This is a genomic window from Aliirhizobium wenxiniae (assembly GCF_014201355.1).
Taxonomy (GTDB): Bacteria; Pseudomonadota; Alphaproteobacteria; order Rhizobiales; family Rhizobiaceae; genus Neorhizobium; species Neorhizobium wenxiniae.
The window spans coordinates 1-49,805 of the sequence record NZ_JACHEG010000006.1 but is presented as its reverse complement, the minus strand read 5'-3'; the positions used below and the strand labels follow the sequence as shown (position 1 = coordinate 49,805).

The following is a 49,805-nucleotide window of genomic DNA, read 5'->3' as shown; positions in this document are numbered from 1 at the left end:
CGGCAACCAAGGCTTCGGAAGAAGAAATTCCGCAGGAGATAATAATAGCAAGGGCAGTTTTAATAATTCTGCTGGTGTCACCGAAGCCGATCAGCAGCCGGGCAGCTACTCAGTTTCCGTCAGAGGCAGCACCGTTGAAATTCGCTACGCAAACGGGATCCTGGAACGCCTCACCAATCGGCGCTTCTCGATGACTGATCGGCGGGGGCGCACAATTGTGGACCGCCCTGCAACATCTGACGATCGAGCTCGGATTCAATCTCTTCTAAATTGAGAAAGGGATATCACCTGCGCCAGCGCAGGGCGGCTTCGGTTCTATTTGAGACGCTAAGCTTTGCGAAGATGCGGGTTGCGTGGTGCTTGACCGTTTTCTCGTGAAGGCCAAGTTTTCTCGCAACCAACTTGTTACTCATACCGACCGCGATCAGATCCATGACCTCACGCTCGCGCGCGCTAAGCCCATCTTGCGCTTGCATAGCGGCTGGATGCGGCTTGCGTTCTGAAATCAGTCTTGCGCTCAGGTTGGGGGGAACATAACTTCCGCCAAGTACAACCGTTCGAACCACGCTTGCCAGATCGCGAGACCCGATTCCTTTCAGAACATAGCCACAAGCTCCTGACTGCATCGCGGCACGCACGTCGTCCCCGTCTTCTGACGCAGTCAATATTATCACTTTGGTAGCAGGAGCGTTGGCGAGGATAGTTTGGACCGCTGAGAGTCCATTTCCCGGCATCGATATATCGAGCAAAACAGCCTCAGGACAGTGCATTGTGGCCAGTGACACGGCATCGCTCGCCGAGCCCCCTTCTCCGACGACTTCGAAGCCCAGATCTCCCAAACTTTTGTAGACCCCCGCGCGAAACATCGGGTGATCGTCGACGAGCACAAGGCGGATTTTCTCGGTCATGACACTATCGGATCTTGGATATTGAGGGACATAGTTAGAGTAGTTCCGGCAGAAGACGAATTTATTTCGAATTTGCCGCCAAGGCTTTCGACGCGTTCACGTAACCCTGACAGCCCCAGGCCGAGAAACGCGTTTTCTGCTTTGAAACCTTGGCCGGCATCTTGAACGACTACCGTGATTTCGTTGCCAAGAAGCTTCAAGTCAACACGTTGCCCGTTGCCCTCAGCATGTCGCCAGCCGTTATTTAGGCCTTCCTGAATGAATCTGTAGACACAAATTTTCACCGCCACTGGTATCTCGTCATTCAACGGCTCGATCGCACTATCCACCGATGCGCCTGTACGTGATTGGTAGTGCTCGACTGCCCGGCGGGCCGCTTCGCTGACTGACAAGGTCTCGATGTGAGGTAAGATCAAGCCGCGGCAGATGATGCGGATATCGCGTATAGCCTCGTCCAGGCTCTCTTTGATTGTCGCAATCTCTTCCTCGCGGGTGGCTCTATTGCTGTCGTCGCTGAGGATCTGTTCGCTATCCATGCGTAGAGCAGCGTAGGCCATCAGCTGTGCTGGCCCATCGTGCAGGTCCGCGCCCACCCTTCTGAGAAATTTTTCATTGAGGGCGACCGCTCGTTGAGAACCTTTCTTGACACGGAGGGTAAGATCGAGGTTTTCCTGGAGCTGACGTTCTATGGTTCGGCTTCCGCGCAGGACGATTGCCGAGAGGATCAGGAAAAAACCGGCCGTTACAGTGATGGTCACGACCCAGCTTCTAAAACGCGCCCGTGTCAGGCTGCGCTCGAGCTCTCCCGCCCTTTCGTAAAACTCTGTGACGGCAACAACCTGGCCCGACCAGGGCTGAAGGATTGGATTGTAAATCTCAAGCAGAGGCTCACCAACCGCTCGTTCTGCAGTGCTTTCAGGATCATCGACATCGTCGAATTTCGCCACAAGTTCGCCATTGAAGGCCCGCTTCCGATTTTCGCCAGGAGGTACGACACGGCCCATAAGCTTCTTGTCATTCGAATACAGGATCATGCCGTCCTTGCGCCATAGGCGAAACGAGACCAGCCGCTTTCCGAGCGCGCCCTGGCCCAGGGTTTCGTCGAGCGTCCGCTCTATGGACTCATCAAGCTTCGTCTCGCGGGTCAGGTCCGGCAGAACCGGAGCGATAATGCTGTCGACATATAAAGCTGTGGTAGCGGCAGCATTCCGGGTAACCGTCTGTGCGATCTGCTCTGTGACATGAAGCCCGATGATGATCGTGGCAATTGCGGTAACTATACCACCTGCCAGAAAAAACTGCTTGGCGAGACTAAGGGAGTTCAAGAAATCTAGAGCTGACGTCACCGGTCCGTTCCAAGTTCCAAGATCCGCGTATCGGAAGACCTACATATATGATCAGCGGATTAATCCGGAGGACAGGCTTGAGCCGCTCACCGGGGCCTCGGGGATGAAGCCGACCCGTGGCTGCTTAACGGGATCGTTAAGGCCTATGAGCACCACAACCATTCCACCCATAATGACGAGGATGCCTGCCACAAGCGACTTCATCTTCCACCTCCATAAGAAAATTGGTGTGGCAGATACTATCCACCACACCATCTTGGCCAAACCGACCGGTTAGTTGATCACCTGGATCACCTTGCGGCTTGAAGGCTCGACGATGACGCGCTGCTTGTTCACGATGGCGTAGGAATAATTGGGATTTTCCGGAACCTGCTGGACGACGACAGTCGATGGAAGTGGTTCACCGACGACCACCTTTTCCTGCACAACGACGGTATCGGTGGGCATGGGAGCTTCACGAACGTAAGTTACAACGCGTTCCGGCGGTGGGTCGATAGCGGTTCCGGCGACTGCGCCGACAACCCCGCCAACAGCTGCACCAACCGGACCGCCGACAATTGCTCCCGTCACTGCGCCGCCGGCAGCGCCGTTTACCGTGGACTGCTGTGCCATGGCACCACCTGCCACGAACATCGCGGTGGCAAAAACTACGGCTTGTTTCTTGTTCATCTGCTTTCTCCCTTTTGACCGAGGTGTTCCTCGCCCAACCAATGGAGAAGCTATCCAACAAGTTCCCTGGTGGGACTTTGTGCCCAACCTCTTGCCGATCGTTACGCCTTTAGGCCTAATCTCTGACCAGACCAACTTCTATTCGAAAGACTTAAGCCCATTGCCGCCAACCGCGAGGGCACAAGTTCTTTTCAAGCCGCATGGGATCAGCTTCATTAGAGGTTTTGACAGGTCGTCCCGCAGGGCAGACCGCAATAGCTGACTTGGAGATCCGCCAAATCCTCCGCGGCATGAATTGATCGGCTTTCTCCCGAAGCCAGCTTCCGGCCGAAAGTTGCGCAGGTGCCGCCGCCGAACAACACACCCTGGTCCGATGTACGAGGCGACAGCGCAACTGGAAAAGTGGCGGTATCCGATCGGCGTCATATGAGGTGCTGGCGCGGTCAGCGGGGGTGTACCCGCGCCAGCTACCCGTCGTTGGGAAGGGTTCCCGCGGACGCCATGTAGTACGTGGAAAGCGAACGCGCGGATCTCTCCGGGCTGAGGGACCGTGCGCGTTCCGCCCATCCGTTACCGCGCGCCTGGCCGGCCGAAAAATGTCAGAAAACGGCTGCTGCAAGAGACATCCGACGGCAAAGCTTGTTTCCACACGCTATTGGCTCGCAGCGAGGAGAGCTTTGTCTTTTTCAACGCGACAAAGTACCGAGAACCTGTTTTGCTTGCCGTCCAGGCGTGAGATAAGCTACTTTACCGTTTGGTACCTGACCTAATTTTCTTAGAGCTTAAACGTCACTTCGTTCAGAAGGTAATCCAGACCACCCGCTCGGTACCACCGATATCCACAGGGCTCCAAGACCATGTGGTGCTTACCGCCACTCGCGTGGCTATTTGTCCCGTCCGCGATGTCGATCAGAATGTCCCCATCATCGCCGATGCCTGCATCGAATGTGATCTCCACCGGCTTGTCGTGAAAATTATGAATGATGACGACGGCATTATTGCGCCAGTCGTACCACATCGCCAATACCCCGGTGTCGCCGCAATCCAGGACTTCGAATGTTCCCCAACCGATCTCTGGCGCCTCCTTGCGCATGCGGATCATTCGCTCGGTCCCAGTTCAGCATCGACTGGGCATCGCGGCGCTGGAAGGCGACGTTAAGATGCTCAAAACCGTAGGGCCCTTTCTCGATCACCGGCAGAACAGGCTTGTCACCCTTCGTAAATCCGCCTTGTGGCTCGTTCGACCACTGCATCGGTGTGCGCGCGCAATTGCGCTCCGGAAGTGACAGATCGTCGCCCATGCCGATCTCGTCTCCGTAATGCAGGACCGGCGTTCCGGGCAGCGAATACATCAGACTGTAGGCAAGCTTGAGGCGCCGTTCATTTCCACCCAGCATCGGCGCCAATCGACGGCGTATCCCACGATCGTAAAGCTGCATCGACTTGTCCGGCCCGAACGCAGAAAAGACCTGCTGGCGCTGGTTTTTGCTGAGGAGCCCAAGATCAAGCTCATCATGATTGCGCAGGAATATCCCCCACTGACCGGTATGTGGTCTTTCTCTGGTCGCATCCATCGCCTTTGTAAGTGGACGGGTGTCGGCGCTGGCCAGCGCGTAGAACAATGACTGATTGACATGGAAGTTGAACATCATCTGCATACGGTCGCCGTCATCGCCGAAATATTGCAGGCTCTCCTTTGGCACGACGTTGGCCTCCGCCAGGATGATGCTGTCTCCCATCCGCCGCTGAAGGAACTCCCGAAAGGTTCGAAGCATGTCGAACTGCTCCTTCGGCCTCTTCACCTCTGCGCCTTCTCGGCAATCACAAACGGAAGGCATCCATCCGGAAACCAGACACTCCGAGTTGCAGCCAGAACCCCATGATCTTCAGGATTTCTGCCTGGACGTGGGGATTGGGGGTGTTGAGGTCGGCTGGAAGTCATAAAAGCGATGAAGTAGTATTCGCCCGACGTCTTGTCTCTCGTCCAGGTGGTTTTCTGGACACCAGCCGGGCTCCGCCCTTCTCTATTCCGGCCGGGACCGGCACGAACCATCGATGGTGTTCCAGTTCGAACAGTCACGCAGCAATGGCACGAGGTCTACTGGAAATGGCGATCGCGACCATTCGATCTTGTCAAATTGAAGTCAACGCTCAGCAAGTGGCAATATGCCCTCGCGAACGATGGCTGGAATTCCCTTTTTTGGGGAAACCACGATCTACCGCGTGCTGTGTCAAAATATGGAGATGTGAAAGGCTATCCGGTCGAGTCGGCCAAGATGGTCCACCAGGTCCGTCGATGGTCGTCGATCCTTTACAGCGACGAACGCCGTCTGCAATGGGCACACTGTGGCGGGAAACTGCCTGAAGAAGAAACGCAAGAGCATTATCTACTTGTCCTCACCCCACGTACAAGCAGAAACGTATGATTGAGAGACGACAGCGGTTTGAAAGACAGGTTGTTATGACCGACGGTCACGGATGCGCGGAGTTCGTTTGCGTAAGATAATTTGCCAGTTCAGGATCGTCGGACAGGTGTTCCTGAAATTGCTCTTCTGTCATCCGGCCGGTCCGATAAGCCGCGATGATTTCTTGCTGTTCTACCGTCATTGGTTCCTGGCCGCTGCCCTCCGGAGGAAGAACACCTAGCTCTGTCAGAATGCTGCTCATCACACCTGTTTCGTGATTGTCGTTCCGCATGTCACATCTCCATTTTAGGGACAGAACCAAGAGCAATGCGAGCGGTTCCAGGAACTGATGACCTCACCGCCGGTTAAAGACAGCATCGACAGGTGAAGTCCTACCGGATCGATGAGTTCTACATTCACAACGTGTCGCGATACCAGTCGGCATTTCTGAAGTTAGTGGCATCAGTGGTCATGCCAGCGATCGACAGGACATCAAAGCCACGCATTCGACGATAAGGACTACTCATGGATATAGTGCTGCTGGTAGGCTACCTGGCATCCCTTTGCTCCGTAACCAGTTTCGTGCCACAAGTCTGGAAGGTCGTCAGGACCGGCGATACGGCCGCTATCTCGGGTCGAATGTACACGCTCACGGTCATCGGCTTCGCCCTCTGGTCTGCCTTCGGCATTTTTAAGACCGAGTGGCCCATCATCCTTACCAACTCGATCTGCTTCTGCCTCTCCGGTTATATTCTGATACGGAAGTTGCGAGCCGGGGCGCAGAGTTGACCATGCAGGTTTTCAGTTACTGTTGAGGGCATGGCCCATAAGGCGAGACAGAGAACATGACGTTGCAAGAAACGCCCCTAGAAGAACTGCTCTCGCTGGTAGGACGGGCCGAACCATCGATCAGCGGCAGTTCGGCATCGCTGCTCGCAGCGCGATTTGGCATAGCTATGGTACGAATGGCTTTCGCGGTGACGCGCAAGCACGGATCGGACGATGACTTGCTTATTGAACAACTGGATTCATTGGCTGCTTGTCTCAACGACGCAACGGAGCATGACCGAGTGGCCGCACAGACGCTGATTAAAACCTTCCGGGAGAATGCCGACGGCTCCATCCGTCGGAATGCCCTCACTGAGGCGTATCGGGCTGGAAGCGGCGGCCGTTGCACGCCATCTCGGTCTCGACGTGACGCTGATCGAAATGGCCGACCGTATCCTCGCCCGTGTTGCCTCGAAGGAGACTGCAGACATCATGCGCGCGATACATAAAGAGCGCGGTGTCGTGATTCGCGAAAAGACCGGCCTTACCCGCCTGATCGGCGAGGATGACCAAGTACGTGCCGCCGAACTTTCCGATGGCACGGTCATCGATGTGGATTTCGTCATCGTCGGCATAGGTGTCACCCCGAACGACCGAGCAAAGGCAAAGGATCTGGCTGTGCTAGGTCTTCGGCCCGCGCCCACGCGTCGCGACGATACGCCTTTGCGGCCGTTCGAGGTGCTATCTCTTGGCGGTCGAACAGGAATGGAGCAAGCAAGTGACAGGCAGGCTGGTAATCGTCGGGGCAGGGCAGGCGGGCTTTGCGCTTGCGGCGAAACTTCGGGCATTGAAGGATACGCGGCCTATCACGATGATCGGCTGACGTCGCCCCGTGTGTCGTAGAGGTGTTTCAGATCGACGTCCAAGACCTCGTGGAGGACTACAAGGAACGCGGACAGCGTCGGATCGCTTGGGTATCAACAGACGAGGCAGCCCGCCGCGTTCGGGAGGTGGAGCTGAAATCTCTCCTCGTGAACTTTAAGCCGAAGCTGAAAGGGTAAAGTCGGCAGCGTGGCATGTGTCTGCGCAGTTCTTTCTGCCAGCCTGTGCGGATCCGCTGGTAGGCGCGTCGGACTGCTACGGTGTGTCACTATCGTTACAGTGCTCGATCAAGTTTTCGAGCTGCTTAGATCTCTCTGCATCTGCGGCTACCCCAGCCATCAACCTTCTAATATAGCGCGTCACGATATTTGTTTTGGCGGGGTTTCGTCGAGCAGAATTGCGATCTTTCCGTTTCTCCACTTGTGCCTGCGTAGGACAACGGCAATTTGGTCGATGACGAAGCTTGTCTTGGGTTACGAATGTTCAGATTCAATAAGAGTGGGGCTCTAGAAGCCTTTTACGCATTCGCTGGAAACGAGCCTCAGGCTCAACGAATTTACGAGCAATTCAGTCTGACCAAGGATGAATTCCTGCGCTACCTCGGTCTGGGGATCATCAAGACATCGGGTTTTGCGCAGCTCGCTGACGGGAAGGAAAAGACCAAATGCGAGATCCAACTCGGCAACAAGATCATGTGGATCGAGGTCGCCGAGAACAGAATCGTTGCGCATGATATGCAGCTATTGCGAGGGAAGAACCGGCACACGAAGGCCGGCGGTGATTGAATTGAGTTTGACAGATGAGATGGCGGCAAAAGGAGTACCGTGCAAGACCTTGTCCGACCTGGAACTTCGCCTACTGGAATGATGCAGCCGGGTCATCCGGATCGACGCACGGCTGTCATCCATCGCGGGGAGAGGTTCCGTTACTCGCCACTCTCATGGCAAGAGCTGATGACATGATCGTCAGCAGGGGAGCAAGCAGTGGCCGACGCCATATCCTCTCTCGTCGCTGTGGGTGCAGTTGACACCACCCGCAAGCCGATTGGCCTCTTGCAAAGGTTGAGTATGAAGGAACCCGCAACACTCTTCTACGTCACTCGAAAAGGCCATGACCTCTTAATAAAGCAGCGGTTGGACTGCCAACGATAGGTAAACAGTCGCTGGACCCTTTGAGATGCTCAACAGCAGAAAAGCCGACCGGCCACTCATTGCGTGTACGCACAAATGAGCTTCTTCGAATCGCGACAATTCGATACGCTTCGGGTGTCCGCGTTGGCTCACCGACGCCTCCCAGACGTCTCTCGTGTATCGCGCTAACTTGACACCCCGATCAGGTCACCTCGCGGGTCTCTGCGCGCAGATTGGTGGAAGTACTGGCCCTTTGACCAAACAAAGGTACGCCAAATATCTGGAGACGGGGACAAATTGCACTTGAAGTTGAGTGCGGCATTTCTAAAATTCAATTATCGAATTTGGCCTGGAATACAAATGCGCAGTCTGAACGAAGTCTTATATGTAGCTCAGACGACCGGTGAAGCTCCACCCGAAGTCGGCTTCTTCACATGGGACGTTCCCGAAAACGTACTTTACGCGGATGGCGCGCTTGCGGACCTTTTCGGACTGGATCCAGCCGTATCGTCGCAAGGATTGCCTATCGAGACGTACCTAGACCGTGTTCACTCAGAAGATAGACCTCGATTGGCAAAGACGATCCGCGACAGCATCGTAGCGGATCGGCCACAGCAGGAGACCTACCGGGTCATGAACACTGAAGGAAGCTACGTTTTCGTCACCGGTTTTGGCCGTGGCTTCCGAAACCAGGAAGGAGATATCGTGCGTTACGTGGGAATTGTCGTGCCAACATACGTTCAGACAACGCCGAGACATTACTCACACTAGGTCCGACTGAGCCAGGTAAGTTTGGAGGCTCAATGGTCCTTGGCGCTCAGTTCGATTGACTGCAGGCTTTCTAAAATCTTTCGAACACCTGGATGGTCTGTCGAATAGTAGACGTTCTGGGCATCTCTCCGCGTTGCTACCAACTTGTCGTGTCTCAGTCGCGCCAGATGTTGAGAGAGCGCCGACTGGCTAAGCCCGACTCTTTCAGCAAGATCGCCCACGCCAACCTCGCGTTCGGAAATGATTCGCATAATCTGGAGACGCTTGCTGTTGGCGAGTGCTGACAGTAGCTTCGTATGGTGTTCAAGCGTGTCTTTTGCGACCACGACATTCATCCTCATGAGAATCAACTAATGGAGCGGCCACTCATAATCCATTTCTCTAAAGAAAAAAGGCAGGATTAGAGTGGCCGACAAAACTTTTGGAGTTCGCTGTCCATTACGAAATTTTCAGCGAACGCGTGATCCACCTCCTCTGCCCAGGTTTTCTGGCGAGGTAGCCAAAGACTAACCTCGCCCAAACCTGTCACTTGCCGTGCCCAATCGCAGATGCGAACAGTCTTGCCTGACGGTCGGCGAATGCGCGCGGATTAGCTGGTTTGTCCCCATCAAGAATACGTGCTTCGTCAAGCAGCAGCCACGCCGCATCTTCGCGGAAGGCCGGATCGCCGATCGATGCAATGCTTCTAATGCGCTCGCTCTGGGCATTAATCTCCAGGATCGGCTTAGATGCCGTCTGCAAACGCCCCGCGCCCTGGAGGAGCTTTTCGAGCTGGCGATCGGGCCCATGTTCAGACGCCACAAGGCAGACCGCGCTTTCCGTCAACCGATCGGAAACACGCACGTCAGCGACCTCCTCACCAAGGGCGCTACGGGCAAATTCGATAAAAGCCTTCACTTCGGTAGAGGCTTCCCGGCCACTCTCATCAGTGCCGCCCTCGCTTGACACAGCGTTTAGATCGGCAAGGCCCTGGGTAACCGATTTGAATGGCTTGCCCTCAAAATCCGGGACGTTGGTCGGCCAAAAACTGTCCACGCCATCAGTCAGGAGAAGCACCTCGATACCTTTGGCTCGGAAACCCTCAAGCTGCGGCGACGATTTCAACTGGTCCAGACTGGAGCCGCTGATGTAATAGATCGCCGACTGGCCTTCCTTCATTGCGGTCAAGTAATCGGTCAGGCTTCGAGTTGCCTCGTGAGATACGGTACTACGGAAGCGCGCCAGCTTGAGCAACTGCGAGCGACGCTCGAAGTCGTCGTAAATTCCTTCCTTGATAATTGCGCCGAACAGATCCCAGATCTTGGAATACGTCTCGGCTTCGCCTTCAGCCATCTTCTCCAGGGTAGAAAGGATTCGGCTCGTGACACCTTTTTTGATGGCAGCAAGTACAGGGCTTTCCTGGATCATCTCCCGGGAGATGTTGAGAGGCAGATCCGAGGTGTCGATGATGCCGCGGACGAAGCGCAGGTAACGCGGCAGCAACTCGGCTTCGTCGGTTATGAAGACCCGCTTCACGTAGAGTTTCATCCGGCCCTGCCGGTCGGGATCGAACAGGTCGAACGGTTGGGAGCCGGGGATAAAGGCAAGCGTCGTGTATTCGTGGCGGCCCTCAGCGCGGAAATGCACGTTAGCTAGTGGCTCGTCGTACTGCCCAGAGACGCTTCTATAGAAATCGTCGTAATCCTGCTTGGATATCTCGCCCTTCTGCTTGATCCAGAGAGCTGCACCATCTGAGACCTGTGACGGCTCTTCGCCGTCCTTTTCAGCGAGATGGATAGGAACAGGCACGTGTCCGGATTGATCACGGATGATTTTTTCGACGGTCCATTTACTGGTATACTTCTTTTCATCCGGCATGAGATGGAGCACAACACGCGTTCCTCTGGCCGGAGCTTCGGCAAGATCGACGGCTACGACCTGATAACTTCCTTTGCCGTCGGATGACCATTTCCAAGCCTCGCTCTCGCCGGCCCGACGGGAAATTACATCAACCCGATCAGCGACCATGAACGAGGAATAGAAGCCCACGCCGAACTGACCGATAAGCTCCGCCTTTTCTCCAGCTTTGGCCGCCTCCAGTCGCTCGATAAAAGCTTTTGTCCCGGAGCGCGCGATGGTGCCGAGAGCATCAATCATCTCGTCACGGCTCATACCGATGCCGTTATCTTCAATAACGAGCTTTTGCGCCTCTTCATTGAGCGTCACAAGAATTCCCGGCTGGGCTCGATCGGACGACAGCTGAGGCTGGGAAACGGACTCGTACCGCAGCTTTTCGCAAGCATCCGCCGCGTTCGAAATCAACTCACGGAGGAACACGTCTTTGTCCGAGTAAACCGAATGCACCATCATGTGCAGGAGCCGGCTGACATCGGCCTCGAATACGTGTTGCTCGGGCTGCCGTTCCTCAATTCCCGTCATTGAAACCTCCATCGACAAAGAAATCGCCGGTCAAATGGTTTTTCCGGATTAAGAGTTCAAGACCTGGCTACCCAGATGAGCGTCGGGGCAATGTCTCAGGACAGGTTCTGTCCTACCTCTCCCTCAGATGCGGATCGGCAACGTCTCCCGCGTTTTCGATCCGCGACAGGGGCTTTGTGGAAACGGTCCTGCTCTTCGTTGAGCGGAAGACGATTGGCCGGTTGAATTACCAAAACTGCGGTCATGAACGGAAACGAACGGTACTCTCCGCCCGGGAATTTCTAATATTCAATAAACAAAATGATCTACGGCACCCGGGCCCCATATGAGCCATAATCGTGACCCATTGCCGCCAAGACAATCAGTGACCTTCAATGGCTCTGCGCAGCCGAGGTTTTCAAGCTTACGGATCAATGCCGCTACAAGATGGGAAAGCGGTTCACCCTTTCCCTTGCTGCGTCAACTGTCGCCCCTTATCCAACCTGGTTGTTCCTTATGGTACGGTTTCGCAAATTGCCGCGACTGATTTTCTGGGATATTGAGCACATATGTAAGTTGATGGATACACGAATGACTGTTTTCGAAGGTATTGGCAAATCTCGCACGGGGATCGTTGGTTTCGACGAGTTGACACTGGGCGGCTTGCCGACGGGCCGCCCGACTCTTGTTTGCGGTACCGCAGGTTGCGGCAAAACCCTTTTCGCATCCACATTTCTGTTGAATGGCGCGCGTGACATGGACGAGCCGGGCGTCTTTGTAACTTTCGAAGAACGTCCTTCAGATATCATAAGTAACGTTAAGTCGTTGGGCTTTGATGTCGAGCAGCTAGTGGATCAAGGGAAAATCTACCTTGAACATATATCGATTGATCCGTCCGAACTTGAGGAAATCGGTGACTACGATCTCGAAGGTCTATTTCTCCGGCTTGAGCTCGCCATTAACCAGGTCGGAGCAAAAAGAATTGTTCTTGATACAATAGAGAGCCTCTTTTCCGCTTTTACTAACCCCGCCATTTTGCGTGCTGAAATTCGCAGGTTGTTCGATTGGCTCAAGGACAAGGGTCTAACAACAATTATAACGGGTGAGCGCGGCGATGGCTCGCTCACGCGTCAAGGCTTGGAAGAGTATGTCTCGGATTGCGTGATCCTTCTCGACCATCGCGTGCAAAATCAAATTTCTACGCGGCGTCTTCGTATCGTCAAGTACCGCGGCACGGCGCATGGCACCAATGAGGTGCCCTTCCTGATAGACCAGGATGGATTCAGCGTGCTTCCGATCAGCAGTCTTGGCCTCAACCACAAAGTATCGGACGAGCGTATTTCCTCCGGTGTCGAAGACCTGGACGCTATGCTGTCAGGCGGCGGCTTCCACCGCGGAACGAGCATTTTGCTAAGTGGTGTCGCAGGGTCGGGTAAGAGCTCCCTCTCGGCCTCATTCGCGGCGGCTGCATGTGAACGTGGCGAAAAGGCGATCTATTTCTCCTTCGAGGAATCGGTTGATCAGACCGTGCGAAACATGACGTCCATCGGAACTGACCTTCAAAAGCACATAGACTGCGGTCTTCTTCACTACGTCGCTGCCCGACCGACCTTCTATAGCCTTGAAATGCACTTGGCGGTCATGTTGCGCGAGATCGTGCGCTTCGAGCCGTCTATCGTCGTCCTTGATCCAATTTCGGCTTTTATGGGCAGTGGCGAGCAGCCCGAGGTGCAATCGATGCTGCTTAGGATGGTCGATTTTCTCAAATCACGCGGAACGACAGCGGTTTTTACCCATCTGATGCATTCACAGGCCGGCACAACCGAAACCGATGTCGGGCTTTCGTCATTGATGGATGCATGGATCCTGTTACTGAACCGGGAGATAGGCGGCGAGTTCAATCGTGAACTCTACTTGCTAAAAGCGCGCGGGCTATCCCACTCAAACCAGGTCCGCGAATTCGTGATGTCTGACAGAGGAATCAAGCTGCTTGCGCCCTACATTGGTGATGGCAGAGCCCTGACGGGATCGATGCGTCAATCAGAAGAGGCTAGGGCACGACGTAATGAAGTCGAGCGGCGTGCTGAAGTGGCAAGGCAGGCTGAACGCATCAAGCATCGGCGTCGAAAGGCGCTCGCACAGATCGAAGCTTTGCAGGCGGAGCTTGATGCTGATGAGATCGAACTGAATAAGGTTACGGATGCGGAAGATATGTATCTCGAGCAGTCCGCAATGGATCAACAGGAAATGGAGAAAAGCCGTCGTGTAGATGGTTAGGCGATTATGGAAACAAACGAAACACTAGAGGCTCGCGGCCCTAAGAAACTCGTCCTTTATGTTGCTGGAGAGACACCCAAATCGCTTGCGGCGATCAAAAACCTTGAAAAGATTTGCTCCGAGAATCTGCCGGGCAAGTACGTAATCGAGGTCATCGATCTCAAGAAATCTCCGCACCTTGCGCGGGAGCACAATATTGTTGCAATCCCGACCCTCGTGAGGGAATTGCCGACACCGATCAGAAAAATCATCGGCGATCTTTCAAATTCGGAAAAGGTACTGGTCAATCTTCAGGTAAGCGAAAACGAATGAGCAATGGCAGGTCTGACCTTTCGAAAGATGAACTCTATCGTCGGTTGGAGGAGGCGGAAGACATAATTCGCGCCATACGCGAGGGTGAGATTGATGCTCTTGTGATAAGAAAGAGCTCTGTCTCCGACGAAGTCTTCACGCTTGATGGCAACGATTCCTATCGGTCATTTATGGAGGCAATGGACATCGGGGCTGCTGCTTTCGATAGCCATGGTAACCTCCTCTATTGCAACGGCGCTCTTTGCACGCTGCTTGATGTGTCCAAACAGTCCGTCGCCGAAGGCGGGTTTTGGGACGCCTTTGATGACGTAAATCGCGCCGCCGTCAATAACGCCTTGCGGGCAGCTCGCGATCAAAAGACCACCTGCGAGGTGCAGATCAGCGTTGATGGTTCCCTTCGCCGCCTTTTACTGAATTCAGACGCCCTCCAGCTTGGTGTCAACGATGCAGTCGCTGCCACGTTTACGGATATTACGGACCGCATCCAGGCCGAACGAAATCAGGAGGCGGAACGAACGGCGCTTGCTATTCTCGCCTCCGCGGCTGAGGCGGTTGTGGTTACCGACGAAGATGGCATTGTATCACACGCAAATGCCGCAGCGATTGCCCTCGCATCCTGTGATCCCGTCGGTCTGTCTTTTGATAAAGCCTTCGGCCTGGAATTTTCAGCAGCCACCGGTTTGATGCAGGGCGACGATTTCATTGCGCTCGCTGTAGCTGGCCAATCCGTCCAAGGGGTTGAAGCGTTGGCGCCGCGCGGACGCATAACACAGGATGTTCTCGTCAGTGCGGCTCCCTTGCGCGTTGCTGAAAACCAGACGAAAGGCGCAGTGGCGACCCTAGTTGACCTTTCGGCAAGAAAATCTGCTGAGCGCCAGCAACTTCTTCTGATGCGCGAGCTCGATCATCGGGTTAAAAACACCCTCGCGCTTGTCGTGTCGATATCGAACCGGACAGCATCGACCGAAGACAGTATCGAAGGCTTTCGTGAAGCATTCTCAGGCCGCATCCATGCATTGGCTGCTACTCACAACATTCTTGCTGATCGGTCCTGGTCATCTATACGGCTGAGTGAACTAGTGGCCGCGGAGCTTGCGCCCTTTGTTGCCGACTATCACCGAAGATTTTCCATCGACGGAAGCGACGTTGAGATTTTGCCGCGGGCAGCAGTACCCCTTGGGCTGATCATCCATGAGCTGGCAACAAATGCCGCCAAATATGGCGCGCTCACGAGCGAGAGTGGCACAATCTCTGTGCAGCTGGATCCGAATGTCGAGGGCGAAAGCCGGATCATCCGCTGGGTCGAGCGTGGAGGACCTGAAGTCTCGCCACCGACACGAAAAGGATTCGGTCATACGGTCATCGAACGTAGCCTGAAATATTCACCCGCCGGTGGCGCACAAATCGACTTTGCTCCCTCTGGTGTAACATGCTCGATCAGAATACCGGCTGAAGATGTTATGGCCACATCGCCTATCCTGTAAAATTCTGGCAAAGTCGACGGGTTTATGCCCTCGCCTGCCTTTAAGGGAGAGGAAATTAGAATGGTACGGATACGCTGTTTAAGCTCTTGAGCCGATACGAACCACTGACCCGTCATTTTGGCGGCTAACTTCCAGAAGGTTATTCATTCGACCAAACGTTTACCTCCTCATACTGGTAACTATCGACCCGAAGAAACTGTGCTCCCGAATGACATGATTTGAAACGAACAAGCCTCCCGCGGGAAAAAGTGCGGCAGGCCGACGCGAGGCTAAAGCCGAAGCTCCACTAAAGTACATGTCGTCTAGGATCGACCGTTGCAATCCACGCGAACTTGCGTTTATCGGTTTTCCGAGCTGATTTCACTACACCAGGAGCTACCGTGCTTATCCTCGTCCGAGACAACAACGTCGACCAAGCCTTGCGTGTCCTCAAGAAGAAACTTCAGCAGGAGGGCGTCGTCCGGGAAATGCGCTTGCGCGAGCACTTTGAGAAGCCGTCGGAGAAGCGCGCACGAGAAAAGGCAGAAGGCTTCCGCCGCGCCCGCAAACTCGCTCAGAAAAAGCTGAACAAGGAGTTGGGCATTGGTCCGGCGAAGAAGTCGAAACCATCACGATCCAAATAATCGCCGCCTGATTTTATAGGGCTGGCCACCCGGCCAACCAAAGCATCGCCATATACGTCCGGTGATAGACAATGAACCCGCATCAGCAAATACCCGAACGATCCGAACTCTCCGGCCGCTATACCGACAACGGCATCACCGTCATTGTGGAAATCTTCCGGCCCGCAGGCGCAGATGATTGGCGGATGGAGGTGACTAGCTTAGAAGATCAGCTCACCGACTGGAATGAATCTTTCGCGTCAGCTCATGAGGCATGGGAAGAATTCATCTATGTCGTCAATACGGAGGGGATCTCGGTTTTCCTTTAGCGCCTCCCGACTTTATCGAGGAACTGGGATTGGCGATCGACAGCGACAGACGGCGAATGATTTTCGATCAGGTTCGCGCCAAAGCGATGTCGCGGGGCATGCCTATCGACAATAACCCAAAGTTCCTGGCCTGGGTCGATCTATGGATCAGCGGCGAGTACGAGATGTCCGACCTCAGGTCTCGATACAATGACCTCGTGACATGTCGAACCCGGCGATCAAAGTCTGTTAATGGAGTCGATGATGAACTGCCTCAAGATACCGACCCGGATGCCGATTGAAACCTGACGGCGTCTTTTCCGGCAGCCTTTGCATCGTAAAGAAGCGCGTCGGCCTCATTCAGGAGCTCGGACACATCACGCTTCTCGCCTGTCCAAATCCCGCCTATGCTCGTGCGGATGTCGGCGACCTTATTGGAAATTGGGATAGGCTCCCTCATCCGTGCGAGTATCCGCTCAGCGGCCGCTTCGCCTGTGGACCGATCGCCCGCAACAACCACAACGAATTCATCCCCGCCCGTGCGTGCCACAAGATCGGTTTGTCTTACGGCTGAGGTCAGGCGCGCGGCTGTGGTTTGCAGGACGACATCTCCCATCGCGTGGCCATGAGCATCATTGACCTCCTTGAAGCCGTCAAGGTCGAGTGCAAGGACAGCGAAACCGTCAGCAGAAGTTAATGCCGCAAATTCCGTCGACAGCCCACGCCGGTTCAGCAATCCGGTCAACACGTCTGTGCGCGCCGTCTCCTCCAGCATCTCGATCCGACGTCGCTCGTCGGTAAAATCGATTGCCATGCCGACAATCTTCACCGGCCGTCCGTCACTGTCGCGCAAAAGCCTTCGGTCACAACGCATCCACCGTTCGCCGTGGACGGTATCAAGGCGGTACTCGGCGACGTTCTGATCGAGCTCACCGGCGATCAGCGGTGTAAGATCGGCTTGGGCGCCGTCATTGACATTGACCCTGTCGACATAGCGCTCGAGATCGAGGCGCGCGGCCGTCGGGCCTCCGATGAACTGAGCCAGTCGATCCGAGGTCTCGAACTTGCCTGTCAGGATGTCCATCTGCCAGAAACCGCCCCGAACGGCTTCAAGCGCCAGCTCAAGCTGCGCTGCCCGCTCGGCGAGCTGACGCTCATGCTCCTTGTGGCGGGTGATATCCTCGACCTGTGATATGAAGCGTACGACCTTGCCCTCGGCATCGCGCATCGCGGCAACATGGATCAGGACGTGAACGATCTCGCCAGATGGCCGGACGTATCGCTTCTCGATCGTGTAGCCGTCTCGCCTTCCCTGCAGCACCTGCTGAAAGAGGATGAGGTCTGCCTCGATATCGTCCGGATGGGTAAAGTCCCTGAAATGCGTTCCCAGTACCTTTTCGAGCGGAAGCGACAGAAGCTTGGCGAAAGCTGCGTTGCCGCGAATAATGCGCCCCTCTAAATCGACCAGAGCGATCCCTATCGGAGCATTCTCGAACGCAAAGTCGAACAGCGCCAGCCGGGTTTCAGGGTCGTCGGCCGTATACGGTTCCGCTACCATCTTTCCTCCAAAGACAAGAGCATCACGGAGATACGTGTGTTTTAGGGGATGATAATCAAGGTGTTGGCCAGCATTACCACACAACGGCAGCCTGCATTTGCGCCGGCTTCTTGATGTCAGACACCTTCGAAATTATCTCGGGGCTTATCGGAATAATCGAAGCCGCTGAAATGGGTCGACTTTCGAGGCCGGTTAGATCAGGGAGGAAAACATGAACAGAGGGAGCCGGGGTCTTTCCACGAGCGACATGCGCACACTGAGAATGCTGTTGGGCCGCTACGCCGCGCGATACCATCTCGCCGGCCCGGAGAAAAATGACTTGATCGAACGAACGTTTCAGGCGTTGGCGAGCAATCCGGACATTTTTTTCGAGATCCCAGTTGAAAAGGTCGCCGCAGAAACGATGCACCGTATCTACACCGGCCGTTAGATCAACGGCCATTCACCATATCTGTCACATTGTCATTTTCATAATAAAGCAGCTGGTCATACTGTATGGCCCCGGCCAAAAGAGCGAGCCCATTCGCCGGCTGGTTAGGGTTCGTCAGGAGCAAGAATCACCAGCGGCGATCACTCTTTCGGTGTCGAACGTATATCTGACCTTTTGTCCGTCCTTTCAAATCCCAAGCGCCTCGAGATATTCGAGCTCATCGGCCAGCGTGAGTGGGACGTGAGTTCCCTTGCTCAAAAACCGAACATGAGCCAGTCCTCGCTGTCGCAGCATCTAAAAAAGATGCGGGATCTCAAGGTTGTCAGTGCAGGCCGGGACGCGCAGACCGTCTATTATTCGTCGCAGAACGAAGGCGTGGCCACGATCCTGGCCTCACTTACACAGATCTTCGCGTCCCGCAAGACCGTCGAACCCGCGACCTGAGCGACGGATGGTGCCGCGGTCTGGGTTAGACTTCGCCTGCCCCAAGAGCGGTGCTTCAAGGGGTCCATAATCGCCAGAGCGGACAGGTCTCGGCCTCACAATCCACCGATCTTCGCGTCCGTTCGACGCCGAAGATGAGGCGGGACATCTTCGAGCTCAGCGAGCTTATTGTTCTGCTTTAAAAAAAACCCGAAAGTTCTCGCGGGCCGCGTCGATCGGCCGGTGACCGCCCGCCGCTTCACGATAATATCGGACAAGGGTCTCGTAAGTGAGGTTGCGCTTCTCCCGGGGCCACTCGTCGAGAAAATCGAACACATCATTCAGTCCGACGATTTCCTGCGCAAGATACCGGCGCTGTGCACAGATGGGCTGGTCGAATTGAGCGAGCAACATACCGACCTCCTTTTTTTGCTCGGAACAGACTGATCACTGAAGCCGGCCCCAGATCGGGCCGGCTAATAGCACGCTTTGATTCGTCCTCGGTGCTCGGGTTAGGCGACCTTGCGATCGGCTTCGAGCCGGAGCGGCTCGCCGGCGGATGAAGCGGCTACGATCTCGATCTTGCGCGGTTTCATGGCTTCGGGCACCTCACGCTTCAGGGCAATTGTCAGCAGGCCATTCTTCAGATCGGCCCCTTCCACCCTCACATGATCCGCAAGCTCAAACTTTCGCTCGAAAGAACGACCGGCGATGCCGCGGTGGAGATATTCGCCCTGCAGCTCTTCGGCTTTCCCGCCTTTGATCACCAGGACATTGCGCTCCTGAGTGATATCCAGATCCCCTTCGCCAAAACCTGCCACCGCCATCGTGATGCGATAGTCGTCTTCGCTGGTCTTGACGATGTCATAGGCCGGCCAGGTCTCTATTGCGTTAAGGCGCTGCGTATTGCTGAGCAGATCGATCAGGCGGTCGAAACCAATGCTCGAACGATAGAGCGGGGCAAAATCAAGTTCAGTTCTCATAACCATATCCTCCGTAAAGCAACATGGAAGGAAGCGGGAAATCCGCCTCCTCGGTCAGCCGACCCCTCATTGGCCGTCGGCGTTGACCGATTTGGTTTTTGAGATTTTGTCGTTCAAGACCCCTATCGAAAATTTTTCGGGCTCCCCAAAGCCATCTTGTTCGTTGGACATCCGATCCTATTTCGAGTCGCGATCTTTGACTTGGGAGCATTGGGATGGATGATGGAATGACCGAAACGTTTTTCGAAGCCGACGTTGAGATTTTGCCTCCGCATCACGCCACTCAACACGAGACGGCCATTTGCCGTTGCTGCTGTCGCCAGCGTCCCAACTCCGCCATGGACGAAGACGGCTGCGGCATTTGTAACGAATGCTTGGCACCTTAGCCATTCGATAGAAAAGCAGGCGTTGCACCTCTGGCGGCAAACTGAAGCTGAAAAGAAAATGAAAAATGGCTGGTATCACGGATTGAATGGATGATCGCCGGTCATCCATCTGTCCTTAGGTGGCGCGCAGGAGCGCTAGTTTCCGAAGCCATAAGTGCGAACCTCGTACGGCAACGTACCGATGCCGCGATGGTCTCAAACGTCAGGAACAACGCCTACGCTTAATCTTCGTCGCCTTATTCCAGCATAAGCGCACGCTGGCTCATCTGAGGCAACGCGGTCATTGATCTCAAGGAAAAGCAACCGCGGTCAACGGTGATGGAAGGCGCGTTCGTTTGCCTGGATCGTGCTGAAGAGCTGATCGCCACCTTTCATAATGTCGCCCTGCAAGAGTGCGCGGCGTCGGATGCAGCGGTTCATCCCACCGCACGCGAGTTGTGGTCCGGAACAACAGAGCGGCCACCGTGTTCCCCTCGATAAGGCTACCCATTAAAGGACATAGCGGATGAAGACACTTGGTATCGCCTACGCCGGAACGCTCATTTCATTTCTGCTCATCGATGCGATCTGGCTTGGCGTCCTTGCGAAGAACTTCTATCGCGACCAGCTCGGAGACATGATGCTGTCGACCCCGAACTTCGCGGTTGCGGCGGTATTTTATCTATTCTTCGCGATCGCTATCGTGCTCCTAGCGGTCCGCCCGGGTCTCGAAGCAGGCTCATTGTGGACGACCGTTGGTCACGGGGCGATACTCGGTCTTGCAGCCTACGGCACCTACGACATGACCAATCTCTCGACCTTGAAGAACTGGCCGGCCCCGCTGACGATCGTCGATCTGGTTTGGGGCACGGTCCTGACAGCCGCTGGGAGCGCATGCGGTTACGCGGCAGCCCGTCAGTTCGGGTAACGGGCTGTGATCTTCTTCACCGGAGACACGCATTTTGCAGATCCCCGCGTATTGCGCATCGATCGTCGTCCATTTCCGGACATGGCATCGCATGACGCTGCAATCGTCGAGAACTGGAATGTTGTCGTCGGGCAAGATGACGACATCTGGCATCTCGGCGACTTCATGTCGGTGAAAGGAGGAGAGTGCGCGGCTCTGCTTGCAAAGCTAAACGGCAGGAAACACCTGATCGTGGGCAATAACGATCCGGGGACGACCACCGGCTCCGATGGATGGCACAGCGTCCAGCACTACGCCGAAATCCGGGAGGGCGGCCATCACCTGATTCTTTGCCACTACGCATTCCGGACATGGAACCAGATGGGCAAGGGATCGATCAATCTACACGGCCACTCGCATGGCCGCTTGAAGCTCGCACCGCGCCAGTTCGATGTCGGCGTCGATTCGCAAGGACTGAAGCCAGTCAGTTTGACGGAAATTCTCGATTCCAGAAAAAGGACCAAAGGCTCTTCCGCCGCCATCTAGCGCGCCGAAATCTATGCCTTTGGTCAGAGATGGCCAGGACAGGTGCGCCTCAGGGATGCTCGTGGCCTTTGGAGGAAGGGCTGGGCGAAGCGTGTTCTCGACGCTTGTCATCCGCCAGGTCATCTTTATCGATCAGGTCCTGAAGGGTTTCGTGTTCGTCTTCGCCGGCCAGTTCATCCAGAGCCTGATCCCAGTGCCGGACCGCCGACCCCTCGGGCCGCCCTTCGTTTTCCCAGATCTGATAAGCTCTTTGCTGAATGCGCTCGTATTGATCCCTGGCCATCGTCCAACCTCTTGAGACACCCTGAAGTCATGGCATTCGCCTGCGAGCATAAGTGCGCACATGCCAACAAGTTCCTCGAAAGGAGCGCCTAGCTGGATCGGCATTGCCCGACTTCGCGAACCAATCCGCTGGATAATCGTTTGGAACGGACGATGGATGGAGACAGGATGATGACCGCAGCAAAGCAACGGGAGATCCAGGAACAGGTCGCCGAGGCAGATGAGCAGGAGGTGTTACCTGAGCCGCGTGCCATGCAGGCCGGCGCCCGGCGATAGCCTGAGCCGCCCTCCCCGCAGCGACACCAGGACAAGCCCGGCGGCGAGGCAGCACTTGTGCCGGCGACCATGTATGACGCGCCGTTTTATATCGGCTCGGCCAAGCTGAAGGACATGGTTGCTCTCATCACTGGTGGCGATAGCGGCATTGGAAGATCCGTGGCGGGTCTGTTCGCCCGCGAGGGTGCCGACATCGCGATCGTCCATCTTGATGAGGATGAGGACGCTGCGCAGACCGCCGCCGCTGTCGAGAAAGAAGCCGGACGCTGCCTGGTGATCAAAGGAGATGTGAAGGAGCCGGCCTTCTGCCGCGACGCTGTCGAACGGACTGTCGCCGAATTCGAAAAGCTCGATGTCCTCGTCAACAACTCTGCCTTCCAGGTCCATACCTACGACATCGCCGATCTGACCGAGGATCATTTCAACGAGACGTTGAAGACAAATCTCTACGGGTATTTTCATATGGCACGCGCCGCCGTTCCGCATCTCAGAAACGGTTCGGCCATCATCAACACCGGGTCTGTCACCGGCTTCGATGGCGAAAAGACGCTGCTCGATTACTCCATGACCAAGGGCGGCATTCATGCCTTCACGAAGTCACTGGCATCGCAGCTCATTCCGGAAAGGCATCCGTGTCAATTGCGTTTCGCCCGGCCCTGTCTGGTCGACGCTCAATCCGAGCGACAAGGAGCCGGAAGAGGTTACCGAATTCGGCTCAGGCACGCCGATGAAGCGCCCGGCCACGGGCCGCAGAACGAGAAGGATTAGCAGCGCTGACGCGATTTCAGTCCAGCCAACGTTTTCCAGCAGGCCCACAGTGATTGAACCACCAAAGGCAAGCAGAAGGAGCATCATCGCAATGCGCTTGATCTGCTCGGTGATATCATGCATATCGCGTTGAAAGTCATGGTCCCGATGTGAGTTTCGCAAAGTCAGCGCGGTCACGAAAACGGCGAAGAACCCCTAGCACTGCAGAATCTCGGACACGCCATAGGAGACAAAGGTGGCGGCAATCGCGACGAGACCATCACCGGTTTTCGCCAGGTATCGCCGGGCATCCTGAACGTTATCCACCCAAAGATTTTCCCTACGATCCAGCCGCACCCGATGCCTGCGATCGTTTCTCAAAATACGTGCAATGTGAGCCAACTGGTGAACCAGTCTTCCCCACTGTCGGCGAGGCTCAGAACAATCGCCAGATGTACGAACGGAAATGCAAAACCGTCATTTAGTCCCGCTTCCGAAGTGAGAGCGAACCGACGGTGTCTTCTCCTCCCTCCTGCGGTCCGCCAACCTGGATATGGCAGCAAGAACCGGATCAGTCGGTGACAGGCTTGCCGCCAAAAGCAGCGCGCCGAGGACGCTGAGGCATAGAAAGCCCACTCCAATGAAGAGAAGGACCAGAATGCTCAACGGCATCGTAATCAGTAGTAACCTCCAGGTTATTTCCCATCCTTTGAACGAGAAGCGCCGATCGATTTTCAGGCCAGCACCCATGAGGGCTATGATCACGACGAATTTTGTGAGGCGTTCGGTGGCATACTGATGAGAATTCGGGAGTGGGTCCAATCCAACATAAGGGACGGTATAGATTAGTCCACCAATCGGCAGGCAAACGATGGGCAGCGACAACGGGAGGCGCCGGAGAGCCAGTGGCAACCAGACCACAAGCGCTATGAGAAATCCGGCACCCGCCAAACCGACGACATAAGGATCCAGCTTCCAACCAAAAAAATCCAACTGTGCGCCCTTAGACGCCCAACGGATCATCGCGACCGTGCACGAGGGGACCAACTCGGGCTCGTTATTTCTCTTGCTCTACACGTGAAGCTGTTGCCGCCATAAATGTTCCATGACAGACGGTACCCGGGCGCATCCGCAAGGTTGTTCCGCTCCGTCGTTTTTGAACTCGACGATCAGTTATAAGCACTCTGGTCAACCAGTAGGACGCAGGCTTCGAACGATGGATGATGCGAAACAGTGCCTCGATGGCTCAGGGCTCGTTGGCGGCGGACAAGCCGGTGATGCCATCAGGCAGATGGACTGGGGGTCGACACCGCTTGGGCCAATTGGCTCATGGCCCGCGGAGTTGAGGGCGAACGCCCAGACAATGCTGGCGTCACCAGTGCCGATGGCAATTATTTGGGGTCCAGAAGGAATTCTCATCTATAACGATGGCTATGCGGCGATTTGCGGACCGCGCCACCCGGCGGCGCTGGGCGGCAAGCTGCTGGACGTCTGGCCTGAAGCCGCCGACTTCAATGCACGCGTGATTGCTGCAGGATTGCGTGGTCAACCGCTGAGCGTCCATGCTCAGGAGCTTGAGCTCTGGAGGCATGGCAGGGCGGAACAGGTCTGGATGGACCTGGAGTATCTTCCGATAAGAAACGGCAGCGGCCAGCCGATCGGCTCGCTTGCCATGGTCTTCGATATCACGCAGCGCGTGCTCGCGGAACGGCGGCTGGCGCAAAGCGAAGAACTATATCGGTTCCTCGACGATCTTGGCCAGGCTATCGCCGGCCTGCAGGACGCTAACGACGTCCTCGCCGTCACGACACGTATGGTCGCCGCGCATTTGGACCTCTCCAATTGCGCTTACGCCGATATGGATCCCGATCAGGACGGCTTTACAATCCGCGGCAACTGGCACGCGCCTGGATCGCCCTCGATCATTGGACATTACAGCCTTGCCGATTTCGGCAAGCTTGCGGTTCAGGAATTGTCGGCAGGCCGCTCCCTGATCATCAACGACAATCTCAATGAGATTGCGCCTGAAGAGGCGAAGACTTTTCAGGATATCGGCATCACTGCGACGATCTGCATGCCGCTGGTAAAAAACGGCCGGTTAGCCGCTTTGATGGCTATTCATGACAGGAAGCCGCATAAATGGTCCGGCTATGAACTGAATCTTATTCGCGAAGTCACGGAAAGATCATGGGCGCATGTTGAGCGCGTCGGGGCTGAAGCCAACCTTCGCGCAAGCGAAGAGCAACTGCGGCTCGCCATCGATGCGGCGGAAATCGGCCTTTGGGACGTGGACGTGGTTGCGGGCACTCTGTTCTGGCCGCCGCGCGTCAAGGCAATGTTCGGGATTTCGCCAGACGTGCCTGTCTCCATGCAAGACTACTATAGCGGCCTTCATCCAGACGACCTTGAACGGACTTCAATCGCCTACGCGGCTGCGGCGAACCCGGACGTTCGCGCCGTTTACGACGTCGAGTATCGGACGATCGGCAAGGAGGACGGTATTACCCGCTGGGTCGCAGCAAAGGGGCGTGGTGTATTCGAGGGCGACCGCTGTCTGCGGGTGATCGGAACTGCGATCGACATCACCGAACGCAAAAAGACAGAAGTAGCCTTACGCGAACTCAACGACACCTTGGAAGCTCGCGTCGCCGAGGGTCTGGCCGAACCTAAACTCTTGGCCGATGTCGTTGAGAATACGACAGCCATCATCTTTGTGGCGGACCATCGATATCGTTGGCTGGCGATGAACAAGGCGGGGGCCAAAGCTTTCGAACAGGTCTATGGCGTGCGCCCGGTGATCGGGGCGTCCATGCTCGACGTGCTCGATCATCTGCCTGAGCAGCGCGAGCATGTGCGTCGCACATGGTCTCGCGCACTTGCGGGTGAAGAATTTACACTGCTGGACGAGTTCGGAGACGGCAACCTGTCTAAGCGCTGGTTCGAGCTGAACTTCAATGTTCTGCGAGATGCTGCGGGACATCAGATCGGCGCTTATCAGATCGCATACGACGTCACCGAGCGCCTGGCAGAGCAACGTCGCCTGGCGGATGCAGAGGAACAGCTTCGACAGTCGCAGAAGGTCGAGGCACTCGGCCAACTGACCGGTGGTGTCGCGCATGACTTCAACAACTTGCTGACCCCCATCATCGGCTCGCTCGACATGCTCGTGCGCAGACAGATTGGCAACGATCGGGAGCGCAAACTGATCGGTGGCGCGCTACAGTCGGCCGAGCGGGCCCGAATTCTCGTCCAGCGACTTCTCGCGTTCGCTCGGCGACAGCCGCTTCAGCCGACTGCGATTGACGTGAAAACGTTGGTAACCGGCATGGGTGAATTGGTCAGTAGCACCACGGGTCCGCAAATCCTGGTCGCAATCGATACCCCAGAACATTTGCCGGCTGCACGCGCCGACTATAACCAGGTGGAGATGGCGCTCCTGAACCTAAGCGTCAACGCAAGGGACGCAATGCCGACTGGCGGCACATTGCGCATCACTGCGAGTTCCCGCGAAATTCTGGCCGATGCGGAGAGCGATCTGAAACGTGGCCGCTACGTGACAATCTCGGTAGCTGACACCGGTGAGGGGATGAGCGAAGAAACCATGGCTCGCGCAATCGAGCCCTTTTTCTCGACAAAGGGCTTGGGACAAGGGACCGGACTTGGCCTGTCGATGGTGCACGGTCTTGCTCAGCAACTTGGCGGAGGCATCCGTATCTTCAGCCGGCAGGGGGTAGGCACGAACGTCGAGCTCTGGTTGCCCGAGGCCGACGTTGCCCCTGTTCCTTTTCCGAAGAGTGTGGACGCAACCGCTGCGTCTCCTACCCATCGCGGAACAGTATTGCTCGTCGACGACGAAGATGTTGTCCGCAGCAGTGCAGCCCATATGCTGGACGAGCTCGGTTTTGAGGTCGTGGAAGCGTCCAGCGGAGAGGCCGCACTGGCGGCGCTGGACCGTATGCCGGTCCTGAAACTGCTTGTCACGGACCATCTGATGCCGGGCATGGATGGGGTAGAGCTGGCGCGCCGTGTGAAGCTCACCCGGCCGGAACTGCCCTGTCTGATTATTTCAGGATATGCGGACGTTGGGGGTATCGCACCTGATGTGCCCAGACTGACGAAGCCATTCAAGGTCGAGGAACTTAGGGAAGCCTTGGCCACATTGAGGTCCGGATCTCAAAAGCCTTAAAGGACACGAACCGCCTACCCGTCATTTGTTGGCTTTATCCCACCTTGTCAACCACTTGGTCGGAGCGACCGATATGGGGGCCGTTACCGGATCGCCCGCCTAGCCAAGAAAGCTAAAAAAGCGGTTTTGAGCTCCGTGCGGTCAACGGACATCCCGGGAAATACACTATTGGAAATACATTCTTCCGACAATATCTCATTCGCGATGACAGTTAGGAATGTTTGGAAACTTCGGGCATTCTCGAGCATTCGAAGCGGGAGGCGCAGGCAGTGCAGACGTCCGAAAATATCAGGCTGCTGGAGCACCGTCTGGCTGAGGCAGCGGCGCAACTCGCCACAACCGAGGCCGCGCATCGCGCACGGGAGAAGAAACAAGCTTTTTTGCTTGAGCTGAGCGTCGCCCTGAGGCCGATTTTAGACGCACGGGACATTCTGGGCGTCGATCGAGCAATGTACGCTGAAGTGGATGGCGCTCTGGGTGCGGAGACCGGCACCATCCACGCCCAGTTCGTGCGACCGTCCGCCAACGACGGTCGTGCGACGGTCGGAGTTTCCCCACCAGTTTACCTCCCATCAGTTCGGTGTTCATACAATGGACGCCCGCTACCGAAGCGTGCCGTTGATCGTAATGGACGTTTCGAGCGATCCGGCTATTGGACCGGCAGAGTTCCGGCTCCATCCGACGGATTGCCCCAGTGACGCTAAAGCGAGCCGGTACACGTGCGCTGTAACGGAGAAGTTGCCGCGCCATACGTTTGGTGGTAATAATTACTACCAAACGAAGTCATGTAGCTATGCCCAATGTTGAAAAAGTCAGCGTCTCGATGACCCCGCAACACGCAGAGCTGTTGCGCGATGCCGTTAATAGCGGCGCGTATGCCAGCGCGAGCGAGGTTGTACGCGAGGCCATGCGTGACTGGTCGGCCAAGTGGATGCAGAAGCGCGACGATATCGCTAAGCTACGTGCGATGTGGGAAGAAGGCAAAGCGAGCGGACCTGCCGTCGAAGTGGATTTTGATGCAGTGCTTGAGGAAGACAAACTGACCTTCGCGCCGGCCAAGACGCTCAAGGATAAACTAAACAAGTGATCTCTGACATGGAGAGCCCTGCCCTCACGGGCGGGGCACTCCGGATCAGTCCCTGTTGGACCGGGACCAGATGAGGGTGAGGCCTTCCTCGCCTTCGACCTCGATCACCGTTGCGCAGATCGGGGCCGGGAAGCTCGGGGCTTCTTGCTTGACCGAGAGATGGTCGCGGCCTTCGTTCGAAGTTTTATTCCAGGCTGCGCCGAACTCCCTTGCCCCCGCCAGGATGCGGTAGTCGGGTCCTTTATCAGACGTGCGCTCGACGGTCCGGATGGTTGCCAACGTCGGATTCCTTTTCGGTTGTTCGGGCCGCGTCCATCGCGGCTTCATGGCAGTCGATAGGACCGGAGACGAGCGGCCCGCATCTGAAAGGCTGAAACAAGGTGGAGGACGGCCAAGGGGAAGCTTTCTTTGCATTGCGAGGAATGGAAGCGAAACGCACAGGGGAAGGAAACGATGCGGCCGTTGCGGACGCCGATCGAGCCGAGCACAGCGAGGCGGCCTTTGGTCAGACGTACCTCATCGAGACCGCAGTGGACGTGCCAGCTTGGCGGATCAAAGGTTGAGACTATGGCGTCATCTGCGCGGGACAATTACATACATGTCTTCATCGCCCAGCTGACCTGACAGAGTACTTAGCCGAAACTTCCTGTCGGGGAACCTCTGTGGGCTGCCGCGTGACTCGGCCGGAGGTACTCAGCGTGACCGTAGCCGCCCTCAGGAGCCGAGCTCGACTTAAGCGCTGTTTCTAGTGAAGGAGCAGGGCTTGCGCTCCTCCTGATAGCAGTTCCAAAGTCTCGGTTCGACGAGTACCTGCTCGCGTGTGGTCCCATGGACAACTGGACCTTGCCTTTGCCGGCATTTTTCGCCGCATACATGAGATTGTCGCCGGCGATGATCAACTGCTCGGCTGAGCGACCATCGCTTACGTCAACGAAGAGTGCCCCCACGCTGCAACCTACCAGATAACCGGTCGACGAGAGCGCCGCCGTCAATTCGGTATGAAGGTCTTGCGCCGTTCTGATCGCTTCGCCATGGTCGGCGACGGCTATGGCGATCGCAAACTCGTCGCCGCCGAGCCGCCCTGCAATCTGCGCCTCGGACGTGAAGCTGTTAGCAGACGCTGCAAATGCCGTCAGCACCAGATCGCCTGCAGCATGGCCATGCTGATCGTTGACGCCCTTGAACCCGTCCAAATCAATGTAGGCTATGAGGAGCGGTCGGCGCGGTCCGATCGTGCTGGACAACCGCAGTCTCAGTTCGTCCTCGAATGCTTTGCGGTTATACACGCCAGTCAGCGGATCATGTGTAGCCAGGTAAGCTACTCGATCATGTGAGCGCTTGAGACCCATGACGACCGCCGCGTTGACACCAAACGAAATCAATCGCCCGACATTGTTGTTGAAACCGATCCAGAAGTCAGGGTCGGGACTGAACATCGGGTAACGTAGCCCAGCGACTATTGCGACAGCCACTGTGAACAGAAGGGCTTGTCGCGTGCTTAGCGTCCAGCAGGCGATGGTCACTGGGACGATATAAAGCGCCGCCATCGATAGCTGTTGCTGGTAGGTGCCGACGTCAAGCAGCAGGGCAACCAGAGTGACGGCGAGCAGGATCGCCCATCGCTGGCCGACCGGGCGTTCTCGCAGCCAATCTCCCAGTTGCTCCGCCAGGCTTTCCTTCCTGGGTTCGGTAGAATGCTCGGTCGTCAATCTGTTTATCCTGTAGGTGGCGATAGTTTCCCGTCGAGCCCGGATCGCTCGGCGTTGAGCAAAGCGTGGCGATCCACGCATGATTACGAACGGTAAGGTGTATTAGCGAGCGGGAAGAGTTTCAGAGGGGCCGACGTGGGTGCGTTGATCAGATGGAACGGTGCGCGCCGGTAAGAGGGGGCTGGTGATGAAGCGTTTCAAGTGGATGTCCTACTGCGATTTCAGCGAGGAAATGTTTTGGTCAGAGGCTGGTTCCCAAGACAATGCTCCCATGCGGATCAAGGTAACTTATCAGTTACGACCCCGCGCTCGGATTTGGTTTAATGGCCGCGTGCCGTCAGGGATCAAAACCAAACTAGGCTGGAGGAAGCGATAGTTGGCGGACTGGTGTGGAAATTCGCGATCAGCCACCCCATCTAGGTTGGTAAGGTGCCAGACTTTTTGCGGTCGGCACGGTCAATTTTCCCAGGAGAGCGAAATGTCCAATGAAAAAGGTGCTGGCGCGCCTTTAAGCGCCGTTGCAGTCGCCAAGAAATACCGGATTGACTTGGAAGACGCCAAGGCGATCGTGGCCGAGCATGGAGACGATGCAAAGGCCATTCATAAGGCCGCTCGTCGAATAGCGGCCTAACGATCGTCATTATTAGGCGAAAGTCTAACGGTTTATGTCGGTTTGATTTAAAACGGGAGAAGACGTTGACGGGCCAATGGAAAGGACCGGTGCGGCCGACGGAAGACGGTTTGCTGATTACGATCGAAACGCCTGCGCAGGCGCGGACCTGGTTGCGGCATGCTCGGAAATCGGGTCCCGCATGGAGTGATTCGCTCGAGAAATGTTCGGCAGCCGCTGATGGTCTGTTTTCGAGCACTGAGGCCAGACGAGCATTGGCGACCGCTTCTCCTTGATGTCCTGACGCAGAGTGGAGGCGCGTACCGCACGACTTTTGTCGCCGGTATTTCGACATGGTGCTCCGCACAGCGGCTATTGCTTGTCCAACCTTGCAAACAACACCCCGTATGCCCGATCGTTATCAAGCCCATCGAACATCTAGGGCGCCGGAGCATTCAATGCCCTCGCGGTGTTTCGAGCAGAGTGTTGATATAGGCTAAGCGTTTATTCGGTGATTAGGTTGATGGCCAACGGTCCTGTACGAAACAAAGGCTTTGTGCTTGTCGTCGAGGATGAGCCACTTGTGCGGATGTTCGCAGTCGCTTTCGTTGAGGATGCCGGCTTTGATGTCGTGGAAGCGAGCGATGCAAATCAGGCAATCGCTATCCTGGAGGCACGCGCCGATATACGGATCGTGTTCACCGACATAGACATGCCAGGTAGCATGGACGGAATGAAGCTCGCACGAGCTGTTCGAGACCGTTGGCCATCTATCGAAATCATTATCGTGTCTGGCCACAAGCGTCCCGTCGATAGCGACCTCCGTACCCGTGCGGTGTTTTTTTCGAAGCCTTACGATGTTGGCGCCGTGACAGTTGAACTCAATCGGATGGCTACATTGCTTTAAGGTGAAAAAGAGAGTGCGATGAACGAAACAAAATCAGAGTTTTTTATAAGCGCCAACGGAGACAGGTGGTTTCTGGAGCGCGACGGAAACGCAACGGAACCGACCGTCGTCCACCGCGCGAACCCGGCTTCCGGCGGCACTGAGACGAGAGGGTCAGTGGATGACTTTCTAAAGGTCGCGGGCCACCACCCCCAAGGTGATGCGCTCCGCTACGCCCTCGCCGAACCTAGCAGCCTTGAAGAAGGAGGAAATCCCCAACCAGTTGCGGAACTGGAAAATGGGCCGATCGATATCCCTGGCGTCTGCGCCATTTCCCCAGCGCGATAAACGCCACTCTAAGCTTGACCTGCTTCTCGCTTTTCGAAGACGATGGTGACCTTCATGCCCATCCCGGTCGTCGACTCCACCTCAACATCAGCCTTTGCGTTATGTTTGATCGATTGCACGATCATCGCGCTGAGCTTTCCGCGTCTTGGCCAGTCGGACGGATGGCTGAGACCGATGCCATTGTCTGCAACCGAGATCCTACAGCCCGCGTCATCCACGACGCAGCGCAAGACAATCTCACCGCCATCACGTCCCTTGAACGCATGTTTGAGGGCATTCGTCATCAATTCATTGATGACCAGACCGACGGGCATCGCGATATTGACGGAGACTGGCCAGGTGTCGACCTTCATATCGAGGCGAATACCCTGAACCGCATGCGCTGCCATTACCGCCGAGGCAATCTGGCTAACATAGGTCCCGAGGTCGACAGTCTCATCCGCGTTGGTGTCGGAAAGAGAGCGATACAAGATCGTCAGCGCGTCTACCCGGCCTGCAAGTCGGTTGAAACGCTCACCCTCATCCGGATGTTGCGCGTTTCGGGCTTCCATGCGGATCAGCGCTGTGATCATCTGAAGATTGTTTTTGACCCTGTGCTGCAACTCCTTGAGCAGCACATCCTTTTCTCCCAGCGTGGTGGCCAGGTCAGTGGCGGTTTGTCCAGTGTTCGCAGTCGCGATAGCAACAAGACGAAAGAGAGGGGTTCCTGCGTCATTGACGATCGTATTTGACCACGCGTCAATGTACGAATCGGGCTCCGTCCCGGAAGATGTCGCAAATGTTCCCAGATACTCCTCTCCAGCCACAATGGCAGTCGTGAGATCCTGGTCTCCACTCACCGAGCGCACCAACGGGAGTGATGACCATGGCTTGCCCTGCACGTCCTCAGCTGAAATGCCGATTAATCGCTCAAATTCAAGATTGGCGTATAGGAGCACCTCGTCCGACGCGAGTTCTGCCACGGCCACTCCGAACGGGACGTGGTCGAGGAATTGTCGGAAGCGGTCATCATCCAGCGCCTCCCCAAGTTGAGGAAGGTCGGCTACCGTTTCGGGGCTCATTGGCGATTCTTCGGATTCTGTCATTTGCGACTCACGACCATATTCGTCCGCTGCTTATCATGCCGGATGGCGGTGAGCTAAGGGAATCCTGATTTTGGAGTGCCGTGCCCGTGAAGCGTTTCTTTGGCGGGATTGCGCTTGGATCGCTCGCCAAGCTGTGCCGATTATTCAAGACATCCGGTCAACTTGCCCACCGAGCAGCGTCAAGACGAGGCCGAAGCCCCCAGCCCGATCTGGATGCGCGCCAGCGGCGCTGCCAGCTTCCAGACGATCCGCTCGTCCGTGAAACTCCATTGCGCATGGCCGGACAAAGCGGTGGGCACAAGCTTACCGAGGACGAGGGCGCCGAAGCCCTCCTCCTGCGCCAGCAGATCGACGTAAGCTACGGCCGGTTCAGACCAGACGAGTTCGAAAATATCGCCGCCTTGATCTCTCGTCAGCCCCCAGGTAACGGATATGCCGCCAAGATCCGTGACCCCAAAGCGCATCGCATTCATGATCAGTTCGTGGAACGCCATGCCAAGATTAAGGACAGCGTTGGCGTCAAGCACGATTTCCGGGCCCAGAATTTGGACCGGCTGTAAAGCGTGAAAGGGTTGGATCTGATGCGCCACGAGATCCGCAAGCCTCACCCCGGCCCAATCGACCTGCGACAGCAAATCATGTGAATGAGAAAGCGCCATGATACGTTCGCGGACCCGCTGCTCGAATTCATCGATTGAGCGCGAGCGTGTCGCCGTTTGCCTGATAACGGCAAGAACGACCGCATACTGATTTTTCACGCGGTGATTGATTTCCCGCATCAGAAGGCGGAGCCGGCGATCGCTTTCGCGCGTCTCCGAGATATCCCGGGCGATGCTCGATGCACCGACAAGCCTACCGACCCCGCTTTTGATTGGAGAAATGGTGATCGAAATCGGGACCATCCGCCCGTCTCGATGGCGCCGGGTCGTCTGGAACGGTTCGATCTGCTCCCCCAGCTTCAGCCGGGGCAGGATATCCGCCTCCTCATCCCGTTTGTCTTCGGGGATGATCAGATAGATCGGCTGTCCGACCGCTTCGCTTTCCGCGTAGCCGAACATGCGTTCGGCGGCCTTATTCCAGCTGACGATCGTGCCGGAAAGATCCTTGCTGATGATCGCGTCGAAGGAAGATTCGACGATGGCTGCGAGGCGTTCTGCGCTGTGTTCATCCATGCCCGACCGCTTGGCTATTCTGCTTACGTGGGGATGATTTAGGCAATCCCATCGCAGTTCAACCTCGAAGACCATAAGAAAGTTCAGGCACGGTCATAAGTGAAGGACGTCAAGAGCGTCGTCACGAAATTGCTGGCCCGTTCCTTGACCAGCATTTCCGTCCACTCGCTGGTGCCCCGAAGCCTCAAGTCGGTCCGGATGCTGTCGACGGCCGCTTCTTCGATGCGGCTGATATGGGCGCTGAAGGCCGCTTCGCCACCACCATGGTACATGTCACGGATGACCATGCGCAGGATTTCCTGGATCGCGATCTGCCAGGCGGTATTGATTGCCTGCAGCTCGTTCGTGTCCGGTGCCATCAAAGGGCTCCTCAGGAATGAGTAAGTTCGAGCGCGACTGTATATCGCGTCCTGATCTATTCCGTGGCCGCATCCACCAAGGGGGCGGACGGCTGGGCGCTAAGCCTGCCGGGCCTTGCGGGCGGCATAACGCCGGTCGCGTTCAGCCTTGCGGGCGGCCTCGTCTTTGAGGACACGCGATATCCTGGCATTCTTGGCCGTCTGTCGCGCTTCAATCTCGGCTGCGGCGGCTGCCACAATCGCTGCCTGCTCTTGCGCCGCAATCGTTTCGAGGCGGGTGCGCTCCTCATGCTTCAGTCGTTCCCGTTCCGCACGGCGCGCTTCGCGAGCTTCAACAAGTGAGATGCGCTCCGCCTGTCTGGCGGCGTGCGTCGGCTCTGCCGCGTTCTTTGCTGCGCGGTAGGCTGTGAGGAGAGCTGCCTTGGCATCCGCAGCAGCGGAGCGCCGATCGGTGAGTTCGTTGTTTCTAGCGTGTTTCAAATTTACTTCCTAACTTTTGTGTTTGGGATGATCAGCTGGCCTTGCATCGTTTGGCAAGCAGCTTGGATGTTGCAGACAACCGGTCGGCTTGCTCCTTGGCCAGCCGCGCCTCGCGCAGCCTGACAGTTTTGGCATCACGTGCCTGGACAACGAATTGGAGCTCTTCCGCCGCATTGTTCTTGGCAAAGAACTCCGTCTGGAGATTGCCGAAGGCCGTCTCGGCCTTTTGGCGAGATTTACTATATGTCTCTGTCATTGAGTGTCCTCAACGTTGGCCATCAGGCCAAAACGAAAAAGGCCAGGCGTAATGCCTGGCCTCAAACTGATAATCGCTCCCGGCAGTGCCAGTACATCCGTGGTCAAAGGGAAGCAGATATCGATTAAGCGGTCTGCAGATTGCAGGCCGACATTTTGCCCGACTTCATGTCGCGCTCGAGTTCGAAGCCGATCTTCTGGCCTTCGACGAGTTCGCGCATCCCTGCACGCTCGACGGCAGAGATGTGAACGAAGGCGTCAGCGCCGCCGTTGTCAGGCTGGATAAAGCCGAAGCCCTTAGTGGAATTGAACCATTTTACTGTGCCAGTGGTCATGATGAACCCTTTCAAAGCATAGAGTGAGCGACCGCGAAGCATGTGCTGCGCAGACGAAAACCGACTATTTTTGAGAGGGAAGTTCGCTTAAAGCGCGGTGCCAATCGCGCGGTAGACAAAGCTCGGCAAGCAAAAGATCGATAAGTCCTCTATATTGAAAGTGACCAGGTACGTCAACGGTTAGTTTCGAAAATCGCCGCATTCGTCTTGTGGTTGTCCACCCGCAGAAGACCCGCGCTTGGCGACCGGTTAGGACGACAATCCTTTTTGGATCCTCCAGCGTTTAAATCACCCGACGGCGCTGCTCGATATACTGGGATGTTAAAATCCACCGGCAGCGCTTACCGTGTCGTGGCTTATGCCTGCACGCGGCGCGCCAGGTTTTCCTTATCGAGGACGTGACGAATTTCGCCGACAATTTCTGCCCGCCGTGCTGCCCTGTCCGCAAGAGACCGAGCGATCTCCGCCTCAGTCGCGCCCGGAGCAACGCTCCCAATCTCGTTTTCGGCGATATCGCGAAGAATGTTTATCAGCACAAGGTTCTTCTCGTGAACCTGCATCACCATTTCCTTCACTTTCAAACGCTGAGACATGATCGTCTTTCCTGCCGAAAACTGCCTTGGCCTGCTAACGGGTCGGGGGGCAAAATGGTCCCTGCAACATTTGAAATTCGTCATTCTGGTGAGCGACGCGCAAGCCTCGTTCCCTTGTTCTGTCCAGGCCCGTTAGGATCGATCGGGCGCCCTGCCAACTGGATCGCGGAGCCACGGCATTTTACAGATCGTTTTTTGCCCATCCACCTGATACTAGCAAGCTTCCGTGGATGTAATACACGCCACCATTTCGGCAATGGAGATGGTGGCCCGACTGAAGGGTTTCCGATGGTCTGGAAAACGCCGAAGTCCGACTATGTAAACGGCTACAAGATCGTCGAGCTCGAAGGGCCGACCTTCGAAGTCTTCGACGGCGATCGTCAGATCGGTGACGAGTTTCCCTATTCCGGGGAAGCCGCTGCCTATGCGAACTCTCTGCCGAAATGCATCGTACAAAGTGGGCGAGACAAACCTTGAGAGCGGACCCAAGTCCTTCGTCCCTGGAACAGCTCGGCTGGTCCACGTTTTTTTTGCGGATCAAGTCGGGCCCGGTGAGACGGACCTCGTTCCCCGGCGTATCGCCTCTTTCCATCGCGCACGCCTCGAGGCGATCGGTGTGATGGGGCCTGTTGGCCTGGAGCTGTCGGGAAACAGCAATACCGCTGATTACGCTGTCGGCGACTGAGTACTTGCCGATTCACTAACCGACATGCTCGTCACCAGGCTCGACAGGAAGAGCGTGTTTCAGCGACGGTCGGGAAACAACCGAGCGCGAGGCTCTCCGTGAAGGCATTGAGCGCCGCCTTGCTGGCGCTGTAGACCGAGAGAGCGGGCAACGGTCTTATCGTGACGGCGGAGCTGACGTTGACTATGACGCCTGAGCGCCGGACCCGCATTGGCTTCAGGCAAGATTGGGCTAGTGATCCGAAGATGGCCGCGTTTCTCGCTGCAAATGATCCGGCGGCAAACCCGACCTTCAGTCTCAAGAAGCCAACCTTCATCTCGCTTGGCCCCGACGACGCCTTTGTCTTTTTGAACACGACGCGGGCGCTGGTCGCGCGATTGAAGGCAGACCGAACACCTGTGACATACAACGAGTATCCGCACACGGACCACTTCACCGTCATCCGGGCCGCGCAGCCTGACACTATGAGCTTCCTGAAGCAGCTATTCGCACACTGAAGCGCAATCGCGAGCGCTTAGAAATGCGCCAGTCTGCCATGACACTTTGAGGAATCCACCCATGTCACAATCCATCAGACGGATCGTACTTGCATCCAGGCCGGTGGGGCCGCCCAAGCCTGCCAACTTTCGTCTCGAAGAAGTGCCTATGCCCGAGGTACCCAATGATCACGTTCTGCTCGAGACCATCTACCTTTCGCTCGACCCCTACATGCGGGGACGCATGAGCGACGCCAAGTCCTATGTTGATCCGATCGCGATCGACGACGTGATGGTAGGCGCCACGGTCTCCAGGATCAAACAGTCCCGTAACCTGAATTGGAAGGAAGGCGACATCGTTGTTGGCTCCTCGGGTTGGCAGACCCATGCCATCTCCGACGGAAGCGATTTGCGAGGCATCGATCCGCATGCCGCTCCGATGTCGACCGGACTGGGTGTCTTGGGCATGACCGGTTTCTCAGCCTATGCAGGACTGCGCAACATCGGGCGCCCGAAGCCCAGAGAGACTGTTGTCGTCGCCGCAGCAAGCGGAGCGGTTGGCTCAGTTGTTGGCCAGCTCGCCAGGATCGACGGGGCGCGCATTGGGATAGCCGGGGGGGCTGAGAAATGTGCGTTCGTCAAAAACGAACTGGGCTTTGACGCCGCGATCGATCATTGTGATCCAGACTTCGCGCAACAGCTCGCCGAGGCCTGCCCAGACGGGATCGATGTCTATTTCGAAAACGTCGGCGGCGCCGTCTGGGATGCGGTCCTGCCACTTCTCAACAATTTTGGGCGGGTGCCACTCTGCGGGACGATCTCCCACTACAATGACGAAGCGTTGGGACCGCCATCCGTTGACCGGCTTCCTGCTTCCATAAAGGTCATCCAGCAGAAGAGTATCACGGTTCGGGGTTTCATGAACGTGGAGTTCATTGCGCAGCACACGACATTCTTAGAGGAAGCCGCTGGTTGGGTTGCTGACGGTATGTTGAAGTATCGAGAGGACATCGTAGACGGTCTCGACAACGCCCCCACAGCATTCATAGGTCTTCTTGAAGGGCGCAATTTCGGCAAGCTTATAGTTAGGGTGTAGACGCAATAGTAGAACGCAGCGCGATCGTCAGCGAGGCTAGTCTCGCTGGCGATCGTATTCTTCTTGTGCGCGCTCGAGCTCTGGGCCGTAGGCCATGGACCAGGCGTACAGCGCCTCGAACGGCTGCTGAAGCGAGCGGCCGAGCGCGGTGATAGTATATTCGACGCCGACCGGCGTCGTCGTAGTCAGAACTTCACGGCGGATAAGCCCGTTGCGCTCCAGTCTTTTCAAAGATTCGGAAAGCGCTTTGTGCGTGATCCCTTCGAGGCGCCGCATGATCTCGTTGAACCGCGACGGTCTGGTGCATAATACAGTCAGGATCAGCACAGACCACTTGTTGGCGATCTGCTCCAGCACCGGCCGCGCCTTCTCGACGTCCAACAGAGCCTCAACCGAGACAGGCTTGGGCCGGCGAGGCATGTTGGCCTTGGTGGACAAAACTCCGTCATCCAACGACATAGGTATACTCCGCGATATCTGCTTTACCTATAGTGCGTAATTGACCGTAGGTATAGAGAATATATCTAATTCCATCATCAATGATGGAGTTAGCATGAATAGATTAGCAAATAAGATCGCACTCGTTGTCGGAGGCGTCGGTGGCATCGGCGGAGCCATCTCGCAAAGATTTGCCAAGATTTCGGACGACCATTTCGATCGGGCATTCGGCCTGAACGTGCGGTCCCTGGTATTCGCAGCGCAGGGTGCGGTTGACCTCATGCAATCCGGCGGAACCATTGTACTCATCGGCTCAATCGCGGGCGACATCGGCACGAAGGGCTATGGCGTGTATGGAGCGACCAAAGCAGCAGTTCGTTCGTTTACGCGTACATGGGCCAACGAACTTGCTACCAGAGGCATTCGCGTCAATGTCGTCAGCCCTGGACCGACTGACACCGCGATGATGGCAAGCACCTCGCAGGAGTTGCGAGATGCACTGTCCAGCATGATCCCTCTTGGACGCATGGGGAGGCCCGAAGAGGTGGCAGCGGCCGCCCTCTTCCTAGCGAGCGACGAGAGTAGTTTCACGACGGGTGCAGAGCTCGTTGTCGACGGGGGTATGGCACAGGTCTGACGCCAGCCTCACAACGGGCGTCCAAAGCATCTAAGCTACACCTTTGGTCACAGTGTAGACCAGATCCTCCAGAGATGAACTGTGACCCGTCTCTGGAGATACAACGCCTGAGTTGACTATCAGCCGATGGCGCTGAGCGACCAATTGTCGAATAGTGGATGCAACAACAACTTACGGCTTTGAGAGGAAGCGAACCGTCGGCGGTGAAGTCAAATCTCGTAACATCTAGATTTAAGCCAGTTTACCGCCGGTGCGAGACTTCAGGGTGGGACATTGCCGGACCTACGAGGTCCCAGCATCTTCGTGCGTTGATCTCAACCGTGTCGGAACACGTCGCGAACGCGATCCCCATTTCGATTGCTTTACGTAGAAAGGGCCGACTTTGATCCTCCGTCAGTGTCCATGGATGACTTCCCCGATCGGGCTCACCATAGCTCATGCACCCAAGGCAGAGCCGGGAAACCTCAAGGCCAGTGTTTCCAGGGCGCGCGTATTCCATGACTATCTCCAATTCTTCGGGGAAATTGTATGTTTCGGGGCCTTTCAGGCGGCGGGTTGTCCCGCTCAAGCACTTATGCCGCCATCCACGAGAATGCCCGACCCGGTAATGTAACCTGCGCCCGGTCCGGCGAGGAAGGCAACGGCCTCTGCGACCTCTCGGGTCTGACCATAGCGGGCAATCGACAGACTTGGCAGGATCGCCGGTGCGAGAGCGCCATCGGCGGGGTTCATGTCGGTGTCGATTGGGCCAGGCCGGACAGGATCGACGGTAATGTCCCGCGGACCAGTTCGCGCGCTAGACCGCGCGTAAAGCTTTCCAGGGCGGACTTGGTCGCTGCGTAGACAGCAATCCCTGCGAACGGAACAGCTAGACCTGCATTGCTGCCGGTACTGATGATGCGGCCGCCGTTCGGGATGTGCTTCAGCGCCGCCTGCGTGATTAGAAACACGCCGCGCACGTTGACGTTCAGTTGCAGGTCGATTTCGTCCAGCGGCTGTGATGAGAAATCACCTGCGAACAAGACGCCGGCATTGTTGATTAGAATGTCGAGGCCGCCGAGTTCAGCCGCATTCCGCTCAACCGCAGCTCTCGCGGCCTCTTGGCTCGCAGCATCAGCTTGAATGGCGATGGCTTTGCGGCCCATCCCTCGCATCTCTGCGACGAGGGCGTCTGCCTTTCTTGCCGACTTCTCATAGGTGATCGCGACGTCGGCGCCATCTTCGGCCAGTTTCAGAGCGATGGCCGCACCGATACCGCGCGCCGCACCGGTGACAAGCGCTCGCTTTCCTGCAAGCGGAGGAGTTGGAATTTTGTTCATGGGGTTACCTCAAAAGATTGCAATTCGATCGGCAGAGAAGTGGATAGTCTGAGAGTGGCCGACAGAGAGGGGGAGATGTCACACCTTCAACGGACGAGCCGATGACCAGGACTTTCAATGTTGGCCCTCATCGGTGGACGTTGTTGTTCAATGGAAGGTCGGCAGAAAGCCAACCTGCAATGAGAAGACAAAGACCAATCGCGACGGCTGCGACGCTATAGGCGTGGCCGATGGATCCCGCATCGGATGATGAGCCCAGGATTGAGAAGAACAATCCTCCGATAAGCGCTGTTGCCAAGGCGCCGCCTATCTGGAGCATCGAATTGACCAGACCGGAGACCAGACCGGACCTCGCCGGATCAACCCGCTGAACGACAGTCTTCACGAGATTTGGGAGCGCAATTCCCTGCCCGGCGCCAATGAAGAACAGGGCAACGAATAGGTACTCTGGTGTACCGAATGAGATCAAGGCAGCGGTCGCGAACAACCCGGCCGCTTCCAGGGTCATGCCCGCGGCGGCTGAATATCTGCCAAAAACCCGCAGGATGCTCCCGCTCGCGAATGGCCCCAGGACGAAACCGACCGTCGCGGGAAGGATTGCAACCCCGGCCTCGAAAGGCGTGCGCCCAAGGCCGCCCTGTTGGTAGACGGAGAATGTCAGCCAGAAAGCGGCAAACGCATAGAAGAACAGTGCTGAGAAAAGCCCGCGCTTCAAGCCCGGAACCTGGAGCAGTCGAGGCTCGACGATCGGATCTCCGCCGGCGGCGCCCACCTTCTGCTCATACCGCCAAAACAGGAGAAGAAGCGGGAGGGAAGCCGAAAGCATCAGGATAGACCAGTTCGGCCAACCCTGCTCCCGGCCCTCGATCAGCGGCGAGATCAGCGCAAACAGCGCAAGCGCGATCAGCATTGCTCCACCCAGATCCAGTTTCCTTGCGTGCTCCAACCGGGTCTCACGCAACATTACTAGCGCGGCCGGCGCGGCTATCGCGATCACGGGCAGGTTGATCAGGAAAATGGATCTCCATCCGAGGCCGAAGACATTCAGGCCAATCAGCGTCCCACCGAGAAACAAGCCAGCCATCGATGCCAGACCAAATGTCAGGGCATAAAAGCTGAGCGCCTTCGACTTTTCGTGGTCGGGAAAAATTGCATTGATGGATGCCAAAGCTTGCGGCGCCATGATTGCTGCCGCGAACCCCTGGAGGATACGACCGGTGATCAGAACCGAGGGGGACCAGGCAAAACTGCATAAGCCAGAGGCAGCGGCAAACGCGACCATCCCAGCCAGAAACACGTTTCGTCGACCATAGAGGTCTCCAAGCCTGCCGCCTGTGATCAGCATGACCGCATAGGTGGTGGCGTAGCTTGAGATGATCAGCTGCATGGTCGAGGCGGAGGCATGAAAGTCCTCCCGGATCGAAGGCAGCGCCACGTTGACAATGAAGAAATCCAAAGGCGGCAGAAAGGCGCCGGTTAATAAGATGGCCAACGCCGTCCACCTGCGCGGATCAAGACTGCCCTTGGCCTGATTGGAATGTGTCAAATCTCTCTCCATCTCGAGAAGCGAACCCGCTCACGCGTGTTTCAAAATGCGCCTATTTGGAACCTATTGGTTCCTAATTGAACTCAGTCGAGCGGTTTCAGCGCGAAGTCGACCATCGCCTTGGTGGCGTCGCGAGCGGCTCCTGCCTTCCCCAGCACTCTCATACCTTGGATCTGACACACGAGAAACCTTGCCAGTGTTCGCTCATCCAGACCAGGATCAATCTCACCCAACGCTTGGGCTCGTATGATCGCTGCCGCGTATAGGTCCTGCAGTCGCCGAAACAGGCGCGCAATTCGAGCGGAAACCTCGTCGTCCGCGGGAAGCATTTCGACGGCCGACAACACGACAAAGCATCCGCGCAGCCCCTCCTTGCCAGAGGACTCTTCGGCCTGCCGCGAGAAGGCTTCTCTGATCGCGGCTTTCGGCGATGAGTTGGAATGCAGGATTTCCCCCGTTTTGCGAATGGCATCATCGATGTAGACATCAAGCGCACGAAGATAGACACCCCGCTTGTCCACGAAAGCCTTGTAAAAGCTGCCTCTCGATAACTCCATGCCTTCGAGCAGTTCAGGCAAAGATGCGTCGTGATACCCGCGGTCCCAGAATACACCCATCGCCTTGCGAACGGCATCATCAAGCTCAAATTCACGAGGACGGCCGACGGACGGGGATGTCAGAGTGCTTTTTACCATGACGACAATATGGAACCATTCGGTTCCCATTGCAAGTGATATTTCCTGACGCTAGGGAGATGGCCGTGAAGTCGTGGCGACGGCCTTCCCGAATTGGGCCGCTTCTCTCTTTCAGGAAAAGGTGCAGAATTATGGATCGCGAAGTCATTATTCCGGAGGAAATGCGCGAAATCGTCGACCGCGCTGGATATGCCCCGGCAGTTAAGGTCGGCGCAACAATCTACGTCGTAGGGCAAGTCGGTCGTACGAGGGACTTGCAGGTGATCCAGGACCCGCGCGAGCAGTTCAAGGCCATGTGGGAGAACCTCCGCATTGTCCTTGCGGCCGCGAACTGCAACTTCGACGACATTGTCGAGATGACCAGCTATCATGTGGAGATGTCGAAGCACATGGATGTCTTCCGGACGGCGAAGAACGAAATCGTTCCAAAAGGAACTTACGCGTGGACCCGCATTGGCGTGTCCGAACTCGCGCATCCTGGCTTGCTCGCTGAGGTGAAATGCGTCGCGGTGAAGCGATAGCGGTAGGGTTCACAACGATCGGCGTGCGGGCAAAATCTCGTCCAGCGGCCCAAGAGCGATACTGTGCTGGCATGGTGTCGCAAAGCTCGTGAACCGATATGAACCGCCGACAGGCAGAAATATCTCAGTAGTTTTATAAAAACTCGAGGTCATCGATAACCCGAGACCTCGCCAGTCTCTCATATTGAATAAAGACTGGTGAAAAGCTGCCGGCGTTGTTTTTCTCTCACTGCCGGTTAGTTGCAGAACCGGCCTGTCCCGAGGGAACATTGGCTGGCCCTGTGGAACAAAAAGCGTTCCTGGCCATTGAATGTAGTCACAAAACCAGCGGTAATCATGGACCAACGAGATAATTGGCATCTGACCGACCTGCTGCATGCCGAAAGGGGTCGGGGAGATCCTTTCGCTGCGGCTGTGAGGTCAACGCGCATGCCGATGGCGATCACCGATCCCGCACAACCCGACAACCCCATCGTCTTTGTAAACGAGGCTTTCCAGCTGCTGACAGGCTATAGCCGTGAGGAATGCATCGGGAAAAACTGTCGCTTTCTACAAGGCGATAACACTGACCCTGTTGCGGTGGCGAAGGTGCGCAAGGCGGTTGAGGCCGGAGACGATATAGCAATCGATCTCCTCAACTACCGAAAAGACGGCAGCACATTCTGGAACGCCCTGTACCTCAGCCCAGTGCGGGGAGAAGACGGTGCAGTGCAATTCTTCTTCGCTTCACAGCTGGACGTCACCGAGCGCGTGGAAAGCCAGCGTAGGATAGCCGGTCAAAAAGAGCAGGTTGATCATGAGGTCAGGCTACGGACGGCTGACCTCGAGGCATTGCTGGAGGCGCAGTCGTTGCTGCTGCACGAGGTCGACCACCGGGTTAAAAACAACCTCTCTGTGATCGGTTCTTTGTTACGCATGCAGATCCGTGGAGCCGAAGAGCCCGTCGTCAGGCGTGCCCTCAGGTCGACCATGGAGCGCGTCGATGCAATGGCTGCCATTCACCGCCGGTTATACCAAGCGGACGACGTCAGATATTTCGAGCTCTCGTCATTCGTTGTCAACCTGATCCAGGATGCAGTCAACGCCAGTGCTTATAATTCGCTCACGTTGGATTCAAGTGTCCAACGGACCGTGCTGCCTTCGGAAAAAGCCACATCTGCCGGGCTTCTTATAAACGAGGTACTTTTAAACCTGTTCGAGACCTACCTTCCGCTCGCCGCCGTGAAACTCGACTGCCACTCAGACGGGAAAACCATAAGCGTCACGATCGGCACTCGGCTGCTGAGTAAGACACCGCACCACGAAATGCCCGCGATTAGCGCAAAACTGATTGCAAGGTTGGCGGCGCAGCTTGAAGCAGATGTAGCATGGGATCGAACGCTAGATGGTACAAGCGCGACAATCCGAATTCCAGTGAGCAGTAACCATGCAGAGACCTAAGCCGCCCCTGAACATTCTGATCGTTGAGGACGAGCCTCTGATCGCAATGGATCTGGAAATGATGGTGGAGGACGCGGGTCATTCGGTCGTAGCGGAAGCGACTTCGCTCTACGATGCTGAGGAATTGAACGATGACCTGCAGCCGCATCTGGCGTTTGTCGATATCCAGCTCGCGCTGGATACGAGTGGCCTAGATGTGTCGCAGCTGATTCAGAAGCGCTGGCCGCGCACGATTATCGTCTTCGTCACCGCGAATCCGAAAATAATTCCAGACGACTTTGCTGGCGCCCACGGCGTCATGCCGAAGCCGCTGTCGCGCAGCGGTTTTCTCTCGGCGATGAAATACATTCAGGAGGGTGTTTGCGACCCGCCGCCAACGGTCCAGCAGCCTAATAGTTTTACTGCCTCGCCGGCATTTGCAGCCACGTGGGATAAATGATGCATGTCAGCCATTTTATGCTGGACCGATCGAAAGCCATGGTTGTCCGACAGGACCGTCCTCTGTCGTCCGGTTACTCCCTCGGCGCCTTCGCTTGCTTCGCTAGGTTCTGATGTATAGTAACCTGCTTATCGTGGGCAACTGACCGTAACAGCTCGTGTGAATTTCGTGCACTGTCCAAGGAACATACTTGACCCACTCACCAGACTTTTCGTCATCCCCGACAATTGAAGCACCAGCGCCGGGTGATGTCGCCAGTGATCGGGTAAACGCTCTTTACCAAACCGACCTGATGGACAGCGGTCCAGAGGAGCGCTTTGACCGATTGACACGACTGGTTGCAACCACTCTGTCGGTGCCCGTCTCGCTTGTCTCTCTCGTCGACAGCAAACGGCAGTTTTTCAAGAGTACCTTCGGCCTTCCTGAGCCATGGAAGACGGAGCGCGAAACTCCGCTGACGCACTCGTTTTGTCAGCACGTCGTCTCAAGGGCCGCGCCCCTCGTCATTGATGACGCGACACTTGATCCTCTCGTCTGCGACAATCTTGCAATTCCTGATCTCAAGGTCCGCGCTTATCTTGGTATTCCCTTGTTGACTGGCGATGGCCATGTCTTGGGATCTCTATGCGCGATCAATTCCCGCCCGCGTCAGTGGACGGAACGGGAGCAGGCTATACTCGCCGACTTCGGCACGCTCGTTGAGGAACAGATCGCCCTGCGGGAGCGGGTAGGGGAACTCGCGCGGTTTGACCAACAGCGATCGCTCATTCAGGGCGAGCTTGCTCATCGGATCAAAAACATATTCTCGGTGATCTCGAGCCTTCTTATCGTATCGGCAAAGACCGAAACCGATCTCGACGGTTACGTGCAAAGCGTCAACGGACGGATAATGGCGCTCAGTAAGGCTAATGACTTCATCGTCAACGTCAGATCAGATAGCGGTGGGTCTATGAGCGGCCTGCCGGGACTTATCGATGCGCTGCTTGCACCGTTCAAGCGGGATGCTCGGCAGGTGAAGTGTTCCTGTCCGTCACTGGCTGTGGGTGAGAAGACAGCTGCGGCATTGTCCCTGGTCATACACGAACTGGCGACGAATTCGGCAAAATACGGTGCTCTGTCTGCTGTCGACGGCCACATTGATCTGCAATGCAGTTGTGAAGGGGACATGTTCCGGATGCTCTGGCAGGAGGTCGGCGGACCTTCCGTGCCTGAAACGCCGTCCAGGAAAGGGTTCGGGACTAGGATGGTTGCCAGGACTGTCGAAGCGCAGCTGATGGGAAAGATCGAGAGACGCTTCCTACGCGACGGCTTGGTGGCGACCCTCGACATCCCGTTGGCGGTAATGGACCGGTAGAGTAATTCTCCCTCCCGGTCCTCGTATGACTTAGATCGAGCTCTCGGAAATCTTTGAAAGATCTGCCTCGATGATGCAGATCACGCCGCTCTTTTCGTAGGAAACTTTGGTCTGTCCTCTCAATTCTGACGACAGGAGCCTATCGATCAGCGTCGAACCGAAGCCTTTGCGCTGGGGCGTCGTTACCTCCGGTCCTCCATGCTCTCTCCAAATGATCCGCAGCGGGCCACACGCACGCGTCTCATCTTGCCACGAGATCGACACCCGGCCTTCGGGGGTCGAAAGCGCACCGTATTTGGCTGCATTCGTCGCCAGTTCATGGAGAGCAAGCGAAAGCAACACCGCTGCTTTCGGCGGGATGGATACGCTCGTTCCGTCTATCTGAAAGACTTCGCAGGGGTACGGCGAGGTGGCCTGCTTCACAACTGCACCCAAGTCCGCCTGCTGCCCCTCTCCGTGAACGAGCAGATCCTGCGCCTTACTGAGCGATAGCAGCCTGTTTTCAAAGGCTACGACATCCTCCTTGATTGCCTTGTCGCGGCCAATCGTCTGTCTCGCGATCGCTATCACGGTGGCAAGGATGTTTTTGACGCGGTGGTGGAGTTCGTTGACCAGGATGGATTTTAGGCGCTCTGCCTCTTTGCGGCTGCCGATGTCATGCGTCGTCTTCGAGGCGCCGATGACACGTCCATTGGCGTCGCGGATCGGCGAGACGCTGAGAAGGACTTCAACGAGCCGCCCATCCTTGCGCAGGCGCCGGGTTTCGTACGGCTTTACGAGTTGTCCGGCCTTGATCTGTCTGAGAATTGTCGGTTCTTCTTCTTTCCTGTCATCCGGGACAAGCATCAACACCGTCTGCCCGACGGCCTCGCGCTCCGAGTAACCGTACAGCTTCTCGGCGGCGGCGTTCCAGCTCGTGATCGTCATGCCGAGATCAATCCCAAGAATGGCATCGTTGGAAGATGCGATCATCGAAGCGAGATGCCGCTCGATCTCCTGGGCGTGCCGTCGCTCGCCGATATCTACGGATATAGCGACCGCCTGTGCGATATTTGCATGGCCGTCCCGGATTGCCGACACCGAGTTCGAAACCCATACGAGACTGTTGTCGCCGCGAACGTATCGCTTCTCGATTTCGAAGCTCTCGCCCAGGCGACCGTCTCGCCTGTATCGAGGACGCGCTTCAGGAGTGGCTCGAGGTCGTCCCAAAGTTCACTCCAGGATTCGCGGGCCGGTCTGCCGAACGCGTGCGGATGTTTGTTGCCTATCGTCGGCGTGTATGCGTCATTGTAGAACGCAACAAAATCCGGCCCCCAAAACATGACGATCTGCGCCTGCGATGGCAGCGCGATATTAATCGCGGCATGGAGACAGGATGGCCACTCGGATTTCGGACCCAAGTGACCCGAGGCCCAGTCCAGCGTTTCCAGCAGCTGAGAGACCGAGGCTACGGTTGCGGGCTCATTCACGCTGTCCAAGACCATACCCTCTACAAAAATGACTCATCGGAATTTCCGGTTCAACACGTAACAGATTACGATCATTTTATCGGTTATACGGGAAGGCAGACACCTTCTGATCTCAGCTCAACTGGCATCATCCTGCAGGCTGAAAGATCCGTTATCTGCCTTTACCCTCTTCGAAGCCTTCCATCCAAGCTGCGTACTTCGCAGCATTCTCCAAGTCGTTGAGATAGGGACAGCTGAAAGCGTGGGCCCCGCTAAGGGCAGCGTCGGCTCCTTCGCGATGGGCGGAAATGACTTCAGCTTCGGAAACTGATCTATGAGCAATATCAACCATGGTGTCTGGTCGTATTTTCGCAAGATGCGGCGTAGTGCCCGCGTCTATCCGTATGCCAACTTTCATAGCTCGATGTCGCCAATTTGAGGACCGATTTCTAGTCGCTGTACAATTAGGACGAAGCCATCAAACGTCCATATGACGCGATGTTGTGATATGTACTATTTGAGAGCTATCTAAATGCAGTCCTTATGGAACCGCCTCCAGCGCTCGCTTTAAATTGTCAAATACCCGTGCGGCATCATCAAATAATGTGGCTCGATATTGATCGACAATCTGTGGACGGTGGTTTGCGCCAGTCGCATTCAAGAAATGAACTCCGACCAATCCAAGTGCGGTATGGTCGAACGGATCCGGGCGAGAAGCTGGGCGCCTAAGGCGGCGGCAAAGATAGCCCGCGCCTCGAGGAACCAGCAGCTTCGTTCAGTCGCTGGGAGGGAAAGCCGGATCTGTCGGGATCTGCGGTTCGTCTGACCGCTCCGGTTCCGCTTGCGCCTCAGCTGGTGGGTTGAGCTCAAGAGCTACCGGCTTGACGAGTGGTGCGGTGAACCTGATTTCGAAATTACCGTCAAAATCGACGATCGTCTGAACGGTCCCGCTCTTTGCCGCGTCGAGGAGATCGGCGATATGCTCCTCGGCGCTCTTTCTGCTCCATTCATTGTCATGCTCAATCAACGCATTTCTCCCAGGCTTTCCGATCCATCAAGGTCAAGCTCACAATACACTGACCATATCTTGGATATCCGTCGCTAGCATCGCGATTTAACCTGTTAGCTGATATGAGGGTCGCTGCTGGACCTGCCGCGGATCGCCAATAGCATATCCAAGTCGGGCACAAGTATATCCTGCCGTTCGGCAAACGCGGCAAACAAGCCGCGCGCGGTCTCCACTTCTATATGGCCGTTCAGTGCTGCGAGACAGGCATTCGTGGCGATAGAATGAGCCCGGTCTCGACCGGGCGCTGGCCAGTCCATCAGCACCCGATAAGCCTGTGATACCGACCTGACCGGCGTCGGAATGCCGAGGCCGGTTAAGATAGTCACGGGGGTGTTGAACGTATCGGGTTTCATGATTGTCTCTCCGTTCCAAGCCCGATTGTTGAAATGGAGGGGCGCCGACGCGTCAGCGCCCCGGAACGACAAGTTACGCTGCTCGTGCAGCTTCGATCTGAACCGGATTGTTTTTCTTCTCGCTCACGCTTTTCGGCGTGCCGATGTTGATCTTGCGTGGCTTCAGCGCCTCTGGGAGTTCCCGAACAAGATCGATGGAAAGCAGGCCGTTCTGAAGACCGGCTCCTGTCACCCGCACATGATCGGCGAGTTCGAAGCGGTGCTCGAACGGGCGCCCGGCGATGCCACGGTGCAGGTAGCCTTCTGCCGGGGCTTCCTGCTTCTTGCCGGTGACGGTCAGCAGATTGGATTGGAAGGTGATGTCGAGATCGTTCTGGGCAAAGCCCGCTACCGCAATCGAGATACGGT

At 56.3% G+C, this 49,805-nt stretch carries 53 protein-coding genes and 11 pseudogenes; 32 read left to right on the top strand and 32 right to left on the bottom strand.

Annotated elements, in window-relative coordinates; all coding sequences use genetic code 11:
- Positions 1–274: pseudogene (locus HNQ72_RS30405) on the top strand (hypothetical protein); the annotation flags it as partial.
- Between the two features lie 10 nt (positions 275–284).
- Here HNQ72_RS30405 and HNQ72_RS21495 read toward each other — a convergent pair.
- The 5 genes and pseudogenes from HNQ72_RS21495 to HNQ72_RS21475 form a co-directional block, all read right to left on the bottom strand.
- Positions 285–908: a response regulator gene (locus HNQ72_RS21495; protein WP_183995159.1), complete on the bottom strand. Its 624-nt coding sequence runs from the start codon at positions 906–908 to the stop codon at positions 285–287.
- The gene (locus HNQ72_RS21490) at positions 905–2,254 is read right to left on the bottom strand and encodes a sensor histidine kinase (protein ID WP_183995157.1); all 1,350 of its coding nucleotides are present in this window, start codon (positions 2,252–2,254) and stop codon (positions 905–907) included. Before HNQ72_RS21490 ends, HNQ72_RS21495 begins: the two co-directional genes overlap by 4 nt.
- A gap of 51 nt (positions 2,255–2,305) precedes the next feature.
- A complete protein-coding gene (locus HNQ72_RS21485) occupies positions 2,306–2,458 on the bottom strand; it encodes a hypothetical protein (RefSeq protein WP_183995155.1) in 153 nt (50 codons plus the stop codon).
- Between the two features lie 69 nt (positions 2,459–2,527).
- On the bottom strand, positions 2,528–2,923 hold the full coding sequence (locus tag HNQ72_RS21480; protein ID WP_183995153.1) for a DUF1236 domain-containing protein: 396 nt from the start codon (positions 2,921–2,923) through the stop codon (positions 2,528–2,530).
- A gap of 775 nt (positions 2,924–3,698) precedes the next feature.
- Positions 3,699–4,934: pseudogene (locus HNQ72_RS21475) on the bottom strand (alpha-amylase family glycosyl hydrolase); the annotation flags it as partial.
- Between HNQ72_RS21475 and HNQ72_RS30620 the strand changes: the two are divergent.
- Positions 4,912–5,349 carry an alpha-amylase family glycosyl hydrolase gene (locus tag HNQ72_RS30620; RefSeq protein ID WP_244654639.1) on the top strand — a complete coding sequence of 146 codons (438 nt, stop codon included), beginning with the start codon at positions 4,912–4,914 and terminating at the stop codon, positions 5,347–5,349. The pseudogene HNQ72_RS21475 and the gene HNQ72_RS30620 overlap by 23 nt on opposite strands.
- Positions 5,350–5,395: 46 nt before the next feature.
- Here the strand turns inward: HNQ72_RS30620 and HNQ72_RS21465 are convergent, their stop codons facing one another.
- On the bottom strand, positions 5,396–5,620 hold the full coding sequence (locus HNQ72_RS21465) for a hypothetical protein (protein ID WP_183995151.1): 225 nt from the start codon (positions 5,618–5,620) through the stop codon (positions 5,396–5,398).
- Positions 5,621–5,853: 233 nt separating this feature from the next.
- On the opposite strand from HNQ72_RS21465, the gene HNQ72_RS21460 reads away from it, so the two are divergent.
- The 5 genes and pseudogenes from HNQ72_RS21460 to HNQ72_RS21445 all read left to right on the top strand — a co-directional run bounded on the left by HNQ72_RS21460 (position 5,854) and on the right by HNQ72_RS21445 (position 8,879).
- Complete coding sequence (locus HNQ72_RS21460; RefSeq protein WP_183995149.1) at positions 5,854–6,117, top strand: SemiSWEET family sugar transporter; 264 nt, start codon at positions 5,854–5,856, stop codon at positions 6,115–6,117.
- A 360-nt stretch (positions 6,118–6,477) separates the two neighbouring features.
- Positions 6,478–6,753, top strand: a pseudogene (locus HNQ72_RS21455) (FAD-dependent oxidoreductase); the annotation flags it as partial.
- A gap of 218 nt (positions 6,754–6,971) precedes the next feature.
- A pseudogene (locus HNQ72_RS30615) lies at positions 6,972–7,157 on the top strand (NUDIX hydrolase); the annotation flags it as partial.
- A gap of 267 nt (positions 7,158–7,424) precedes the next feature.
- Complete coding sequence (locus tag HNQ72_RS21450; protein ID WP_183995147.1) at positions 7,425–7,763, top strand: hypothetical protein; 339 nt, start codon at positions 7,425–7,427, stop codon at positions 7,761–7,763.
- A gap of 705 nt (positions 7,764–8,468) precedes the next feature.
- Positions 8,469–8,879, top strand: coding sequence for a PAS domain-containing protein (locus HNQ72_RS21445; RefSeq protein WP_183995146.1), 411 nt, complete (start codon positions 8,469–8,471; stop codon positions 8,877–8,879).
- 29 nt (positions 8,880–8,908) lie between these two features.
- Here the strand turns inward: HNQ72_RS21445 and HNQ72_RS21440 are convergent, their stop codons facing one another.
- Both HNQ72_RS21440 and htpG read right to left on the bottom strand, forming a co-directional pair.
- On the bottom strand, positions 8,909–9,214 hold the full coding sequence (locus tag HNQ72_RS21440; protein WP_183995144.1) for an ArsR/SmtB family transcription factor: 306 nt from the start codon (positions 9,212–9,214) through the stop codon (positions 8,909–8,911).
- Between the two features lie 190 nt (positions 9,215–9,404).
- On the bottom strand, positions 9,405–11,297 hold the full coding sequence (gene htpG, locus HNQ72_RS21435; RefSeq protein ID WP_183995142.1) for a molecular chaperone HtpG: 1,893 nt from the start codon (positions 11,295–11,297) through the stop codon (positions 9,405–9,407).
- A 570-nt stretch (positions 11,298–11,867) separates the two neighbouring features.
- On the opposite strand from htpG, the gene kaiC reads away from it, so the two are divergent.
- The 6 genes from kaiC (at position 11,868) to HNQ72_RS21405 (ending at position 16,561) form a co-directional block, all read left to right on the top strand.
- Positions 11,868–13,553, top strand: coding sequence for a circadian clock protein KaiC (gene kaiC / locus HNQ72_RS21430; RefSeq protein ID WP_183995140.1), 1,686 nt, complete (start codon positions 11,868–11,870; stop codon positions 13,551–13,553).
- Positions 13,554–13,559: 6 nt separating this feature from the next.
- Entirely contained in the window at positions 13,560–13,865 is a 306-nt protein-coding gene (locus tag HNQ72_RS21425; protein ID WP_183995138.1) for a circadian clock KaiB family protein, read from the top strand.
- Positions 13,862–15,349, top strand: coding sequence for a sensor histidine kinase (locus HNQ72_RS21420; protein WP_183995136.1), 1,488 nt, complete (start codon positions 13,862–13,864; stop codon positions 15,347–15,349). Before HNQ72_RS21425 ends, HNQ72_RS21420 begins: the two co-directional genes overlap by 4 nt.
- A 380-nt stretch (positions 15,350–15,729) precedes the next feature.
- The gene (rpsU, locus tag HNQ72_RS21415) at positions 15,730–15,972 is read left to right on the top strand and encodes a 30S ribosomal protein S21 (RefSeq protein ID WP_183995135.1); all 243 of its coding nucleotides are present in this window, start codon (positions 15,730–15,732) and stop codon (positions 15,970–15,972) included.
- Positions 15,973–16,043: 71 nt separating this feature from the next.
- Positions 16,044–16,280, top strand: a complete 237-nt coding sequence (locus tag HNQ72_RS21410; protein ID WP_183995133.1) for a hypothetical protein — start codon at positions 16,044–16,046, stop codon at positions 16,278–16,280.
- A gap of 29 nt (positions 16,281–16,309) precedes the next feature.
- Complete coding sequence (locus HNQ72_RS21405) at positions 16,310–16,561, top strand: hypothetical protein (RefSeq protein ID WP_183995131.1); 252 nt, start codon at positions 16,310–16,312, stop codon at positions 16,559–16,561.
- On the opposite strand, the gene HNQ72_RS21400 is transcribed toward HNQ72_RS21405, so the two are convergent.
- Positions 16,534–17,817: a diguanylate cyclase domain-containing protein gene (locus HNQ72_RS21400; RefSeq protein ID WP_183995130.1), complete on the bottom strand. Its 1,284-nt coding sequence runs from the start codon at positions 17,815–17,817 to the stop codon at positions 16,534–16,536. The two genes, HNQ72_RS21405 and HNQ72_RS21400, sit on opposite strands and share 28 nt — an antisense overlap.
- Positions 17,818–17,890: 73 nt before the next feature.
- Positions 17,891–18,259 carry a hypothetical protein gene (locus tag HNQ72_RS21395; protein WP_183995128.1) on the bottom strand — a complete coding sequence of 123 codons (369 nt, stop codon included), beginning with the start codon at positions 18,257–18,259 and terminating at the stop codon, positions 17,891–17,893.
- Positions 18,260–18,421: 162 nt separating this feature from the next.
- Between HNQ72_RS21395 and HNQ72_RS21390 the strand changes: the two genes are divergently transcribed.
- Positions 18,422–18,691 (top strand): ArsR/SmtB family transcription factor, encoded by a 270-nt coding sequence (locus HNQ72_RS21390; protein WP_210319677.1) that lies wholly within the window; start codon positions 18,422–18,424, stop codon positions 18,689–18,691.
- Positions 18,692–18,856: 165 nt separating this feature from the next.
- Here the strand turns inward: HNQ72_RS21390 and HNQ72_RS21385 are convergent, their stop codons facing one another.
- Together HNQ72_RS21385 and HNQ72_RS21380 are read right to left on the bottom strand one after the other, a co-directional pair.
- On the bottom strand, positions 18,857–19,084 hold the full coding sequence (locus HNQ72_RS21385) for a DUF982 domain-containing protein (protein ID WP_244654641.1): 228 nt from the start codon (positions 19,082–19,084) through the stop codon (positions 18,857–18,859).
- 98 nt (positions 19,085–19,182) lie between these two features.
- A complete protein-coding gene (locus tag HNQ72_RS21380; protein WP_183995126.1) occupies positions 19,183–19,653 on the bottom strand; it encodes an Hsp20 family protein in 471 nt (156 codons plus the stop codon).
- 891 nt (positions 19,654–20,544) lie between these two features.
- On the opposite strand from HNQ72_RS21380, the gene HNQ72_RS21375 reads away from it, so the two are divergent.
- Together HNQ72_RS21375 and HNQ72_RS21370 are read left to right on the top strand one after the other, a co-directional pair.
- Complete coding sequence (locus HNQ72_RS21375; RefSeq protein WP_183995124.1) at positions 20,545–20,946, top strand: DUF2177 family protein; 402 nt, start codon at positions 20,545–20,547, stop codon at positions 20,944–20,946.
- Positions 20,947–20,952: 6 nt separating this feature from the next.
- Positions 20,953–21,471: a hydrolase gene (locus HNQ72_RS21370; protein ID WP_183995122.1), complete on the top strand. Its 519-nt coding sequence runs from the start codon at positions 20,953–20,955 to the stop codon at positions 21,469–21,471.
- Between the two features lie 109 nt (positions 21,472–21,580).
- Here the strand turns inward: HNQ72_RS21370 and HNQ72_RS21365 are convergent.
- Positions 21,581–21,754: pseudogene (locus tag HNQ72_RS21365) on the bottom strand (DUF2934 domain-containing protein); the annotation flags it as partial.
- 152 nt (positions 21,755–21,906) lie between these two features.
- Here HNQ72_RS21365 and HNQ72_RS21360 point away from each other — a divergent pair.
- Positions 21,907–22,930 (top strand): annotated as a pseudogene (locus HNQ72_RS21360) (SDR family oxidoreductase).
- A gap of 323 nt (positions 22,931–23,253) precedes the next feature.
- Here the strand turns inward: HNQ72_RS21360 and HNQ72_RS21355 are convergent.
- Positions 23,254–23,769: a cation:proton antiporter domain-containing protein gene (locus HNQ72_RS21355; protein WP_183995118.1), complete on the bottom strand. Its 516-nt coding sequence runs from the start codon at positions 23,767–23,769 to the stop codon at positions 23,254–23,256.
- Between the two features lie 163 nt (positions 23,770–23,932).
- On the opposite strand from HNQ72_RS21355, the gene HNQ72_RS21350 reads away from it, so the two are divergent.
- Positions 23,933–26,962 carry a PAS domain-containing protein gene (locus HNQ72_RS21350; protein WP_244654642.1) on the top strand — a complete coding sequence of 1,010 codons (3,030 nt, stop codon included), beginning with the start codon at positions 23,933–23,935 and terminating at the stop codon, positions 26,960–26,962.
- A 793-nt stretch (positions 26,963–27,755) separates the two neighbouring features.
- The gene (locus HNQ72_RS21345; RefSeq protein WP_183995116.1) at positions 27,756–28,049 is read left to right on the top strand and encodes a type II toxin-antitoxin system ParD family antitoxin; all 294 of its coding nucleotides are present in this window, start codon (positions 27,756–27,758) and stop codon (positions 28,047–28,049) included.
- Between the two features lie 45 nt (positions 28,050–28,094).
- Here the strand turns inward: HNQ72_RS21345 and HNQ72_RS21340 are convergent.
- A pseudogene (locus HNQ72_RS21340) lies at positions 28,095–28,325 on the bottom strand (DUF736 domain-containing protein); the annotation flags it as partial.
- A 356-nt stretch (positions 28,326–28,681) separates the two neighbouring features.
- Entirely contained in the window at positions 28,682–29,758 is a 1,077-nt protein-coding gene (locus HNQ72_RS21335; protein ID WP_183995112.1) for a GGDEF domain-containing protein, read from the bottom strand.
- A gap of 478 nt (positions 29,759–30,236) precedes the next feature.
- On the opposite strand from HNQ72_RS21335, the gene HNQ72_RS21330 reads away from it, so the two are divergent.
- The 4 genes from HNQ72_RS21330 (at position 30,237) to HNQ72_RS21315 (ending at position 31,602) form a co-directional block, all read left to right on the top strand.
- Positions 30,237–30,389: a hypothetical protein gene (locus HNQ72_RS21330; protein ID WP_183995110.1), complete on the top strand. Its 153-nt coding sequence runs from the start codon at positions 30,237–30,239 to the stop codon at positions 30,387–30,389.
- A gap of 89 nt (positions 30,390–30,478) precedes the next feature.
- The gene (locus tag HNQ72_RS31300; protein ID WP_373289520.1) at positions 30,479–30,664 is read left to right on the top strand and encodes a DUF982 domain-containing protein; all 186 of its coding nucleotides are present in this window, start codon (positions 30,479–30,481) and stop codon (positions 30,662–30,664) included.
- A 227-nt stretch (positions 30,665–30,891) separates the two neighbouring features.
- Positions 30,892–31,275 (top strand): response regulator, encoded by a 384-nt coding sequence (locus HNQ72_RS21320; RefSeq protein ID WP_183995106.1) that lies wholly within the window; start codon positions 30,892–30,894, stop codon positions 31,273–31,275.
- Between the two features lie 18 nt (positions 31,276–31,293).
- Positions 31,294–31,602 carry a hypothetical protein gene (locus tag HNQ72_RS21315; RefSeq protein ID WP_183995104.1) on the top strand — a complete coding sequence of 103 codons (309 nt, stop codon included), beginning with the start codon at positions 31,294–31,296 and terminating at the stop codon, positions 31,600–31,602.
- A gap of 8 nt (positions 31,603–31,610) precedes the next feature.
- On the opposite strand, the gene HNQ72_RS21310 is transcribed toward HNQ72_RS21315, so the two are convergent.
- From HNQ72_RS21310 to HNQ72_RS21280, 7 genes are all read right to left on the bottom strand, one after another.
- Positions 31,611–32,687 carry a sensor histidine kinase gene (locus HNQ72_RS21310; RefSeq protein WP_183995102.1) on the bottom strand — a complete coding sequence of 359 codons (1,077 nt, stop codon included), beginning with the start codon at positions 32,685–32,687 and terminating at the stop codon, positions 31,611–31,613.
- Positions 32,688–32,866: 179 nt separating this feature from the next.
- On the bottom strand, positions 32,867–33,859 hold the full coding sequence (locus HNQ72_RS21305; RefSeq protein WP_183995100.1) for a sensor histidine kinase: 993 nt from the start codon (positions 33,857–33,859) through the stop codon (positions 32,867–32,869).
- An 83-nt stretch (positions 33,860–33,942) separates the two neighbouring features.
- Positions 33,943–34,218, bottom strand: a complete 276-nt coding sequence (locus tag HNQ72_RS21300) for a hypothetical protein (RefSeq protein WP_183995098.1) — start codon at positions 34,216–34,218, stop codon at positions 33,943–33,945.
- A 99-nt stretch (positions 34,219–34,317) separates the two neighbouring features.
- On the bottom strand, positions 34,318–34,698 hold the full coding sequence (locus HNQ72_RS21295; protein ID WP_183995096.1) for a DUF6481 family protein: 381 nt from the start codon (positions 34,696–34,698) through the stop codon (positions 34,318–34,320).
- A gap of 31 nt (positions 34,699–34,729) precedes the next feature.
- Positions 34,730–34,954 (bottom strand): hypothetical protein, encoded by a 225-nt coding sequence (locus tag HNQ72_RS21290; RefSeq protein ID WP_183995095.1) that lies wholly within the window; start codon positions 34,952–34,954, stop codon positions 34,730–34,732.
- Positions 34,955–35,078: 124 nt separating this feature from the next.
- Positions 35,079–35,288 carry a cold-shock protein gene (locus tag HNQ72_RS21285; RefSeq protein ID WP_183995093.1) on the bottom strand — a complete coding sequence of 70 codons (210 nt, stop codon included), beginning with the start codon at positions 35,286–35,288 and terminating at the stop codon, positions 35,079–35,081.
- Positions 35,289–35,644: 356 nt separating this feature from the next.
- Positions 35,645–35,881 carry a hypothetical protein gene (locus tag HNQ72_RS21280; RefSeq protein WP_183995091.1) on the bottom strand — a complete coding sequence of 79 codons (237 nt, stop codon included), beginning with the start codon at positions 35,879–35,881 and terminating at the stop codon, positions 35,645–35,647.
- A 288-nt stretch (positions 35,882–36,169) separates the two neighbouring features.
- Between HNQ72_RS21280 and HNQ72_RS21275 the strand changes: the two genes are divergently transcribed.
- Together HNQ72_RS21275 and HNQ72_RS30610 are read left to right on the top strand one after the other, a co-directional pair.
- On the top strand, positions 36,170–36,358 hold the full coding sequence (locus HNQ72_RS21275) for a hypothetical protein (RefSeq protein ID WP_183995089.1): 189 nt from the start codon (positions 36,170–36,172) through the stop codon (positions 36,356–36,358).
- A pseudogene (locus tag HNQ72_RS30610) lies at positions 36,325–36,656 on the top strand (ribosome small subunit-dependent GTPase A); the annotation flags it as partial. The gene HNQ72_RS21275 and the pseudogene HNQ72_RS30610, both read left to right, overlap by 34 nt.
- Here the strand turns inward: HNQ72_RS30610 and HNQ72_RS21270 are convergent.
- Positions 36,649–36,786, bottom strand: a pseudogene (locus tag HNQ72_RS21270) (SDR family NAD(P)-dependent oxidoreductase); the annotation flags it as partial. The pseudogenes HNQ72_RS30610 and HNQ72_RS21270 overlap by 8 nt on opposite strands.
- On the opposite strand from HNQ72_RS21270, the gene HNQ72_RS21265 reads away from it, so the two are divergent.
- Together HNQ72_RS21265 and HNQ72_RS21260 are read left to right on the top strand one after the other, a co-directional pair.
- The gene (locus HNQ72_RS21265) at positions 36,752–37,063 is read left to right on the top strand and encodes an alpha/beta hydrolase family protein (RefSeq protein WP_183995700.1); all 312 of its coding nucleotides are present in this window, start codon (positions 36,752–36,754) and stop codon (positions 37,061–37,063) included. The pseudogene HNQ72_RS21270 and the gene HNQ72_RS21265 sit on opposite strands and share 35 nt — an antisense overlap.
- A gap of 61 nt (positions 37,064–37,124) precedes the next feature.
- Positions 37,125–38,138, top strand: a complete 1,014-nt coding sequence (locus tag HNQ72_RS21260) for an NADP-dependent oxidoreductase (RefSeq protein WP_183995087.1) — start codon at positions 37,125–37,127, stop codon at positions 38,136–38,138.
- A 36-nt stretch (positions 38,139–38,174) separates the two neighbouring features.
- Here the strand turns inward: HNQ72_RS21260 and HNQ72_RS21255 are convergent, their stop codons facing one another.
- Complete coding sequence (locus tag HNQ72_RS21255) at positions 38,175–38,597, bottom strand: winged helix-turn-helix transcriptional regulator (RefSeq protein WP_373289522.1); 423 nt, start codon at positions 38,595–38,597, stop codon at positions 38,175–38,177.
- Positions 38,598–38,691: 94 nt separating this feature from the next.
- Between HNQ72_RS21255 and HNQ72_RS21250 the strand changes: the two genes are divergently transcribed.
- Complete coding sequence (locus HNQ72_RS21250; protein WP_183995085.1) at positions 38,692–39,213, top strand: SDR family oxidoreductase; 522 nt, start codon at positions 38,692–38,694, stop codon at positions 39,211–39,213.
- Positions 39,214–39,777: 564 nt separating this feature from the next.
- Here the strand turns inward: HNQ72_RS21250 and HNQ72_RS21245 are convergent.
- The 3 genes and pseudogenes from HNQ72_RS21245 to HNQ72_RS21235 all read right to left on the bottom strand — a co-directional run bounded on the left by HNQ72_RS21245 (position 39,778) and on the right by HNQ72_RS21235 (position 42,803).
- Positions 39,778–40,532, bottom strand: a pseudogene (locus tag HNQ72_RS21245) (SDR family oxidoreductase).
- Between the two features lie 127 nt (positions 40,533–40,659).
- Positions 40,660–42,090, bottom strand: coding sequence for an MFS transporter (locus tag HNQ72_RS21240; RefSeq protein ID WP_183995083.1), 1,431 nt, complete (start codon positions 42,088–42,090; stop codon positions 40,660–40,662).
- 71 nt (positions 42,091–42,161) lie between these two features.
- Positions 42,162–42,803, bottom strand: a complete 642-nt coding sequence (locus HNQ72_RS21235; RefSeq protein WP_244654644.1) for a TetR/AcrR family transcriptional regulator — start codon at positions 42,801–42,803, stop codon at positions 42,162–42,164.
- Positions 42,804–42,904: 101 nt separating this feature from the next.
- Here HNQ72_RS21235 and HNQ72_RS21230 point away from each other — a divergent pair, with 101 nt between their 5' ends.
- The 4 genes from HNQ72_RS21230 to HNQ72_RS21215 all read left to right on the top strand — a co-directional run bounded on the left by HNQ72_RS21230 (position 42,905) and on the right by HNQ72_RS21215 (position 46,527).
- Positions 42,905–43,294 (top strand): RidA family protein, encoded by a 390-nt coding sequence (locus HNQ72_RS21230; protein ID WP_183995081.1) that lies wholly within the window; start codon positions 42,905–42,907, stop codon positions 43,292–43,294.
- A 336-nt stretch (positions 43,295–43,630) separates the two neighbouring features.
- On the top strand, positions 43,631–44,734 hold the full coding sequence (locus HNQ72_RS21225; RefSeq protein ID WP_183995079.1) for a histidine kinase dimerization/phosphoacceptor domain -containing protein: 1,104 nt from the start codon (positions 43,631–43,633) through the stop codon (positions 44,732–44,734).
- Positions 44,721–45,173, top strand: coding sequence for a response regulator (locus HNQ72_RS21220; RefSeq protein ID WP_183995077.1), 453 nt, complete (start codon positions 44,721–44,723; stop codon positions 45,171–45,173). The genes HNQ72_RS21225 and HNQ72_RS21220 overlap by 14 nt, the downstream gene beginning before the upstream one ends.
- Before the next feature lie 190 nt (positions 45,174–45,363).
- Positions 45,364–46,527 (top strand): GAF domain-containing protein, encoded by a 1,164-nt coding sequence (locus HNQ72_RS21215; protein WP_183995075.1) that lies wholly within the window; start codon positions 45,364–45,366, stop codon positions 46,525–46,527.
- A gap of 30 nt (positions 46,528–46,557) precedes the next feature.
- On the opposite strand, the pseudogene HNQ72_RS21210 reads toward HNQ72_RS21215, so the two are convergent.
- From HNQ72_RS21210 to HNQ72_RS21195, 4 genes and pseudogenes are all read right to left on the bottom strand, one after another.
- Positions 46,558–48,011 (bottom strand): annotated as a pseudogene (locus HNQ72_RS21210) (sensor histidine kinase).
- A gap of 739 nt (positions 48,012–48,750) precedes the next feature.
- The gene (locus HNQ72_RS21205; RefSeq protein ID WP_183995073.1) at positions 48,751–49,002 is read right to left on the bottom strand and encodes a hypothetical protein; all 252 of its coding nucleotides are present in this window, start codon (positions 49,000–49,002) and stop codon (positions 48,751–48,753) included.
- A gap of 95 nt (positions 49,003–49,097) precedes the next feature.
- Complete coding sequence (locus HNQ72_RS21200) at positions 49,098–49,397, bottom strand: DUF982 domain-containing protein (protein ID WP_183995071.1); 300 nt, start codon at positions 49,395–49,397, stop codon at positions 49,098–49,100.
- Positions 49,398–49,470: 73 nt separating this feature from the next.
- A partial coding sequence (locus HNQ72_RS21195; protein WP_183995069.1) for an Hsp20 family protein occupies positions 49,471–49,805 on the bottom strand: 335 nt, incomplete at its 5' end.

Coding starts and splice junctions, on each gene's coding strand:
- HNQ72_RS21495 (WP_183995159.1), bottom strand. CDS start 908: ATGACCGAGAAAATCCGCCTTGTGCTCGTCGACGATCACCCGATGTTT.
- HNQ72_RS21485 (WP_183995155.1), bottom strand. CDS start 2,458: ATGAAGTCGCTTGTGGCAGGCATCCTCGTCATTATGGGTGGAATGGTT.
- HNQ72_RS21480 (WP_183995153.1), bottom strand. CDS start 2,923: ATGAACAAGAAACAAGCCGTAGTTTTTGCCACCGCGATGTTCGTGGCA.
- HNQ72_RS21465 (WP_183995151.1), bottom strand. CDS start 5,620: ATGCGGAACGACAATCACGAAACAGGTGTGATGAGCAGCATTCTGACA.
- HNQ72_RS21460 (WP_183995149.1), top strand. CDS start 5,854: ATGGATATAGTGCTGCTGGTAGGCTACCTGGCATCCCTTTGCTCCGTA.
- HNQ72_RS21445 (WP_183995146.1), top strand. CDS start 8,469: ATGCGCAGTCTGAACGAAGTCTTATATGTAGCTCAGACGACCGGTGAA.
- HNQ72_RS21440 (WP_183995144.1), bottom strand. CDS start 9,214: ATGAATGTCGTGGTCGCAAAAGACACGCTTGAACACCATACGAAGCTA.
- htpG (WP_183995142.1), bottom strand. CDS start 11,297: ATGACGGGAATTGAGGAACGGCAGCCCGAGCAACACGTATTCGAGGCC.
- kaiC (WP_183995140.1), top strand. CDS start 11,868: ATGACTGTTTTCGAAGGTATTGGCAAATCTCGCACGGGGATCGTTGGT.
- HNQ72_RS21425 (WP_183995138.1), top strand. CDS start 13,560: ATGGAAACAAACGAAACACTAGAGGCTCGCGGCCCTAAGAAACTCGTC.
- HNQ72_RS21420 (WP_183995136.1), top strand. CDS start 13,862: ATGAGCAATGGCAGGTCTGACCTTTCGAAAGATGAACTCTATCGTCGG.
- HNQ72_RS21410 (WP_183995133.1), top strand. CDS start 16,044: ATGAACCCGCATCAGCAAATACCCGAACGATCCGAACTCTCCGGCCGC.
- HNQ72_RS21400 (WP_183995130.1), bottom strand. CDS start 17,817: ATGGTAGCGGAACCGTATACGGCCGACGACCCTGAAACCCGGCTGGCG.
- HNQ72_RS21395 (WP_183995128.1), bottom strand. CDS start 18,259: ATGGCCGTTGATCTAACGGCCGGTGTAGATACGGTGCATCGTTTCTGC.
- HNQ72_RS21385 (WP_244654641.1), bottom strand. CDS start 19,084: ATGTTGCTCGCTCAATTCGACCAGCCCATCTGTGCACAGCGCCGGTAT.
- HNQ72_RS21380 (WP_183995126.1), bottom strand. CDS start 19,653: ATGAGAACTGAACTTGATTTTGCCCCGCTCTATCGTTCGAGCATTGGT.
- HNQ72_RS21375 (WP_183995124.1), top strand. CDS start 20,545: ATGAAGACACTTGGTATCGCCTACGCCGGAACGCTCATTTCATTTCTG.
- HNQ72_RS21345 (WP_183995116.1), top strand. CDS start 27,756: ATGCCCAATGTTGAAAAAGTCAGCGTCTCGATGACCCCGCAACACGCA.
- HNQ72_RS21330 (WP_183995110.1), top strand. CDS start 30,237: ATGTCCAATGAAAAAGGTGCTGGCGCGCCTTTAAGCGCCGTTGCAGTC.
- HNQ72_RS21320 (WP_183995106.1), top strand. CDS start 30,892: ATGGCCAACGGTCCTGTACGAAACAAAGGCTTTGTGCTTGTCGTCGAG.
- HNQ72_RS21315 (WP_183995104.1), top strand. CDS start 31,294: ATGAACGAAACAAAATCAGAGTTTTTTATAAGCGCCAACGGAGACAGG.
- HNQ72_RS21310 (WP_183995102.1), bottom strand. CDS start 32,687: ATGACAGAATCCGAAGAATCGCCAATGAGCCCCGAAACGGTAGCCGAC.
- HNQ72_RS21305 (WP_183995100.1), bottom strand. CDS start 33,859: ATGGATGAACACAGCGCAGAACGCCTCGCAGCCATCGTCGAATCTTCC.
- HNQ72_RS21300 (WP_183995098.1), bottom strand. CDS start 34,218: ATGGCACCGGACACGAACGAGCTGCAGGCAATCAATACCGCCTGGCAG.
- HNQ72_RS21290 (WP_183995095.1), bottom strand. CDS start 34,954: ATGACAGAGACATATAGTAAATCTCGCCAAAAGGCCGAGACGGCCTTC.
- HNQ72_RS21285 (WP_183995093.1), bottom strand. CDS start 35,288: ATGACCACTGGCACAGTAAAATGGTTCAATTCCACTAAGGGCTTCGGC.
- HNQ72_RS21280 (WP_183995091.1), bottom strand. CDS start 35,881: ATGTCTCAGCGTTTGAAAGTGAAGGAAATGGTGATGCAGGTTCACGAG.
- HNQ72_RS21275 (WP_183995089.1), top strand. CDS start 36,170: ATGGTCTGGAAAACGCCGAAGTCCGACTATGTAAACGGCTACAAGATC.
- HNQ72_RS21265 (WP_183995700.1), top strand. CDS start 36,752: ATGACGCCTGAGCGCCGGACCCGCATTGGCTTCAGGCAAGATTGGGCT.
- HNQ72_RS21260 (WP_183995087.1), top strand. CDS start 37,125: ATGTCACAATCCATCAGACGGATCGTACTTGCATCCAGGCCGGTGGGG.
- HNQ72_RS21255 (WP_373289522.1), bottom strand. CDS start 38,597: ATGTCGTTGGATGACGGAGTTTTGTCCACCAAGGCCAACATGCCTCGC.
- HNQ72_RS21250 (WP_183995085.1), top strand. CDS start 38,692: ATGAATAGATTAGCAAATAAGATCGCACTCGTTGTCGGAGGCGTCGGT.
- HNQ72_RS21240 (WP_183995083.1), bottom strand. CDS start 42,090: ATGGAGAGAGATTTGACACATTCCAATCAGGCCAAGGGCAGTCTTGAT.
- HNQ72_RS21235 (WP_244654644.1), bottom strand. CDS start 42,803: ATGGGAACCGAATGGTTCCATATTGTCGTCATGGTAAAAAGCACTCTG.
- HNQ72_RS21230 (WP_183995081.1), top strand. CDS start 42,905: ATGGATCGCGAAGTCATTATTCCGGAGGAAATGCGCGAAATCGTCGAC.
- HNQ72_RS21225 (WP_183995079.1), top strand. CDS start 43,631: ATGGACCAACGAGATAATTGGCATCTGACCGACCTGCTGCATGCCGAA.
- HNQ72_RS21220 (WP_183995077.1), top strand. CDS start 44,721: ATGCAGAGACCTAAGCCGCCCCTGAACATTCTGATCGTTGAGGACGAG.
- HNQ72_RS21200 (WP_183995071.1), bottom strand. CDS start 49,397: ATGAAACCCGATACGTTCAACACCCCCGTGACTATCTTAACCGGCCTC.